Origin of the sequence: Rosenbergiella metrosideri (genome assembly GCF_022602565.1) — a bacterium.
Taxonomy (GTDB): Bacteria; Pseudomonadota; Gammaproteobacteria; order Enterobacterales; family Enterobacteriaceae; genus Rosenbergiella; species Rosenbergiella metrosideri.
Genome location: NZ_JALBCV010000002.1, coordinates 1 through 57,671, shown reverse-complemented (window position 1 = coordinate 57,671; position 57,671 = coordinate 1). Strand labels below are relative to the sequence as shown.

Genomic DNA, 57,671 nt, shown 5'->3' with positions numbered 1-57,671 from the left:
TATAGCGGTCACCGTCTTCTTCAGCAGAACCTGGAGGTCCGCCCCAGATATGGTCGCCATGATCGTAGAATATTTCGCTACAAGGGCCACACGGCCCCGTATCACCCATCTGCCAGAAGTTGTCAGAGGCGTAGGCACTGCCTTTATTATCGCCGATACGAATAATGCGTTCAGCGGGAACACCGATCTCTTTTTCCCAGATATTCCAAGCTTCGTCGTCGGTTTCGTAAACAGTTACCCACAAGCGCTCTTTGGGTAAATTAAACCATTGCGCACTGGTCAGAAGTTCCCAGGCAAATGAAATGGCTTCACGCTTGAAATAGTCACCGAAACTGAAGTTACCGAGCATTTCAAAGAAGGTGTGGTGGCGTGCAGTATAACCAACGTTTTCGAGGTCATTATGTTTCCCCCCTGCACGGACACAACGCTGTGAGGTGGTCGCACGTGAATAATCACGTTTATCTTGACCGAGGAACACATCCTTGAACTGATTCATCCCTGCGTTAGTAAAGAGTAACGTTGGGTCATTGTTTGGCACTAGCGAGCTGCTAGCAACAATTTGGTGGCCTTTGCTTTGGAAAAAATCGAGAAACGTCTGACGAATCTCTGCAGTACTCTTGCTCATAAATGTCCTGGTATCATGCTTAACAGACGTTCCGTTACATCTAGGTCACTGGAATGCTCACAGTCGACTTATGATAGGGAACTAAAAGTCTCAATAAGATAAGTTTTCTTCACTACGAAGTAAAATCTCAATCTTATTCACGAGGAAATATTTTCAAAAACAGCACGGATATCTTCGCTTTGAAAGCCTCTGCTGTAAAGATAACGTTGTAACTTCGCTTTTTCCGGATAACTCGTGGGCCAATGTCGCCCAGCTTTTTTCTCTGCAACCTCTTGTGCGCACTGCTGCCAATCTACGTCAGTATGGCGCAACGCATCTTGGGCTATTGATGAAGGAATCTGTTTGCGTTGCAAATCTTGGCAAATTCGCTGAGGGCCATAGCCCCTGCGGCTACGTTGTTGGATAAATTGTTGGCAAAAGCGCTCATCATTTAAGTAGCCCTGTTCCACGCACCACTGCATAACGCTTTCTAAGGTTTCTTCAGCAACCCAAAACTGCGTGGTGGTTTCACGTAACGACTTCCTTGCAACCGCTAAACGCAGCTTTTCCCGTAACTCTTCTGTTCCATGGTCACGTTGTCCGAGTATCCATACTGCGCGTTGTAATAACTGTGCGTACGTGACCTCTTTGCGCTGGACGGTAGTCTCCATTTGTTGTCCTCTTCATTGAGTACCCATAACGAAAAACGGGAGCCGCATAAGCAGACTCCCGTTACTCACATCACGATACAATATTAAAATTCATCTTGCTCGTCATTCTCGCCAGACATCTCATGCTCTGGTGAGGCTTCACCTTCGTGACTTGGGTTATTCAGTAAGGTTTCACGCAGTTTTTGCTCAATTTCTGTAGCAATTTGCGGATTCTCACGCAGGTAGTTACCGGCATTGGCCTTACCTTGACCAATCTTATCACCTTGATAGCTATACCAAGCACCCGCTTTTTCAATAAACTTATGCTTCACCCCTAAATCGACCAACTCACCATAGAAGTTGATCCCTTCGCCATACATAATTTGGAATTCTGCTTGACGGAAAGGTGCTGCAATTTTATTTTTCACCACTTTGACGCGGGTCTCGCTTCCCACCACATTTTCCCCCTCTTTGATCGCACCAATACGGCGGATATCAAGACGGACTGAGGCGTAGAACTTTAATGCGTTACCACCGGTTGTCGTTTCAGGGTTACCAAACATAACACCGATCTTCATCCGAATTTGGTTGATGAAAATAAGGAGTGTATTCGATTGTTTTAAGTTACCCGCTAACTTACGCATCGCTTGGCTCATCATACGTGCCGCAAGGCCCATATGCGAATCACCAATTTCACCTTCAATTTCAGCTTTTGGTGTCAGTGCCGCAACGGAGTCGACAATAATGACATCGACTGCACCAGAACGTGCCAGCGCATCACAAATTTCTAGCGCTTGCTCACCGGTATCGGGCTGAGAACACAGCAGATTATCGATATCAACACCAAGCTTTTTAGCATAGATCGGGTCTAACGCATGTTCAGCATCGATAAAGGCACAGGTTTTGCCTTTACGTTGCGCAGCGGCGATGACTTGTAAAGTCAGCGTTGTTTTACCCGATGATTCCGGTCCATAAATTTCAACGATACGTCCCATGGGTAGGCCACCGGCCCCCAATGCGATGTCTAAGGATAATGATCCCGTTGAAATGGTTTCAACATCCATCGTCCGGTCTTCACCTAGACGCATGATAGAGCCTTTACCAAACTGCTTCTCAATTTGTCCTAACGCAGCGGCAAGTGCTTTTTGTTTGTTTTCATCGATAGCCATTTCAACTCCTAATCGTACTGGTTTCGCCAGCAAGGGGATTTTATGCTTATGCATTTACGCGGTTAATTATACTGTATAGTCATACAGTATCAAGCTTAATTTTGAAAAATGTCTCGAGTGCGGTGGTTAAGGCAAAAACCACTGCTTGCTGACGAATAGCCTCTCGGTTACCGGAAAAGTGGCAGGTATGGGTTGTGGTGTGCCCTGGTGAGGCAAACCCAAAACAGACTGTACCGACTGGCATATCCTCCGTTCCACCACCCGGCCCAGCGTAACCGGTGACCGATATGGCGTAGTTGGCTGAAAACGCATGACAAGCGCCTTCGGCCATCTCTTTCGCCACATTTTCACTCACCACCCCAAACTGGTATAAAGTATCGGGTAACACCCCTAAAAAGCGCTGTTTACTTTGCTCACTATAGGTGACGAATCCCCCCTCAAAATACGCGGAGCAACCGCTAATATCAGTGAGCGCTTTAGCAATGCCTCCCCCTGTACAGGATTCCGCAGTGGTGAGGATTGCTTGAGATTGCGTAAGATGATGCCCGAGTAATTGGCTTAATTGGGCTAGTCTGTCACTCATATCATTCTCTCCATCTGATGGGCTAGGGGGTAGTTTAACGCTTTCGGGGAAGTGTTAGCGTGCCGGTCAGATAAATTACGCTCCGACACGCTGTTATTTAACCCTGTTACAGGTTATTTTGCCGAGAAGCGCGTACTGATTCGCCTAATTGCCACACTGCCATCGCGTACTGTGTACTGTGATTGTAGCGTGTAATTGCGTAGAAGTTGGGTAAGCCAAACCAGTATTGATAACTATTACCCATATCTAAACGCAACAGACTGACTTTCTGTGAACCAGAAAGTGGTTGCTGAGGTGTCAATCCACTGTTTTTTAATTGGTTAACCGTATAGCGCGTTGAGTAACCGTTTTCTAAGCCAGGAGCTTGTCCAGAGCCGACAATTGCCACAGGTTGCCCTGTTTTCCAGCCGCTTTGTTGGAAATAATGCGCAACACTGCCAATGGCATCAACCGGGTCCCAAAGGTTTACATGACCATCACCGTTAAAATCTACCGCAAACTGTTTATAGGCTGATGGCATGAATTGGCCGTAGCCCATCGCTCCGGCAAAAGATCCGCGTAGCGTTAAGGGATTGTCTTGCTCGTGTTGCGACATGAGCAAGAAGGTTTCCAATTCACTACTAAAATAGGTTGCTCGGCGAGGATAATCAAAGGCCAGCGTTGCGAGGCCATCAATAATACGGGTTTTCCCCATTACCCGACCCCAGCGCGTTTCGACCCCGATAATACCAACGATAATTTCTGCTGGAACGCCATACTGTACTTCGGCTCGAGAAAGCGCATCGCGATATTGATTCCAAAAAACAACACCATTTTGTACGTTCGAGTCGGTAATAAATTTATTTCGATAACGAATCCAAGCGCCGTTCGGACCCGGTTCAGGGGTATAGTTTGGCGCTTGACGATCCATAAGTCTCAACACGTAATCTAAGCGACGCGTTTGGCTCAGCCAGGCGACGAGCTGCTGACGGTTAAAATTATGCTTTTCAACCATCATATCGATAAATTGTTCTGCGCGCGGATTCCCCGCAAAATCTCCGGTTAAGTCACCTTGAGACAAAGTGGCAGGCTTTAATAAAAACCCCCCTTGTGGAGCAGTCTGATTGTCCGTACGGTGCGAGTGGCTACTGCAAGAACAGAGAAGAGTGATGATTGGTACGATAAGATAGTTAAATCGCATGCGAGCTCCACCAGCTAGTACATCGACTTTCTACTAATAAGAAAGCAGGATTGTTGATGCCTTAGCATAATATAAAAGGCGGAGATTTTCTGCACTAACTGAATATTTCCCATGCAGTCCATCGCCGCCTTCGCATCGCAGTATTAGATTATTTTAAAAGTGCCATTTACCGCCTAAAGTTAGACGATTATCGTTATAGCCGTGGTTACCAATTTGCACTGCTGTATTCACCCAAACACTGCCTTGTGAAGAGAGTTTAGCGTCTAGCCCAAGTTTTATTTCAGCCATGTTTTCTGCACCAGCAAGCTCGACTTTAGTGTTATCCATTCGAACACCTTGGCGTTTTAAATTGTGTAACCAGTTAACTTCAGCGAAAGGTTGAAAATAACGTTCAGTCTGTTGGTCGATTCGATGACGGCCTCGTAACCAACTTCTTATTCCTAATTTACTTTGAATGTTGTGTTTACCCACATTACTCACACGAGTGTTGTTCTCTTCAATAACATCACGATGCTTAACCCCTTGATAGATGAACTGTGCTGAGGGCATAAAGTACCAGCGGTATTCCGAGCCCAGGCTACCATTAAATCTCAATACCTCGGAAATATAGCCCGCCTCAACGCTACCAGTAAGGCCTTTAGAGCGGTAATATTGCGGACGTAATTGCTCCCCTTTAACCGAGTTATTAAACCAGTTGTAGAGTAACCAGCTATCAATATACCCGCCTTTGCCCGAGTCCTCATTTATCCAAGTGGAGTACAAGCCGGTACTGTAACCGTTTACGTTACCTTTGGCGCGATAAGCCACACGGTTTGAAGCCGTCGAGTTATGATGATAACCGTAACCTGCCATCACTCCCGTGCTCCAGCGTCCCCCTGCCGGCGTTTCAATATGCAGTAAGGCCCCTCCTAATTGCGCGACATAACGATTAGATTTTGTCTTGAGTTGACCGCTACTATCAGACCAACTACTACGCCCTCCCACTTGACGCAGCCATAAACTCGACATGTTCTGTCCGAAAAGTGATTGTTCATGTTCGAAGGGATCGGACTCTCGTTCAAACAAAGAAGTGTTAAATAGTGTATTGCCCGCGATAAAATTGGCCAGATAACTACCTGCCTCGACTCGGTAGGTCGGTACAGGACGAGGGGTTGGCGTCGGATCCGGTGTGGGTATCGGGTCTGGCATTGGGGTAGGGTCCGGAGTAGGCGTCGGGTTTGGCGTTGGTGTTGGGTCCGGAGTAGGAGTCGGGTCTGGCGTTGGTGTCGGGTCCGGAGTGGGTTCCGGCTCAGGCTCTGATGATTCTGTGCGTAAAAACCAGCTCTCCGCCTGTTTCATTAAATGGTATTCGTAAGCCCCAGCAACGATTCTTCCCTGCTGTGTGAAATGACCATACGAAGTCCCCCCAACAGAAATAAGCTCAATTCCCTTTATGGTTTCGGCTCCAAGTCCGCCCAGATTATTGACACTCACCGCCGTAGAGCTACCCGCTAAAACATCTCCCTTAATAATCACCTTATTAGTTGGCGAGTTATCTCCGGAAAGCTTTGCCGACATGGTTAGTGATCCGTTACCGCTATAATCGCCATCGATAATCAGCTGATGGTCAGTGTTATCTGATGCAAAAATAATGTTACCGTCATTATTGAGGGATTTTGTTTGGCTACTCCCAGTAATATTCCAGAGGCCTTTTTGTAAGTTCACTGACTCAACATTGAATACTTGGCCAGTTAATACTCCTTTTTCTCCCTTAAGATCGGCAAATATTTTATTGTTATCTGTTGCGAGAATATTACCTGAAATGATGCTATCAGTTGCATCGATATAAAGTGCAGACGAGAAGCGATTTTGTTTTTCGTCCGTCGTGGTGAGGGCAGCAAACGCTTGGCCATTTTTATAATTAATTTGGCTATTAGATAGTTTCACCGACGATGCACCGTTAATACTTATAATAGCGTTGCCACTGTCAACTAAGTTGCCATATAGCTCCGTATTGTTAAGGACTACGGCAGGGTTTAACTGGCTAAGTTCGGAATAAGAGAAGTTATTGGTAGATTTATCGCCATTCATCATCACCCCAGCAGCGTTTTCGCCGCTAGCGTGAATCAAACTATTCTCGAGTTTTATCGTCCCACCGTCATTATAAACACCATGGGAGTATTTACCTTCTGTAGCAATATAAAGTTGATCTGCCGTTACCTTTGCACCGTTGATGAGAGCCACGCCATAAGAGTCATCATTGTAAGTCTCCACCATTGAATTAGTTACCTCGGCGGTTCCTTCCCCAACCGCCGCGATACCATGGCTTTTTTTACCATAAGTATTGAAGTTTAAATGATCGCCAAAGAGGTTACCTTCAGTGTAAATACCATAGGCCCTATCACCGAATATCTCGAACGAAGTAAGACTAAGAATAGCTTCGCTAAGAGGAACATTGGCCATGGATTGCTGTAAAACAAGGCCATGTGATCGAAGTCCATACGTATAAAACTCCACGCCATCTGCAAACATTTTACCGCCATCGTGAATCATCCAGATTCCGTAACTTTCATCCCCTTCGGTAATAAATTTTCCCTCCCGGATAGTCAGATCTTTTGTGCCAGTATTCATATCAATGGCATGGCCGAAATTACCACGCGCGAGAATATTAACGTCGTTTAGTGTCAGCACGCCAAACATCGAACGAATTCCTGCGCCGTTAGTGGTTTCGATCGTGCTGTGTGAGAGGTTTAATCCAGATTCAGTACCCGCTTCAGTATTAAAGACAATTCCCTCACCTTTGCCATGGTTTACTAACGTCATCTCGCTGAGATTGACTTGACTGGTTGGACCAATACTAACCCCTACAGCCCTGCCTTGGCTGTCTTTAACGTTTATTTTCAAATGTTCAGCGGTAAATTTGCCCACATCGGTTCTGATTCCAACACCACTAATAAGCGCCACCGTTATATCGGCATTAATAAGATTAACCGTTGCATCATTCTTAATTAATAAACCGCCATTAGGAGTAGAAACGTTATTTATAGTAATATCTTTCCAATAACCCGATTTATCGAGGACTAGTTTTTCATGCGTTTCAGCTCCCCCTTCTATTGGCACTAAAAACAGCGCGCAACATAAAAGATGTTTTTTAGTGAAACCACTACCCTTAATATTCGATGAACTTCCTGTATTCATCCTAACTTCCTTATTTTATAAGCAGAGAGTGTTAATCGCACCTTGACTGTTGTTGGCAACATATTTAGCAAATCTAAAAAAATCCGCTTGGTTATCAAAGCCCAGTTTTCGGCTAGCACTGCGATAATGTGTACGAACCGTTTTTATTGAACGATTCATTGTTTTAGAAATGAAATGACAATCTATCCCTTGGCCAATTAAGGTCAAAATCATAAACTCAGCGGGCGAGAGTTGCTGATAGCGTTTGAAATCGTTATGAGCGATAAGGTGGATCAAATCGAAATTGTTGGGTACTTTCCAGCTTGAGATTGCCAATATTTTCGAAATTTTTCTTTCTATCTGCGCTAATGTCGCACGCCGGCAGTTAAAGGGAATATAGATATTTCCCCAACAGCCTTTTTTTGATTCAGATAAATGCGGTGCTCCTATTAAGTCAGTCGCGTGGACCACAACAACCTCTTCATAAAAATCGAAACTAAGATGAAAGGCTGTCGCATCGTCAGGAACAACTTCTACTTTTTTGTTCCCATTTTCCCATTGGCTAATTACCAAGGACATAATCCCCAGCTTGAAGTAAGCATCGCCGCCTACCACCCTGATAATCAATACATCCATTATTTATCCGTAAAAATGGTAGTTTGAATTGAATTATAGTGTTTCCTAAAATACCGTATTTACTCTTCGTTCGTCAGAATAGGGGAACTAAAGCTCTAAGAAAATAGGATTTATTTATTGTTGTTTTCTTTGAACGCAATAATCTTATACATATAATCTATTATGTTCGTTATTCAAACCATGTCCTCGTGGTTACGGTATCGTAAGTTCCCGCTAAGGTTAGGGCTAAATTTTGCGGATAAAAGCGTATTTCAGCCGTAATATTCAAACTCAGTTGAGAGATCGACTGAGTCCGCGTCGTTATTGGCAGTACTGTCACGATCAATGTATGGGGATCTATACGAGGTTCAAATCGCGTAATGGCGCGCTTAATCGCCTCCTCTACTTTATGGTAGTGCTGCGAGGTGATCGCGTCGCCAATGACGATCCCTAAGCCATAATTAAGGACAGAGTTATCGATTAATGATCCGCCGTTAAGCTGAGAAGCGATCTCGGTAGGTTGAGTGTTTAATAGCTGACTCAGATCTTCGGTGATAAACCGCTTAATCATTGATGCATCGAGTGAAAAAATCTCCTCCTGTAGCGGAGAATCATCCAGCAGTTTTTGTAAGGTCACTGGGGTCCCCCAACACCTATCTTTCATATTTATGTCTCCTTAACCGTTATCGATACTTTTCCTTTAGCGCTTCAAAAGCCGAGGGATAATCTACTATCCTTAATATACTGGTCTCCAACGAACACTTACCGAGCGGCACCGTTTCCGGTAACTCTTGCTCAAGCTGCTGTAAAATTTGCTTAATCGATAATGGCCGTTGAACTAATGTCGTAACGAGTTGTTGAGCTGAGTCATGAATTTCTTGTTGAAATAAACGCTCATTATTCGTATCACACGGCGTGGAGCTAGCCTCTATTTCGCTAAAGGGCGAGCCTTGATACAGCCAGAACTCTTTTGCCAACTGCTGTAAAAGAGTATTGTCACGGCGTTTCTCAAGATAATAATCACCCTCTCGATTTTCAGGTGGGCATCCCTTTTCCTGTCTAAACAGATGTTCCTGTCGAAGTAGCTCAATTTCTAATAAATACATTTGCTGCCCCACTCACGATCTGCGCACCACACCCAGTCATATCCCCAACCCGAGCGAGCGGGACGCCGGTTGCAAAGACTGTGGTCGAGCCAGTGGTAATAGGACTCGCGACATGTAGGAGAGAGCAGCTGGTGATGCTTGTCGCCGCTAAAGCGATGGGCAGCCCCGCGCAACGAACCGTCGCCAAACCATTCAGTACCGTACCACCGTGCGATGTGACATCGCCCATTCTAGCCATCAACATAAAACACCCCCTGTTATTAGGTTATACGTCGGGAATAATGCTACTGGTAATGGTCGGGGTCGGAATGGGTAACGTTTTACCGGCAAACAGTCCCGCAGTGGGAGTAATGCCCGGTAGCCCGATAACTCCACCGCCACCGCCACCGCCACGTGGGCCCGCATCACCTGGGTTAAAATCAATTTGTCCCGCTTGTAAGATGATTTGGCTATCAGCAATGATCCTAATGCGCCTGGCTGAAATCACTAAATCGCCACCAGAACTCAATCCCATCGCACCTCCGACGGCTAACCCCATCGCCCCTCCCGTCACCATTGACATAGCTCCTCCGCTGGCAATACCGATCGCTCCCCCAGCATTTACGCCGATAGCCCCGCCCGCATTTATCCCAATAGCCGCTCCCGCATTCATACTCATCAGACCACCGACCTTCGTATGATGGGCACCTCCGACAGAGATCCCCAAGGATGCACCGATAACATAATTACTGGTCCCCGCAACGCTTGAGCGATAGTTTTCCCCGACCTCGACTTGCTGGGAGGCTCCTATGACCTGCACTTCGTTTTGCTTCGTTAAACGATTCATATCACGTTCTGCTTGTTCCCAATATTGCTCCTGCCCTAACCGGTCTTCGAAACGGATACCATTAAAATTGGCCTCACTGCCCCCCACGCTACGACTGACAAGCCCGCTCTGGCTGCCATTATTGGGTAAGGCCCAAGGGGGAGTCGATTTATCGTTATACAAGCTACCGATGATCAATGGCCGATCGGGATCGCCTTGAATAAAGTCAACAATCACTTCATGGCCGACTCGCGGAATATACATACCGCCAAAACGATTACCGGCCCAAGCTTGGCTGACTCGCAGCCAACAAGAGTCGGCCTCACTGTTCTGACCGTAGCGATCCCACTGAAAGCGTACCTTGACGCGTCCAAATTGGTCAGTCCATATCTCTTTTTCTGCTGGACCGGTTACCATCGCGGTCTGAGGGCCGAAGGTACGAGGTTTAGGCGTGACTTGAGGATGCCGGTAACGCTTAGTCAGCGGCTGAACCGTAAAATGGCACGTCGTCTGACTGCTGACCTCGGAAGAGCTTTGCCGATTATTCACGATCTCGAGGTCGGTACGTAAAATGAAATAAGGGCGATTTGCGTGCTCTAACGGATAACCTGATAGCGTGAACTGTGCCCCGCAGGTCATCCCGCGTAACTCAGCACTCCCTGTGCAGCGGTGGCCTTGCGCGCCTAAGGACTCAATCCGGATTTTAGCCAGCCGTTCACCAACCTCGTTTTCGGTAAAATCACCTGGCCAGTCGTAAATTTCCATACGGTTGAAATAGGTATTTCTCGGCTGCTGTTCGCTTACCGATAACGTTTTTCGCGATGCGGTAAAATCATAGTCGGAGGTGACCCAGTGACCGGTAGTGAGCGCCTCTTGATAGTGAAAAGTAGAGATAAAAGGCGCCTGAAAAACGGGCGATTGCGCTAAGTAGGGAAGCGTTCGATAACCATCATGTGTAAAAGGCTGATGAGCCTGGGGACTGTCGACGAAAATAAGGGTATGGCTCTTTTCACTATGCTCAACAAACCAATAAATCCCCCACTTTTCCATTAATCGCTGTAGAAAATCATAATCGCTTTCGCCATATTGCACTTGATAATCCAGCGTAGGATAGGTCTCAGCTAGGCGACACTCGTAGGGCCGACCATACTCTTTAAGCACATCGTGCAAAATGTCGACCACCGATTTTTGCTGATAAATTTTAAAATCGGTCGTTTTACCCAATAGGAAGATCCAAGGCCTGATCATCAGTTCGTAGTGGGCATGTTGCGCGTCATGGCCTAAGTAGCGTGCTTTTTCGATTATGCCATTGATCCACCGAACGGGCTGTTGCGGTGAGCTGGGTTGTCGCTCAGCTTCTAAGGCAATACACACGCTGACCGATTGCCCAATTAACGCCTTAAGTTTAATCTCCTCTACGGCGTTATCATCGCCCTCTTCTCGGCTTACTGTCTCAGCCTCCACGTAATAATGGCCCAATGACGAGAGCGCTTCGCTACCCGATAGCCGGGTAATCACTAGCCGCTGTGTCTGCTCAGCATGGTTAATTAATGTCAGTATTCTATTCATTTTTCTTCCTTGATGAATGAGTGATTCGATGCGCGGCTACTCTGCTAGCGAGCAATCGATGCGCCGGAAAAGGCTAATGAGATGAGGCACCGATGTCCCTAGCCCGTTCACCGCAAGACGAGCCTGTGCCCCACCTTTGCCTAATGTCACGATCGTTTGCCGACTGCGGGGATCGAACTGTTTTTGACTACGTTCTAGCCATCGCAAAATTCCCCAATAGCCTTTCTCCTCAATACTCCATAGGGAATTTCCTTCCGCCGCGACCGCTCGTATCTGAAAAGTAACCGCGGGATGGATGGCCGGCCATCGTAGTTTTTGCTGGAGAATCGGCCCATGGACATAACGAAACTGCTGATCATCGTTATCAATAATGAGCTGTGTTATACCGTTCGTCATATCCTGTACCGATAACATCAACGTCAAGCCCGATGATTGCGAAGCGTGTGGAAATAATTGCTGCTGGATCTGCTTTCCTTGCTCAAACAGTGTTAATAAGCGTGGAGAGATGGCGTTATCAGCGGTGATAAAACGCCAAGGTCGATGATGAGTGTCAACCTTATCTGCCAAGTGTTCGGTGAAATACCGTGCTAACTTCCCTTGCGGAGAGAACATTTCTGCCACAGTCTGTGGATCCGCCTCGACCGCCGATGAAGCAAAAGGATAGCGCCCCATCAAATGTTGACGGCAATAACGAATAATTTCCTGATTAATCTGTTCGGCATTAATTGTCCATGTGTGTTGAGCGACCTGCTGCTGAGCGACAGACAGTAGCGGGACAAACAGTCGCGGTAATGGCTGCGGTAACTGATCTATATGACGTAAAATCGTACTCCCCCCTTGCGAAACCTTCGCTTGCTCAGAGAGCAAAGCGTTGAATTGATTGTCGGTCGTCATCTCAGTGGCTTGGAGGGTGATATAAAGCTGGGTCAGTGCCATTTCTAACTGCGCTAACGAAAAGGCACTCTTCGCATCAGGTGCATCCACAAAACGGTGTAACGCGATAAAATGGTTATCGACGTTATCGCGTCGACGTTGCCTTTCCTCCTCAATAATCTCGGCAGGATGGGCTGCATCGCCGAGTGCTGTGGCCAACTGGGTCTGCTGGGCAACGTTAACCAGCAACTGCCGTAGTTGGGAATCTTGGCGAGTAAAATCCTTTAATAAATACTCAATACGATGCCGCTGTTGGCCTGGTTCCGACTCATGGCCAGCAAGAGAGAGGTTGAGCTGTAACCCCTGTAAAAAATCCTGCCAATAGTGACGGTATCCTTGCAAATATAATTGCGATACTTGTTGCCAACGTTGCTGTGGCGTGTATTCACGCGGTATGGGAGGCTTGCCATATAAGATTTTTTCGACACGAACCAGCGCTTTGGGAAAATGAGTGATAGCAACATGGGTATCCCAGTATTGGACACCCTGTAAATTGTAGAGCCCTGCCGCAGGTTTTAATGTTGGCTGGGAGATAAACAGCAACGGTTCCGATGAGGTAATCAATTGAGGTAGCGCCACCGGCGGTAAGGAGACATCGCTAACCTGCTGAATGATATCATTATAAAGGTAGATAGGTAACGGCTGTTGTAATAATCGCTGACGGGCCGCGTCGATAAGCTGATGATCAGCAGACTGCGTAGAGATTTGCCAGTTTGTCTCACGAAAGAGTCGACGCACTAAAAGAGGCGCACTGTCCTGCCGTTCAAACGCCGATAACAGTTCAGCATGCGAGGAAAACCATCGTTCCAATAAGGCATTATCACGTTCCAGTTCCCCGTATAACATTAAATACACACTGAGTATCGTCAATAACCTTTGCGGATCGTTTTTCGCTAGCTGGGCCGACAGATCGTCGACGGTAACCTTCAGAATCATTGGTAACAAATGGTCCTTTAACCACTGATGGTAAACCCTGCTATTGACTTCTGCCCACTTCTCGGCCATTCCCAGCCCAGATTGGCTCGATAACGCAGGATATGGCCTAATACTTGGAACCAGTTGGCTTAACTGCGTTAGCGCTAGGTCGAGAGGAGGCTGTGTCGTACTCAATTCTTCATCAAGACGATCAAGTGCATGGCGTGATTCGGTAAGCAGACGCTGATCGTTATCGTAGCGCTGAGTGAGGCTATAAAGAGAAATGGTCCCCACCCCAAAAATCGCCGTAAGGATCGCGCCACGACGAAAACGGGTGGTGAATCGTTTAGCGTGTAACGCATGCCGCAATCGGTAATCATCGATGATCCGATGCTGAAAAAGCGTTTTAATAAAAAAGTGTCGAAACGAACGCGGTAAGTTATCTAAAATCGCGTTGGGCGGCGACACCTTCCCCTCTGCCTCAGCGTGAGAGGTTTCTGCTAACCACTGCCTGACCAGCGACTGTGGGTGGCTAAACTGTCCCTCACTAGACAGATCACCACACCCTAAGTAGATGCCCTGCAAGGCAGGTACGTACTCGGCGGTCACCTCAGATCGTGAAGCGATTAATGGCTCAATAAAAATGACTAGCGCACGCGTTAAGGCCTCAACGTTTGCGGGGAAACGTTCGATGCCTTTACGTATTACGACATCTTCACTCTGGTGCTGTTTAGTCAGTACTTGCTGTGCGATACGTTCAACCATTGAGGCCAGCTGCTGACTAATGGCCTCCAGACACGCCGAGGATTCATGCTCTTCCTGCGTAAACGTCTCGCCTAATATCTGATATCGCTCTTTCATGGGAATATCATGAAAATACTCACGAAACCCTACCAACTGATCGAGTTGACTCACCAAAAGATAGAGAGGCAACCTGCCCTCACGCCACTGGGGGAATTCCTCAAGATGTGTTCTGCATAGCGCCGCATATTCCGTCAGTTGTTGGGGTGTTGATGACAATAAACGGGGGCAGTCCATAACAAAGACAATCGCTTCGAGGGAGGCCTCAGATGCCAACGTCGCAAGCTGTTTAACGAATGCTTGCCACTCGTCGGCCGTCTCGGAAGTCGACTGTTCAGGGTCAAAAAAACGTCCTGGAGTATCACACCACAGTGCATTATCTGCTAACCAAAATTGCGGATGGTCGGTTGCGGCGAAGGGCTGACGCGCCTCCTGCTGTTGGTAAGGTAAAGCCCATACCAGTTCCGCGTTGAGTAAAGCAGTGGTTTTACCACTCCGTGAGGGGCCAACGACCATCACGCATGCGTTTTGTCTTTGCGCTGCGGTCTGGCAGAAAAGTCGTTTCCCCCAGGGTATCAGACGATTACGTTTGCGGAGAATTTTTCGCCACTGTTTGATGCATTGTACGATCTCCGGGTAACGGCATGGCGCAAGATGCGGCAAAAACCGCAGTAAAGCGAATTTTTGCGGCAGTGCGCCATAAGTCTTTACGGCATACACCGAACTATAATAACCGACCGTCAGCACCGCGATGATTAAACAGATTAACGCGCGAGGCAGCAGAGGCGCCAACGGCGAGAGCTCGCCAAACGTCACCAACGGCCCCAGTAACCACACGAGGTTAATCAAGACCAGTGCGAGTAAAAAATAGCGGGGCAGACGGTATAGGAAGGTCAACGCAGCCAGTAATATGGCTATAATCACCATCGCACGATGGTAAGGTGAGATTAAGGGATAAGAGTGGCCTATGCCCCATGAATCACCATAGAACGCAACCATTCCACACACGAATAACAGCACAGTGGCCACCGTGAGTCGAACGACGACTTTAGTAAGCATCGGCGTCAACAATTCCATTGTTTAATCTCCCTGTAAAGTGATAAAAAACTCAACACGTCTGTTTTGATTACGCTGCGCTAAGCTTGAGTTAGCCATAAGCGGTTGATGCTCTCCCACCCCTACCCGCTGGATCTGATTCGCGGTGAAACCTGCGCGATAAAATATCTGGGCGGCCTCCTCAGCGCGCAGCAGAGAGAGCTGCTGATTAGAGATGTTTTTCTGGCTGCGGATCGGCTGACTGTCACTGTGACCAACGATTTTGATGCGCGCGTCCAGTTGCTTAGCTGCTTGCGCGACGCGCTCTATTACCGCGTAATGATGTGACAGCAGTTTGGCACTCCCCGAAGCGAACATCGCACTATCGGTCAATTTCACAAGATACCCTTGAGCAGTATCGCTCACAGTTAATGTTCCTTGCTCAATGTCCGTCTTGAGTCGCTGGGGCAAGGTCATCACTGGGCGTTGCAACGGCTGCAGAGTGATATGGTCGGTGAGCTGTAACGCATTATGGTTTAATTGGTAGAGACGATAATTGAGATGTAAACTGTAGACTCCGTAAAATATTGTAGTCAGCATCACACAGAGTACCGCACTCCCACGGAGCGATATAAAGGTTGGTCTCTTAACTGGCGGCGCTAAGGGTGCGAAGTCAGTGCAGACCGGCGTTTGCACAGTCGCCACGTAGGGTTGCAGTAAGGTATAAAGCTGTTGACGGATCTGGATTAAGTGCTGCTTCCCCTCTTGTTGAATACTGTATCGTCCTTCGAAACCTAAATTAAGAATATGCAGTATTACTTTTAATACCTCAGCATAATCACTGGGGTTCATTGCCAGCCGTCCTGCCAGTAGAAAGAATTTATTGCCTCCGTCGTTATCCTCCTCAAAATAATTCAGGAGGTTCTGCTGTGACCACCCACTATTAATCCCCCACTCAGTAGTATGGATAGCCTCATCTAGTGCAGTACAAAGGCAATAGCGAGTAATTGTCATTTTTCGCCAAGGGATATTTAACTGCTCGCACAATTGTGAGAAGAGCGTGACTTCATAAATTAACCATGACCGTAGAATTTCCACGGATTCGAGTTGTCCGATCTGTGAAGGGATATCACTCAGTACGTTGAGGAGTGGCTTAGCTAAACTAAATAATGGGTATGGTGTCGCGCGAGCTTGCGCAACACGCTCACTGATACTCTCCCCAACAAATTGTTTTTTCGATAATGATAAATCTTTCAGCTCGTGATCAATGTTACTGAGCGAAGCTTCTCCACTGAAGGATTCGTTGAGCGAGGCAGTCGTTAGTGCGGATAATTTAGTCATCTATCACGTAGCCCCCATAGTCGTAGCGTTAACGCAGTGAAGCGTCCGGCAATATGCAGGGCTACCGCTTGTTCGGCGAGGATGTTTTGCCAATCACGGCCGCTTTTTACGAGTTCGAAATAATAGGTCCCAGAGCTATGGGCCAATTGGCGTGGGGGTGCCGCCAGCTGTTGTAATGTGACGCCGGGTAAATGAGAACGGACTAAATCGAGAATGTGCCGTGGCGCGCTGACTTTGGTCTGTTGAATGAAATACTTGGTAATCTGCTGCTGGGAAACGGCAGCGTTCACTGCCACAATAATCGAGTGATATTCCTCTAATCTCAGTTCAGGATCGGTAGTGACCCAAATACCGTTGGACTGACGCTGGAAGTCGAAACACTCGCCGGCCTTGGTCAATAGCAGATTAAGCTGCTGACTAATATCGTCGATCAGTGGACGAAATGTCTCCGCTAGCTGTTTATGTTGGTAGGAGAACCCCTCAGAAGGAGGCCTACGCTGCTGGCATAAATAGGTCGCAAGTTCCGCTTGTAAGGCATTCAATTCGCAGAAATAGACCTCCGGATGAACCAAAGGCCGTTTTAGCCAATAGTCCAACATAGATTGGTAGCGATTACAAAGTTGTAATAGAAGATACTCCTCCGTCCTTACCGCCAGTGAATCGCTATTCCCCTGCTCGGTTAAGGGTAAAGCTAACGCTTCAGCTCGATGTCTAAGCTGTCCGGCGATTTGCTGGATCCCACTCATTAATGACGTACTTGTCCGGGAATCGATAACCGGAGGAATAAACTCTTCGTCACAGAGGATCGCCCGACCGTCGGATTCAAGGTGTTTAAGCCGTGCGCAGGGTAATCCCATCCACGTGTCATTCAGTTCAGATTCTGATAATAATCGTAAACTTAATTGCGCCAGTAACAGATGACGAGGTTCCCGGTGAATTGCATTCGTGTCATGCACCAGATGTTCTTTCGCAATAAAGCGCGCTAACGTGCCTTCCTGTTCAGCGGATAATAAGGTTTCATCCTGACTGGGAACCGTCAGGGATAAGGCCACATAGAATTGTTGACCACAATGTTGCGGCAGTAATGTTAACGGTTTCGGCGGTGAACACTCATCAGGGAAGGTAAAGGGTGTGCCGTCGGGGAAAATGCCCTGTGCAGAGTTGATGACTAATTTGCCATACTCCAGCGCTTGCCGATCAATGGTTAGCTGTGAGAACCCCCAATGATAAGGAGTCAATATCGAGGCTCGTTGATGGATAAAATGCTCTAAGTAGCGTTCTTGCTGTTGAAAAAGCTGTGGCCTTAAAAATAGGCCTTCACTCCAAACCACTTTATTGGTTTTCATAACGTTCCTTGTTCTGAAAGCGTGAGGGTGGAAGCCTGTAGGCGAAGGGTGTGTTGCAACGAACGACCGCCCAATACTTTTTGCCATATAAATTGCGCAGGATTTTCTACGGTATGGATAACCGACCACTGATTTGTCGCGATATTTCTAAATGCCGCGACATAAGCCAAGGTATTTCGGCCCGTGGTGATCGGTAACGATAGCGTTTTTTGTTGTCCGGGCTGCAAAATAATCTCGGCAATACGGCGATAATCCTGATGCGTTTTTGAAAATGTTGATGACATGAGACTTAGCGGATTTTCGGCACTGAAATTATCGCGATTGTTTACCTGATAAATGAAGATCTGTACCGGCGAAGGCTCCCCTTTTTTATTTTTATTAATATCGGATGCGGCAATAAAACGGACATTCACCTGTGAGTCACTTGTCGGTTTAATCGTGCAACCGGAAAGGAAGAAAATAAGGCAAAATAAAAACCTATAAATTAACGGCAAAGCATCCCCCTTCATAATTACTATGAATATAAAAAGTCAATTTGGAGAGAGAGAAATAACAGATTCCAAGACGTATTAAGAAATCTGTTATTTCCTTCTATAATTCTTATTAATTTAGTGAGTTAGATTTTACATTATAGTTAACCGTCACGGCTCCCGATTTACTTCCCTCTGCATTTTGCATCACATAATCTTCGGTAACAGCAGTGAAAGAGAAACTTACCTGCTCTCTCGCACGGATATCTTCCTGAGAGGAGCCAATGTTGTTGAGACGCGTGATGATGACATCGCTAAAGCTAATCGTCAGATATTCCAGTGGGTCGCCGCCCGCTTTACGAATAATAAATTTTACGTTTTTAATATGCTTACCGGATAAGCAATAGCTTAGAAGATTCGGACTGGCTCGGTCGATATAGTGCTCGAAAGTAAAATCATCCACCGTTGCTTTACCTGCGCCACCTCCTGAACCCTGGTGCATATTCGAGTGTTGTGAGCAGCCCCAACCCCAGCTTAGCACCTCAATTTCACCTTTATGCTGGGCGTCTTGAGACTCCCCTTCAATACCATCGAATTTAATAAAAATATCCTGAGACATATACGCTCCTTGTTATGGGTTGTTGTAGAGAATTAAAGGCTCTCTTTGACCGAAGGCAGCTTAGCCACCATACGTAGCGAGACCGTTAAGCCTTCCAATTGAAAATGCGGACGCAAGTAGAATTTCGCTTGGTAAAAACCCGGATTACCATCAATATCGCTGACGATAACTTCGGCGGCGGCCAAAGGTCGCTTCGCTTTTGTTTGTTGAGAAGAATTAGTGGGATCACCATCGACATAATTCATTACCCAATCATTTAGCCATTTCTCCATCTCTTCTCGAGATTTAAAGCTACCGACTTTATCGCGTACAATACATTTCAAGTAATGCGCGAAGCGCGAGCAGGCGAAAAGGTAAGGCAGCCGCGCCGATAGGGTTGCATTTGCCGTGGCATCGTCATCGTAATACTCCGCGGGTTTTTGTAACGATTGGGCGCCAATAAAGGCGGCATAATCAGTATTTTTACGGTGCACCAGCGGAATAAAACCATTTTTTGCTAATTCGGCTTCTCGTCGATCTGAAATAGCAATTTCAGTCGGGCACTTAAGATCGATCCCGCCATCATCGGTCGGAAAACTATGGCACGGTAGGCCTTCAACCACTCCGCCACTTTCTACTCCCCGGATCATCGTGCACCAACCATACTGTTTAAATGAGCGGTTAATATTTACCGCCATGGCGTAGGCCGCATTTGCCCAGATATAGTGGCTATGATCAGCCCCCGCCGTATTCTCTTCGAACGCAAACGCCTCGACGGGATTGGTGCGAGTACCATAAGGGAGCCGCGCCAAAAATCGTGGCATCGCCAAGCCGATATAGCGGGCATCTTCTGACTGTCGTAAGGCATTCCACGATATATATTCGAGATTCTGGGTAAAAATTTTCGTTAAATCGCGAGGGTTCGCCAGTTCCTGCCAGCTTTGCATTTGCATGACCGAGGGCGCAGCCCCCGCAATGAACGGTACGTGTGCTGAGGAGGCTATTTTTGCTAATGACGTAAGCAGATCGACCTCCTCTGGCGAGTGATCGAAGTAGTAATCTCCCACCAAGCAGCCGTAAGGTTCTCCCCCTAGTTGTCCGTATTCCTCTTCATAAATCATGCGAAATATCGGGCTTTGATCCCAATTGGCGCCTTTATAACGTTTCAAGTTACGTCTTAGCTCATCGCGAGAAATATCCAGTACCCGTAATTTAAGCTGCTCATCGGTTTCGGTGTGGGTGACCAAATAGTGTAGGCCACGCCAAGCACTCTCGAGTTGTTGGAATTCAGGATGATGCAAAATGCCGTTAATCTGATCCGATATTTTCCGATCGATCATTTCAATCAGTGCGGCGATATTTTTATATGCATCCTCAGAAAGAATAATCGCGCTCTGTAAGGCTTGCTGCGCGAGGGTTTTGACTGCAGACTCCACAGCTTGTTGAGCAATATAGGTTTGCGGACGGAAGGCTTTTTGTAATAGTGCTGGCAATTGCGCCGATACCTGTTGGGCTTGCCCTGAGAGAGGAGCGATGGTGTGTTTCATTCCTTACTCCTCGACCAGCGTTGAGGTAGTCTGCTTGCCGTCAGCCGCAGGCAAGGCAGCGAGCGCCGTCAGTAAGTGAGGATCATTGAGAAACTGCATCACCAAACTTTCTGCATCGCTTTTCCCGTCCATGTAGGTCTGCAGGTTGGCTAATTGTGTTCTGGCCTCTAATAATTGTGCCAGAGGCGCAACTTTTTTAGCGATATTTTCGGGTGAAAAATCAGACAAACTTTCCAGTGTTAAATCCACTAATAGTTGCCCTTCACCGCTCAACGTATTCTCCACATTAAACAATACCCTTGGCTGCAAGGCCTTCATCCGGTCGTCAAAGTTATCTACATCAATCGAGAGAAACTTCCTCTCCTTTAAAGGATGTTGGCTAGCGTGCGACTTTCCAGATAAGTCAGACATTACTCCCATCACAAAGGGGAGGTTCACTTTTTTGTCGTCACCATAAATTTCGACATCGTATTCAATCTGCACGCGTGGAGCGCGATTTCTCGCGATAAACTTTTGTGAATCCTTAACACTCATTCCTAACTCTCCCTGTTAAATAATCCTCATACCACGTTACTTTTACTGATAATTAATATTGAGGGTAGCCCTGACCATTAATTTTCCTGGTGTCGGCTGTAGCCCCATTGAATAATAACTGGCGGTAAATTGGTGAGATTCGATATTTTTACCGCTGGCGTACAGGTAAGCCTGACCAGTATTGGTTTGGTTTACTTTCAATTGTTCGCCATTTTCTTTACGAATTCTGACTTGAATATTTTCGCTCATCCCTGCGCCGAGGCTATTTTTTAAATTTCCGGTCAACGCATCATAAAAATTATTCTCGGCGTATATCGATAATAATACTGACTGCTTTTCAGGACACTCTGTCAGCTGTACCGTGAAAGGCTTTACCCCTAATTCGTTTTCTTGGGTAGTAAATTGAGCGGTCGATAACTCGGGCAAAATAACCGTTTCCTGAGCGGTAGACTGATTAATCGTCAACCGACAGGTTTCTGCGAGATATTCCCCTTTAAAGAGCACCTCGATATGACAGTTATCACGACAGTTAGTCGTCGCGGCAATCGATGACGAAAGATTGACGAGTAAAAAGAATCCTGCACAATATCGTCCCCTTACTGTGATTCCCTTCATTGGCAACTCACCTCCTTGTAAATAACTTCGTTATCTATTTTCTTCATTTGTTCGATTAAGTCTTGGTCGACAAGGATCTGACAACTTTCTTGCGTGACGCTATCGCGTACAAAGAGCGCTTCACGTTCGGGATCCCAGCCTTGAATGAACGCTCTTCCTGCTTGCGAGACTAAAGCTAAATGCGGAGAGTGTTCCGTAAAGACCTGACTCATCATGGCAAACAGCTTCTGCTGCCGGTTTCTCATCTTTAACAAAACCGGAGTACCGGTTTGCGTTTTCATTTCGACCTTTAACGCCGCCCCCATTCGAGGAATGACTGTCGCTTCATTTTCTGTAATCGATACCGTCAGGGGTAACCCTTCTGGATTGACCGCAACTCTATTCTCCTGGTAAGGGGTAAGTGACGGAAGAATGGCGTAACCATCGCGATTAATCCTTGCGCCGTGGCCATTCATAATTTTCGCGCCCTGTGCCCCTTTTGCATAAATGATGGCAAAAGGATTGTTACCGAGCTGCCTCCCCGCGATAACCCCTGCGGAGTGGGCGACAAGGCTACCATTAGCAGACAATGAATATTGCTGATGCCCACGACTGCGGCTGAAAGAGCTACTGTATTGGCCGCGAGGGCTGTTATAGGCGACATTCGCCTGTACAGCCGTATTCATTTTTTGCGGCTTCACTTTCTCGCTATTCAAGCCTATTCCGTACACCAATGCGTTTTCATCGCCATAGTGGCCATTCACATTATGTTGTAACGTTGTCGTGCCATCATTATCGTGCGTGTAAGTGCTATAGAGAGAATCAAAAAGCGTGTGCTGGCCATATCCTTTACCAAGCGGAATATTAAGCGATAGCATCAGCGTATTATCCTTTTTACCTTGGTAAGTTTGGCTACGCGATAAGACCGTCCCGACGCTAAATGAGCGAAATTGTTTTGTCATAGACAAACTGTAATGATGCGTCGCATTACGGTTTTCATAGGCATACCTTGAAGCAGTGAGATTGACGCTCACACTGTCGGTGATGGGTTGGCCTATCGAAAGCGATAACCGTTGCGTTACCGCTGGATAATTGCCGAAATCTAACGCGCTCGGCTCTTGGCGACTCTGGTTGAGTGTGCGATACCTCCCCGAAAAAGTTTTGTCTACTGAGGCATTGATGCTGGTTTGGGTATCACGCAGATATTTGCTGTAAGAAAGATTCATTTTACTGCCACGATATTTTGGAGATCGCGTCGAACCTTTCTGTAGTGACAGGTTGCCGGTCAGGGCGAGTCCGCCCAAAGGGGTATTGATTGCATTGCCTAACGCAATTCCCTGGTACCCTTTGGCGATTTGGGTACCACTAAAAAGGGTATAATTCTCTGTTAAACCATAGAAAAGGTTTGCCTGAACAAAATATGGAGAATGCAGTGTGTTTGTCTGAGTAATTTTACCTGCATCGACTTCATATTTAATGACTGATTTATTAAGGATGAGAGGCGGTGCGGAATTAGGAATGATAAAGACTCTTTTACGCCCATCCGCCTCATTAATCACCATGGTATAGTCGCCACCATACCCTCCAACACTGGGCGAGTCGATATCGAACGGTCCAGCGGGAACAGTGGCTTGCTGCACCAACTGCCCTTGCTGCCAAAGCGTCACCGTCGCATTGGTTTCCGCAATCCCGGAAAAGTGCGGCGTATAGGTACGTAATGCTGATGACAGCATACGGTGATCGGAACGCAGCTGGGCACCGCGAAACGTAACGCTATCGAAGATTTCGCCAGAAGACCAGGTTTCTCCCACTCGGCCTTGACTTCTGATCCCCGTGAGATCGTGTTCCGCATAAGCAGATTGGCCGTGGTAGCGCCATGAGGTATTCGTTAATTTTCGAGTGATTTGTCGATAACGCAGACGCCAACCTTCGAGATTGATGCCGAGCATCGAACTTAAGCTCAGCGTTTTCTGCTGACTCGCACGGGAGTTAGAAGAGGATGTCACTCGTTGACTGTATCCATCTAGGTTGTAGTCAACGAAAGCAACATTACTTCCTTGCTCCCAGCGCTCAGGGGCAATTTCACCCGGTAGTTGAGGGCGAAAGTATCTCTGCGCCACGCTGAGTTGCAGAATAAAATCACTGCCATCGTAATGCGTATGGCTCTGCGGAATCCATTGTCCAAGGGATTGACAACCTTTCATTGAGGCGTTGTACTTTGACGCTAAATCAGCCTTGATCCCGAACTGCTGCAACATCGCAAAAGTAAAACAGGGTTGGGCATTGCCTTGTGGTTCCGCCTGGGGAGGCTGAAAAGTGATGAGAAATCGCCCACGTGGCTGATTATTGACGACGACAAGTACCTGGTGTTCACCGGCCGCGATAGGGTTCCCCTGCGTAAAGGCCGTTAAATCAACTTTCTGGCCGTGAAGAAAGTGCGCATCAAAAGATATACCTTTAGCCGGTTCTAACGATAACGCTGCCGGCGATAAAGCCTGTTCAATGGCCCACCCCATCGGCGATAGCGTAAAGCCGGCGACGATAGGGCAAGTGAGAGCCATTATTCGTAAATAAAAACGTGTGGTAGTATCGCTTCTATTAATCCCTACGAATTTTTTAGCTCCAGTAGACTGCTTTAGCTCATCCATGGCTATGCATCATCCTGAATAATATAGTAATCAATAATGATTATTTTTTAGTGACGATAAATCCTTTACCGTCATGGTATTGACCTTGATATTGACTTCCATTGCCGTAATCATTAATTAATTCGAAGTTAATTTCGCTCAAACGCTTATTACGTAAGACTACAGGCACCATGATTCTTTCTTCAGAGAAGGGGTTAATCATCGATAGCGAAATTTGTTGCCTACGGTTGCCAGCAACCAATTCCACGGAATAGAAAGAGAGATAATAAGGCGTCGGGTTAGTAACCTTTAATTCATTATTTCCTACGAGTTGCCAGCGTATTTTCGCTCCCTGTTCAGCGCTCGTTTCCGTTAAGGCTGCAGGCCGATAAAAGAGTTTTATGCGTGTTTTGAAAGCAAGTGAGAGACGTTCACTTTGGTTCTCTTCAGCACTGTTCGGCGGCACTTCGAGTAAATTAAACCAAAAGAGAGATTCTCGATCTTTTGGTAGGGGCTGCCCAAGATAGCGAACCCTTACACTTTGCCCTTTGCCGGGTTCCATGCGAAATAGCGGCGGAATCGCCATAAAGGGTGTTTCATGGTCAGTCCCCTCAACAGCAGGTTGCCCCTCATCAATCCATACTTGGACCAAGGCAGGAACTTCAGCTTTATTGGACGTACGAACAATTTTTTCTTTTTGCCCTTCAGTAAACACGATACGTGTTCCGGTCAGGGTGACCCCTGCGTAACTGTTGTTCCATAATACACTTAGGGTAATAAAAATAAGTGTCAGACGTTTCACTATGACCCCTATTAGTTGTCGCATCGCGATTTTTATATAAATAATACTGCCACGACAATCGGTCGTGGCAGTTGAGTATTAACGTTATGGATAGGCAATCGTGTAGACTGCTTTCGCCTCGATCAAACCCGCCGTGGCTTGCCCCGTCGAATAGTAGCCTCCGGCAAAACTCATATCCGCCGCACTATTAACCAATGCAACCGGTTTAGACATGTCGCCTAAGCGAACTTGTTCTTGATCCTTATAGAGCCGAACTTGCACATTCGACGCCGCCGTATTGGCATCGACTAAGGTATTTTTTAAGTTACCGGTTACCGTATCTTTATCACTGCCACCGACCGCTTCGAAATGTACCGCTATATTTTTCAGGCTACTCGAACAGTTTCTTACTGAGATTTTAAAATCCTTGGATCCCGCTTCCGCTCCAGCATCTTTTAGCGAATTAATTGAAAGCTTAGGAAGGATAACACTAAAGTTTCTATCCCCAACGATTTCACAGGTTTCGCCGGTTAACGAACCGGTAAACGTGATAAGACCTTGCTGGTCAGTGAGTTTTGCGGGATCTGCTGCATTAGCAAGATATGGGAGGGGAAATAACAGCGCGGTGCATAAAAGTACTTTAGCTTTTGACATGTATAGCATTCCTTTGAATAACGTATTCATTGTACTTCTCTTAATAAGGGTGAGAAGTACTCCTTTTATAATAAGTCTGACCGTGTTTAGAAAGTTCGCTCATTAAATATCAAACATTAACAATCAGCGAATTACCCTGCACCGAGAAAGTTGTAGATATTGATCCGTTAATATCAACATAACTTACTCAGTACAGATATAAGATATTATTCAATCCCATCAGAAGATAAAGAACTTATCATATAAAAATAATAATTTAAGAAAAAGGCTCGATTCAAATTCCTAATTAACCCAAAAAACTCATTAACCTATTGATTAACGTGTGCCATTTAATTAGCTTTTTAGGGTTTAAATAAAAAATCGCTATTTATTATATATTAGGAGTAACTTCACATGGACCAGCGGTTTCTTAATTACTATCGACGGGAACTCCTCTTTATGCGAGATATCGCCGGGGATTTTGCCTTAAAACACCCTAAAATAGCGAAGCGCCTTAATCTCCACAGTACCGCCATTGCCGATCCTTGGATAGAGCGGCTTATCGATGCTTTCTGTTTTCTCAATGCGCGAACACAACTGAAAATCGATGCTGAGTTTGAACCTTTCACCCAACGCTTACTGAATAGCCTCTCACCCGAGTTTACGATGCCCACGCCTGCTAAAGCCGTCGTCGCGATACATCCGTCAACAACACGAGGTGAGCTGACCGCCGGTTATACCGTGGAAATCAATACCCCCCTTCTAAGCCAGCCCGTAGGCCAAGAGAAGACGCGCTGTGAATTTAGAACCTGCCGTCCCCTTAAGCTTTGGCCAATGGCCTTGCAGCAGGCCGTGCTGACCCCTCTCACTCCAGAGCTTATGACCACTATTGATAAATCCGATACATCCCTGTTTGCACAGGCGGCGATCACCTTAACTTTAACACTGACGCCAGGGCTGCTATTTTCTCAATTAGTGGATTGCGACGAACTCCCTTTATACCTAAGCGGAGACGAACATGTTTCGTCTCGTCTCTTCGAACTATTAGCCTGCCATTATGCTGGCATTGCCGTAAGATCCGCCTCGCACTGCGCTCTGTTTTCTAGCCAAGAGACGGGGCCAGTGATTAGCAGACAGCCTACTGGCTATCCCCATCATCAGCCTTTCTGGCAAAGCCATCAGGGTTATCGCTATCTAAAAGATTTTTTTGATTTTCGCTCTCAATTCTATTTTTTCTCGATCACCCATCTGGCCCCAGCGTTTCAGCATTGCCACGATAACCAGCTTGAAATAAGTGTATTACTTGATGACTTTCCCGCTGAACTTGCTCCGATGGTTAACGCCGATCGTTTTAGCCTACATTGTGTGCCGGTAACCAATCTGTTTCCCGGTAAGGTGGATCGCGTCAGTGTGACGTCCGGTGCACTCAAACACCCTATTATTGTCGACCGCAGCCGCCCCGCGGATTACGAACTCTGCTTAGTCAATGAGGTCAGTGGTTTTAGCCGAGAGGGGGAAGCGCTAGCGACCTTTTACCCACTCTATCAGGGCCCAGAGGTCGCAGATAATCACGAAGGGCGGTATTTTTCTGTCGAACGTACCCCTCAGCTTATCGGCGATTTCACCGAGAGACACGCGACGGAAAGCGATGTCTGGCTAACACTTGTCGATCAAACTCAACCCCCTCACTCGCCGTATTTAGCCAGTTTGCATATTGAGGCTTTAGTCTCCAATCGACTCCTACCGCGTGAGCTTCCTAAACCTGACGATGCGGGGATTGACCTCCAACTGGAAGAACGTATTCCTGCCGAGGGGGGCACTTTTGTTAGTGCCATTAGCTGTCGCTACGATTCGCTGGCTTATGCTGACTCCGCGTGGAAATTGATTAATCTCTTACAATGCGCCTATCAGCCTCTTGATAGCGCTGACCTCAGCGAGGGAGCTGTTCAGTTACGCGAGAGATTAAAACTATTTCTACACCCTGGGGATCATTTCTCTGAAGCCATCATCCGCAGTGTAGTGAGCTTTACCTGCCGACCAGTAGTGAGGCGAATTGCTAACGATGACTTACTCCTCAATGGTCGCGGGGTAAAATGTCAGCTCACCGTCGACGAGAGTCACTTCTCCAACCACAGCCCACTGCTCTTTGGCCACGTCATCGCGCTATTTCTCTCCACCCATACTGCTATTAATAGCTTCATCGAGATGGAGCTGGTGTCATTACAACGCGGTAGCCTTCATTATTGGCCTGCAATAATCGGCCAGCGGGGGCTACTATGAGCGGTTCTCATCTCGGAAACTCGTGCCCAGATGCCTTAAAAAACTTGCCACTCGACTCCCCTTGGACGGCGAATTTTTTGGCAACGTTACGCCAACTCTCGGCAGCAGCCCCGCAACTGCCCCTCCCAGGTAATGCACTACGTTGGAAAGATGAGAACTTCCGCTTAAGCCAAGCCGTTAGTCTGGCTTTTCCCGCCAGTGAGATCGCCTCAATCACATGGCGAGCTGAGCAGTTAGCGATCAAGCTTTTTAGTTTAGGCGTTTGGGGACCACAGGGGCCGCTGCCATTACATTTATCAGAACTCGCGTTAACCCGCTTACAACAACAAGATAGTGCGCTGATTGATTTTATTGATCTCTTCCACCACCGCAGTATGGCGATATTTTTCCGCGCATGGTACGCCGCGCAAGATACCGCCTCCCTAGACCGCCCCGAAAGTGATCGATTCTCCTATTATCTACGCTGTTTATCTGGGCTGCCTTTACCCACTACGCCACAGACCAAGCACCCGCTGCTCTCTGCAGGCTTTCAACTTGCTCGAAAAAACTGTGCGCCACGTGACCTTATCTTGACGCTTAATGCGTTGTTTCATCTTCCTTTCCAGATAGCCGAGTTTCAATCGGGTTGGATAAGTCTTCCCTTGGAAGAGCAATGTCAATTAGCGCACTCATACCGATTAGGCTTCAATGCGATGTTAGGGGAAGCTAGTTATCAGGCAGGTTACCGATTCAAGGTCTGGTGTGGCCCCTTAAGCTATCAGCAATACCGCAGTCTTCATCCCGATAACGACGCTTTAGCGTCTATCTCAAGGGTCATTCAACGGCTTACCGGAGGTCATTATTATTTTGATATTCAACTTACCCTGGCGGCGGCGTCCTCATTCCCGACCACGCTCTCTGGCGGGCAACAGTTAGGCTTTGATACTTGGCTTGAGAATGATGCGGGGGAAATGCCGCAGCAAGGAATGATTTATACCGCTTGTGTTAGTAGTGTCTGACACTGTACACAAGGCATTGGCTCAAGGAAGAGAATATGTCATCTTTACCCTCTATTTATACGCAGTACCCATGGCTATGGGAACCTATCAATGAGCTATCCCCCTGCGGAAAGGCTATTGATTACCACCCTGATTTTTTGGCCTTGCAGTTAGAAGTCTCCCCCCCTTTGACGATTGAATACGGGACGTTTATCCAACCCGCTGCCACGATTAAATGGCCGTCGCTTCTGCCTAAGCTTCACGACTTATGCCAGCAAACGAAGGATATTCGGCTACTGATTTTGCTAATTCGCGCCCATTTAGCGCAAGAGGGGATTGTCGCACTGGTCGATGGCGTCGCGTTATTAATCGCTCAACTCGAACGTTGGCCTGAGGCGCTACACCCACACTGTCATGATGAAGGCGAATATGTCCCAGAATTTCGTTACAACGCATTGGCGGGGCTAGATGATAGTGAAGGCTGCGTCGCTGAATTACGTAATTATCCTTTCGATAATTCCGAGACAGAATCCTATACTCTCGCAGAGATCGAACAGTGGATTATGCGGGAAAAAACTCTCTCCTTAGCGGAAAGAGCGCAACTCCAGCAGCGCTATGCTTTACATACTCGATTTTTCGAGTCTTGTACCCAGCTACAGCAGCAACTCGTTCAATTATCGCAATTACCTTCTTCTATTTTGGGCACTGAGTCGCTCGAATTCCCCCACCTTTCTGCGCTCCTCGCTCCCTTATGCCGCTACCACCAGCGACAGCAGCAAGCCCTTGCGGCTGATAATGATGTCGCCCCTATCCCTCATGTTCCCGTCGTCTCTATACCTACAGGAGGAGATAGGTTGGCATATCGTCGCGAAGCGCGAGAAAAGCTACGTGAAATTCGCGAAAACTTTGCCTATTACGAACCGAGTAGTCCATTAAGTCTGCTTTTATCATTTGCTGAACACAGTATTGGCCTAGATTGCCAGCAGATAAGTCAACGCTTTCCCCGCGAGCTTCTCACTCTGCTTACTCTTGAAAAGGAAGTATAAAATGAAATGGTTATATGGAGTATTACTGCTTATCACCCTGACAAGCCAAAGCCATGCTGCCTGCTTTTTAGCGCGTGGCACCCCTACCACCCTGTTTATTAACTCTCAACTCATTACCATTGATGCCGATGCGCCAGTGAGTTTAGAGAAGCCTTTTGCTCGTCTCGATAGCTTGCCGATTACCGCGCGTATTGGTTATGACGATTGCGTCCGAGGGACGGAATATGGTCGACAGCTTACCTATTTAGCAAACCGCGAGATCGCCAATCAAATCTACGCTACCGATATCCCTGGAATAGGCGTCAAAATATTATGGACCAATGGTCGTGATGGTTATGGTGGTTACCCTAAAACACAATTTATGGTCTTCCCGAATGGTATTTTGAAGGGAACCTTCGATTACATACCTGGATCAGCCTATCGATTGGAATTTTACAAAGTTAGCGATGCGCTTGCCCTCTCGTCCACTTCTGGAAATCAACTCCTCCCCATAGGTTTTGTCGCCTATAATTATCTCTTTACGCCAACACCCAGTAGTTATTCGATGCGCTTAAACCTAGGGGCCTTAACGCTTAAGAGCATCCCTAGCTGTACGCTAGACTCCAGTAAAGTCATCGACTTTGACCGAGTGAACTCAAGCAGCTTAGCTCAAGGGATCTATCGTGATTTAACATTCAAGATACGCTGCTCCAGCGATTATCAACATTTCTCTACTCGTGCCGCAATCTCTACTCAGACGATGAGTAACGATCATCAATCTATCAAAGTGAAAGATTCCGCCGGTCAAGATGATCGACTGCGTATCGTCATTTATGACAGTAAACAAAATCTTCTCCGCGTAGATGGAACGGATAGCGAAGCCTTAAATAATATTACGTCTAATAGCGATGCGGAATTCACTTGGCGAGCAGTGTTAAAGCCCGGTTTAAAAAGCCCTCCCGCAGCAGGGCCTTTCACCGCCTATGCTGAGATCCAATTTACCATTGAGTAGATCATCTATGGAAAACCGTATCTTTATCAATATCGCCAGTTATCGCGATCCAGAGCTGTGGCAGACTGTCGAGAGCGCTATCACGCAAGCCGAGGATGCTAGTCGATTACATATCGCAATCTGTTGGCAGGACGATAACGACCTCAATCACCTGGTCGCCGCAGGATGGACGCCGATAGCCGTCTCCACGATTAATGGGTTTCCAGTTTACGAATTGAAGGGAAGCGCGGCGCAGGTTGAGCTGATTGCACTCCCCTATCAGCAAGCACAAGGTGTTGGTTTTGCCCGCGCGCTTTGTGATCGGTGCTATCAGCAAGAGCAGTGGTTTTTACAGATCGATGCGCATTGTCTGTTCAGCGAGCGCTGGGATAGCCGCCTGATAGATGCCCTCACAGCACTGCGCCAAGAGAGTCGGAAACCGCTACTCAGCAGTTATCCGCCAAGCTACCACTACAGCGAACAGGGCAGGATAATCTATGCTGAACAGGCTACTCGTATCAGTTTCAACGCCTTTACCGCTGAAGGACTGCCGACTTTAACCAGTCGCTGCTGCAGCCGTTTCCCCCCAGAAAGGGGGAGCTTTGTGGCGGCAGGTTTTATTTTCACTCAAGGGACTTTTGTCACTGAAGTCGGTAACGATCCCACTATTTTTTTTGAAGGGGAAGAAATTACGCTGTCCCTGCGTGCATTCACTTGGGGTTATGATATTTACCACCTGCCAACCCCCTTTCTTTGGCATCACTATACCCGTGAAAAGTCACCGAAAATTTGGCACGATCATAACCTCAGCGCACAGGAGGCTGGCGAAGTGCCTCTCGCTTGGATACAGCGGGAACTTCACTCACAACAGCACATAAAGGCATTGCTGGGCCTGCCTACCGACTATCAGCGTAAAAAAGAGGCCCGCCCCCTTGGACCTTTGCGGACACGCCAACAATTCGAGCATCAGTGTGGGCTGAATTTTCAGCTAACCAGTTGCTACGCTGATTGTTCACCGCCGCACTCGCTAAGCTACTTTCCTGCGCCAGCTAGCGAGACAGCATGGTGTGATGCCCACCGTATTCACCACATTAAGTCAATAGAAGTTTATCCCCTCATCGGAGAAGCATTACCCGATGAACTGTATATTCATTGTTACGGTCATAACACGCCGCGTCTTGCGCAATACCACTATTCACCATCACAACTCACTGCGCTAGCAGGTAAAATCGAGGTGACATGCTGGTCGACACCCAATCGTCCCCCCGTTTTGCTACGTATTGCCTCATGGTCGGTAAAAGAGGGGTGGGGAATTATCATTGAATGGCCCTGGTCTGAGAAAGATGGGCCGTATTGTTTACTCTAAGGAAAATTAACCATGGATGGTCAACGTTTTAAATACCCTTTCGCCGACGGCTACTTTCTTACCCCGATGCCCCTCGAGAACCGAAGTGTGCACCAACTTCATTTTATCGATCAGACGAACAACGCCTATCAAATTATTATCAACCACGGTCGCCTTAACGAGAATCAAGATCTGCAGCAGTTTGTCGATCAGGAAGTTGAGAAGATGCAACGGCAAGTGCCAGCATTCTCCTTGGAGGAAGCCTCTGCCGCCAAAAGCTTAGGGCCAGCACAATGTGAAATTATTCAGCAGACCCATAAATTTTTATATGAAGGCTGCCTATTTACGCAGCTCTGTGCCTTTATACACTTGCCCCTTCACTTACAAATCAACCCTTATAGAAGAAATGTTGTGATCCTATCTCTGGCTTCTCCGCAGCCTCATGCAGAACAAGCCGAACACTTTCATGGCATACTCAATACTTTCGTCCCTTGGGAGTAAGTTCGACAGGATTCACCTTATGAGACGGGGTCTGCACTATACTGAGTCCTACTCCCCTTGTTCATAAGGAACCGCCACGGTGACACAATCCACTTATAGCTATCAACCGAAACAGGGTCATGGCTTAGCCCATGACCCTCTCAATGCGATTATCGCCCCACGACCCATTGGTTGGATCTCGTCGCGCAGCGCGGCGGGCCAACGTAATTTAGCCCCCTATAGCTTCTTTAATCTGTTTAACTACCACCCGCCGATTATTGGTTTCGCCAGCAGTGGCTGGAAAGACAGCGTCGCTAATATTGCCGAAACGAAAGAGTTCGTGTGGAATCTTGTCACTCAACCCTTAGCTTCAGCGATGAATCAAACCTCTGCAGCCTTGCCGCATGGCAAAGACGAATTCTCCTTGGCCGGGTTAACGGCGGTAAACAGTGAACTGATCGCTGTCGACCGCGTGGCGGAAAGCCCCGTTCATTTCGAGTGTCAGCTGACACAGCTCATTCAACTGCGGGACAGTCAGGATCAACCTATCGATAGCTGGTTAGTGTTGGGTGAGGTTGTGATGATTCATATTGACGCATCACTCCTAGACAGTCAGGGGATTTATCAAACTGTCGATGCCTCGCCAATACTGCGTGCTGGTGGGCCATCAGCCTACTATGGTATTTCTGAAGAGCAGCGAATGGATTTATGGCGACCTAAATAACACAAAAGGAGCACGGCTAATGGCTGTGCTCCTAAGCTACGTTAACTATCCAGCGCTACAAATAAGGCGTCGATAGGTATATCAACAGTATCCAATGCCATCAAGGGTACGGTTACGTCGTTAAATAATACAGGAAGCTCGGTACAGCCCAGAAGAATGGGCGTGTCACCCGCTTGCAGAATTTCAGCAGTATTTACAATGCATGCCCAATATCTAATAACCTTAACCCCCTACGATGAATAGCCACTCATACTGCGTGACTAACGGTATCAATTCATAAAACCAACGATAACAATGGTTATCGTTAATTAATATCTTTTACCTGTAATCTCCCTTCATCAGTCCAAACGGAAAATGTTAGGAAGCCCATTACACGACAGGTTTTCGATAAATCTCTCATTTTTATCTGCGACAACGTGTTGAGGACTAAGCTAAAATACTTGTCATACGCAGTGTGGATTTTGTCTTAATTCAGTACACTTGCCCCCTAATCCGCTTTAGACCCAATACTGAAAGTAGCGTTGGGTAATTTTAAAAAGCTAAGTGATACGCCATAAGAATAAAAAAAAATCACTTTAGCCTTAAATCAATGGAATATAACTCATGTCGACCAATGACAACGTAAATTTAGCCGCCCACACCCCAATGATGCAGCAGTATCTCGGCCTGAAAGCTGAGCATCCTGATATCTTACTGTTCTACCGGATGGGGGACTTTTATGAGTTATTTTTTGATGATGCACGACGGGCTTCTCAACTCCTCGATATCTCATTAACCAAACGGGGCTCTTCCGCAGGACAGCCTATTCCGATGGCTGGCGTTCCCTATCATGCGGTCGAAGGTTATCTCGCCAAGCTGGTACAGATGGGAGAATCGGTCGCGATTTGCGAACAAGTCGGTGATCCCGCGCTAAGTAAAGGCCCGGTTGAACGTAAAGTGTTACGTATCGTCACGCCGGGAACAATTAGCGACGAAGCCTTATTAAATGAACGCCAAGATAATCTGCTGGCCGCCGTGTATCAAACACCACAAGGCTTCGGCTTTGCCACATTGGATATTGGTTCTGGCCGCTTCCTATTAACTGAAGCGGAAAGCGAGGAAACACTGGCAGCAGAGTTGCAACGCACCAATCCTGCTGAGCTTCTCTACCCTGAAGACTTTGCCGCCTTTCATTTAATTGAACAGCGCCGAGGCCTACGCCGTCGTCCGCTCTGGGAATTTGACCTTTCCACCGCCCGCCAACAACTGACTTTACAGTTTGGTACCCGCGATTTACAAGGTTTTGGTGTAGAGCAAGCCCTACTTGCCTTACCCGCAGCAGGTTGCCTATTGCAGTACGCTAAAGATACCCAACGTACGGCATTGCCACACCTACGCAGTATTACCATGGAACGTCAGCAAGACAGCATTATCATGGATGCCGCCACGCGTAGAAATTTAGAAATCACCCAAAATCTCGCAGGGGGGAGCGATAATACGCTAGCCTCGGTACTAGACCGCACGGTGACGCCGATGGGCAGCCGGATGCTGAAACGTTGGTTGCATACACCACTGCGCGATGTCGCAATAATTACCGCTCGTCAGCAGGCAATTGGCGAACTACAGCCGTTAACCGCATCGCTCCAGCCGCTACTCCACCAAATCGGTGACTTGGAGCGTATCCTTGCTCGATTAGCGTTACGCTCAGCGCGCCCTCGAGACTTAGCGCGTATGCGCCATGCCTTTCATCAGCTTCCTGATATTCAAGCACTGCTGGCCGAGACTTCTGGCCCTTCGCTGAAAATATTAGCGGAACGCAGTGGCGAATTTAGCGCACTTTGTGAATTACTCGACCAGGCAATCGTCGAGACGCCCCCGGTATTAGTACGGGATGGCGGCGTGATTGCTGAGGGCTATCATGAAGAGTTGGATGAATGGCGAGCCTTAGCGGCTGGGGCAACAGACTATCTTGATCGCTTGGAGATTCGGGAACGCGATCGATTAGGGATTGATACCTTAAAAGTAGGCTATAACGCGGTACACGGCTACTTTATTCAAGTCAGTCGAGGACAGAGTCACTTAGTGCCGATTAACTATGTTCGCCGTCAAACCCTCAAGAATGCTGAACGTTACATTATCCCTGAACTTAAAGAGTATGAAGATAAAGTGCTGACCTCTAAAGGTAAAGCCTTGGCTTTGGAGAAGGCGCTTTATGAGCAACTTTTTGATCAACTGTTGCCGCATCTTGCTGACTTACAACAGAGTGCGGCCGCGCTAGCGGAACTGGATGTGTTGACCAACTTGGCTGAACGCGCGGAAGCCTTGCATTATGTCTGCCCGCAATTGACCGACCAAGCAGGGATCGAAATCACCCAAGGTCGTCATCCGGTGGTTGAACAGGTTCTTAAAGAACCCTTTATTGCTAACCCCTTAACGTTACAGCCGCAACGCCGCATGCTCATCATTACCGGTCCTAATATGGGCGGTAAAAGTACCTATATGCGCCAAGCCGCGTTAATCGCGTTATTGAGCTGGGTGGGTAGCTACGTTCCGGCTGAAGCCGTGACGATCGGCCCAATCGATCGGATCTTTACTCGTGTAGGGGCCGCCGACGACCTGGCTTCCGGACGATCCACCTTTATGGTTGAGATGACCGAAACAGCCAATATCCTCAATAATGCGACCCGTAATAGCTTGGTGCTGATGGACGAGATTGGTCGAGGCACCTCGACCTATGATGGATTATCGCTGGCTTGGGCCTGCGCGGAAAATCTTGCCAGCCGGTTACAGTCACTGACACTGTTTGCCACCCACTATTTCGAACTGACGGCGCTGCCTGAGCAACTTACCGCCGTCGAGAATGTTCATCTCGACGCCCGGGAACATGGCGAGAGTATTGCCTTTATGCATACAGTCAGTGAAGGAGCGGCCAGCAAGAGCTACGGACTCGCCGTCGCGGCATTAGCCGGTGTCCCGAAAGAGGTTATTAAACGCGCTCGACAAAAATTACGTGAACTGGAGGCTCAGCCGACCCATGCTCCCATCTCTGGGGCGGAGACGAATCAACTGTCTTTACTTGTTGAAGAGACCTCACCGGCGATCGAAGCGTTAGAGACACTCGATCCGGATACGCTTAGTCCTCGCCAAGCGCTGGAATGGATCTATCGCCTCAAAACGCTGATCTAACTCTTAGACATAAAAAAAGCCATCTTACGATGGCTATTTTTACACGAAGCGGTCAATCACAAGAACAGCGCATCAAGGCTTAGACCTTGAGCTTCTAAGATTTCGCGCAGGCGGCGTAAACCTTCAACTTGAATCTGACGAACACGTTCGCGAGTAAGTCCGATCTCTTGGCCGACATCTTCCAATGTCGCTGGCTCATATCCCAGCAGGCCGAAACGACGTGCTAACACTTCACGTTGTTTCGCATTCAGCTCGTACAACCATTTAACAATACTTTGCTTCATATCGTTATCTTGGTTGGTATACTCTGGCGAGTTGTCGTCATCGTCAGAAATCATATCAAGTAATGATGTTTCTGAATCACCACCAATAGGCGTATCAACTGAAGCGATACGTTCATTAAGGCGAAGCATTCGACTGACATCCTCGACTGGCTTATCCAATTTCTGTGCAATATCTTCAGCAGTTGGCTCGTGGTCCAAAACTTGCGTCAATTCACGTGCAGTACGTAAATACACATTTAATTCTTTAACGATATGGATAGGCAGACGAATGGTACGCGTCTGGTTCATGATAGCCCGTTCGATCGTTTGACGGATCCACCAGGTCGCGTAGGTAGAGAAACGGAAGCCCTTCTCAGGATCAAACTTCTCCACTGCGCGGATCAGCCCCAGATTGCCTTCTTCGATCAGGTCGAGTAAAGGTAAGCCACGGTTGTTATAACGACGTGAGATCTTCACCACCAAGCGGAGGTTACTTTCGATCATTCTGCGACGGGAGGCAACATCCCCACGTAGCGCACGCCTTGCAAAGAGGATCTCTTCTTCTGCGGTAAGCAGCGGCGAGAAACCAATTTCACCTAAATAAAGTTGCGTAGCGTCCAGGACCCGTTGGGACGAATTCGGCGAGAAGAGTTCTTCCTCTGCGCTAGAAATTTCATAATCATCTTTAGAATCGCTGGTCGCATTCTGCTCTTCAAAAGCTACATTCTGTTGATCGTCGTAGTCAATATCATGCAACTCTTCAACTTTACGCGTATTCTGACTCATTTTGATGCCTCCTGGTCCTAGCAGAGCCAGAAGGCCCTGCATCTATCGCTGCGGTAAGTAACGCAACGGATTGACGGATTTTCCTTTATAACGAATTTCAAAGTGCAATCTTACCGAGCTCGTCCCAGTGCTACCCATGGTAGCAATCTTCTGACCGGCAGTGACTTCTTGCTGCTCTCTTACCAACATCGTGTCGTTGTGGGCGTAGGCGCTGAGGTAATCATCATTATGTTTGATGATAATCAGATTACCGTAACCGCGTAATGCATTCCCTGCATACACAACTCTACCTGCTGCTGTAGAAACTACTGCTTGGCCACGAGAGCCAGCAATATCGATGCCCTTATTTCCACCTTCCGACGCCGAGAAACCATCAATAATGTTTCCTTTTGTCGGCCAACGCCACGTAGTAATCGGCGCAGAACTGGTCGTACTGCTAACGGTCGGAGTGGTGGTCGGCGCCACAATCGGCGCGGCGGCACTTCCGGCTGCAGCAGCGTTGCTCGGTAATAATTTACTGCCTGATTGAGCAGAATTATTGCTGCTTTGTTCGTCTGTATCTTCAGAATACGTAACTATTGGCTGTTGTGCAACCTCTTTGGGAACGGTTCTCTGAACATTATTTGCACTATTGTTGTTAGTAGAGATGTTATCTGCTTTACTAATTTCATTAGGACCCGTGATGGGTTGTCCAGCACCATTACCAATTTGGAGGACTTGGCCAGCATTCAAGCTATAGGGGGCTGCGATATTATTTTTCTGTGCAAGATCGCGAAAATCGTTACCAGTAATCCATGCGATATAAAATAATGTATCACCGCGCTTAACAGTGTAGGTGCTGCCACTATAACTACCCTTAGGAATATTCCCATAATTACGGTTATAGACAATTTTACCGTTTTGTAGCTTCACGGGCTGGCTACTGACCGGCTGCTGCGTAGACTGCACTGGTTGGCTTGACTGGACTGGCATCACCGGTTGAGGTGCCTGTACGGGTTGAGCGGCTATTGAGCGTGGCGCACTTTGAACAGTAGACGATGTCGATGGATACTGCACAACGGCACGCTGAGTGGAGCCTGCTGGCGCTCCGCCACTGGCCCCAATAGCAGTGATTGGGGCTTGTGAATTGGTACTCTCTGAACTACATCCTGCCAAAGTGGCAGCAATCAATGAGGCGAGCGCCATCTGGCGATACTTGATACTGTTGCTTCCTTTGCTCATTCATTCCCCCATAAGGCTGACGACTAGTGGTTGTACTATCCTCATTCGGACTGTAAACAACCTAAATGAAATTATCGTCCAATAGTAGCAGGCAACGCCAAGACAGGCTATGAGACGATGTAAGGAAAACGTTAAGCCAGATCACCTGGAATTAACGGGACGAACCGTACGGGTTCTATCATATCGTCGGTGAACTCTTCACCAATGCGTTGGATACGCTGTAAAAATTGCTGTTCCTCGCCAACGGGAAGCACCATCACTCCCCCATCGGCTAACTGTGCCACCAGCTCAAGCGGGATCTCGGGCGCCGCTGCGGTCACAATAATGGCATCAAAAGGTCCGCGAGAGACCCATCCATGCCAACCATCACCATGACGTGTCGAGACGTTATGCAAATCGAGGTTTTTAAGCCGACGTTTGGCCGCCCACTGTAAGCCTTTGATTCGCTCAACCGAGTAAACATGTTCAACTAAATTGGCTAAAATCGCGGTCTGATAACCTGAACCCGTACCAATTTCGAGCACCCGAGAGAAAGGTGTTAAGCCCAATAGTTCCGTCATCCTCGCGACCATATAGGGTTGCGAAATCGTTTGACCATAGCCGATAGGCAGTGCGTTATTATCCCAAGCCTTATGCTCAAATGCCTCATCGACAAATTGCTCTCGTGGCACGAGCGAAATCGCACGTAATATCGACTCATCAGCAATGCCATGCTGACGTAAATAATCAAGTAACATCTCTACACGCCGACTTAGCATGTGACTTGGCCCTCAACATTCCCTAACCATTCTGATAATTGGGAGACTGCAGGGTATGCAGTGAGATCAATACCTAAGGGAGTGATGGAAACATAGCCTTGTTCGACCGCATCAAAATCCGTCCCTTCGCCCGCATCCTGAGGCTTGCCTTGTGGCCCGATCCAATAGAGCGTTTCACCACGCGGGTCTTGTTGAGTGATCACCTGATTAGCCGGATGGCGATAACCACAGCGTGTCACTTTCCAGCCCTTAATCTCCGCCAGGGGGAGATCCGGGACATTGATATTCAAGACCGGACTTAGCCGCAGCGGGTGTTTCGCCAGTATAGCCAAAATCTGGCAAGTCACTTCGGCGGCAGTGTCGTAGTGGACTGTACCATTTAATGATACCGCAAGTGCCGGTAAGCCCAGGTGACGCCCTTCAATTGCCGCGGCCACCGTGCCTGAATAGATCACATCGTCGCCAAGGTTAGGACCCGCATTAATCCCTGAGATCACAATATCTGGCGCAGGGGCCATTAAACAATTGACGCCGAGATACACGCAATCGGTGGGAGTCCCTTGCTGCACCGCAATATCGCCATTTTCATGACGATAAGTGCGCAGCGGCATATCGAGGGTCAAAGCGCTCGATGCCCCACTGCGGTTGCGATCGGGAGCAATAATACGAACGTCCACTGCGACATTACGCAGTGCTTGCGCCAAACGTTGAATACCCGGTGCTAAGACACCGTCATCATTACTCAGCAGGATCCTCAATCATTTCTCCCTGTAATACGAGTTCTCTCACGACACTGGTTGCAAAACTGCCTGCTGGCAACCAGAAATTAAGCTGTAAATGCTGGCCCTCAAGCCATGTCCAAGTCATATCGCGCGGACAAACGAGCATTGCGCGGCGCGCTGCATCGACACGTTCAGAAGAAAGCAGCGTGATAAAGGCCTGTTGCGTTGCTAATTGCTGTTGTTCGAAGTCCGCGGCAGCACCGGTTACCACTGTATTACCTTTACCGACTAACGGCGCGGTGATGCGTAAATCACCCTGCTGTACACGAGATTGTGTTTCGCTAAATTCGTCTTCGCTTACCACAAACCAGCTGCCCCGTCCGGTTAGCTGTACGCAATCTCCCACCCAAAGCGTCGACAGATTGGATTGTGCAGCCAGACGTGCACTGGTAACTTGGTTAAAGATATCACTGCGTATTGCGGAAAGCAGCAGGCCGCGCTTGGTACGATCTTTAATCCGTATGTCACCCGATGCCCACTGTTGAGCGAGCGTCAGGTTATGGCGGTCTCGACCAAAACGTTGTTCACCAAAATAGTTTGGGACACCTTGTTGAGCAATGGCGACCAAGCGTTGCTCGACGCTAGCAATATCACTGATATCGCGCACGATCAGTTCGAAAAAGTTACCGGCTAAACCACCAATTCGCACTTTACGTTGGTGACGGGCCACTTCTAAAATCTCCACCCCTTCCAAGGCAAAACGATCAAAGCTTGGCATTTCTTTACCCGGTAAGCGCGCACAGAAAGTCTGCTCGGTGACGGCATGACGATCTTTCATTCCCGCATAACTCACTTCTCGAGCCGGAATCTTTAAATACTTTGCTAAAGCATCTGCGACAAAACGGGTATTACAGCCGGTTTTACGTAGCCGAATCAATAACTGCTCACCGTGCTGATCAGCAGTATAACCAAGATCTTCGATAACGCGGAAGTCACTTGCTGACTGTTTAATAATTCCCGTAGCGGTAGGCTTACCGAGTAACCATTGTAGCGGAGTCGATTCCATTATCCGTCAACCTTTACCAGTAATGCGACGGCTTCACAGGCGATTCCTTCTCCACGACCAGTAAACCCAAGCTTCTCAGTGGTAGTGGCTTTAACATTGACATCATCCATGTGGCAGCCCAAGTCTTCGGCAATATTAATACGCATCTGAGGAATATGCGGCAGCATCTTTGGTGCTTGCGCAATAATAGTCACATCAACGTTCCCTATTGCATAACCCTTCTCTTGAATTCTCCGCCAAGCTTCACGCAAAAGTCCGCGACTATCCGCGCCTTTAAATGTGGGATCGGTGTCTGGGAAGAGTTTACCAATATCGCCTAGCGCGACAGCGCCGAGCAGCGCATCGGTTAATGCATGAAGGGCAACGTCGCCATCAGAATGAGCAAGAAAACCTTGTGGGAAGGGAATACGAACGCCGCCAATGATTAGGGGACCTTCCCCGCCAAAAGCATGTACATCGAAACCGTGGCCAATACGCATAACAATGCTCCTATTGGTTTTTTTGAGAAAGATAAAAGCCCGCCAAGGTGAGATCTTCCGGGCGAGTCACTTTTAGATTATCGCTACGCCCTTCTACGAGTATTGGCTGATAACCCGCTAATTCCAAGGCTGAGGCTTCGTCAGTAATCTCTTTGCCTTGTTCTAGTGCGTGCTGCAAGCACTGTTTCAGTAGCGAAAGTGGGAATAATTGAGGGGTTAACGCATGCCAGAGGTCGACACGTTCTACGCTATGTTTTACGCACTGCTCGCCAGCCTTAGCCCGCTTCATCGTATCTTTAACAGGGGTGGCTAATAAGCCTCCTACCGCCGAGTGATGGATCAACGCAATTAACCGCTCAAGGTCTTGAAAGGCGAGACAAGGACGCGCAGCGTCATGCACTAACACCCAAGAAGCCGTTTGGTCGGTGATGACCGCTAAGCCCGCTAATACCGACTCTGCACGGGTTGCGCCACCGACCACTGTCTCGACGCGTGGATCACGCGCAATGGGTAATTGTTGAAAACGGTCGTCCTCAGGATTCAGCGCAACGATGACCCGCTTTATCGCTGGATGATCAATTAGCGCTGCGATGCTGTGTTCAAGAAGCGTTTTGGAACCAATAGAGAGATATTGCTTTGGGCAAGAGGATTGCATGCGGCTGCCAATGCCGGCGGCAGGAACCACAGCAATAATTCCCGTAGTCGAAACGGTTGTCATCATTGATTTTCGTCGTTGTTATTGTCCTGATGCCGGATTATTAACGGCGTTACGATTCTGTTCAGGCACTAAGCGAAAGAAGGTTTCACCAGGACGAATCATCCCGAGTTCGTCTCGAGAACGTTCCTCAATGGCTTCAGAACCACCGTTGAGATCGTCAATTTCAGCGAACAGTTGGTCGTTACGCGCTTTTAATTTGGCATTAGCATCTTGATGCTGCGTAACTTCTTCGCTGACGCGACTGTAATCATGGAGTCCATTTTTACCGAGCCACAATGAGTATTGTAACCATCCCAGTAAAATAAGTAGCAATAAAGTGAGTTTTCCCATCCTTCCCCCCAACAGATTCGCTAATCTTCCCACAAGTTAGCGTTCGACTCCACTGTAACCTGTCGCAAGTCAGCGTTTTCTGAAAACTTTTAGACCACGCAGTCAACTCGCCATCGCTTTACCAGCCGACAAAGGCATAAAAGAGTCCCCAAAAACTGCCACTGACTAGCAGCAATGTCAGCAGAAAAGTTAAGAAGATCTTCTGTTGTTGCCAAACCGAAATCGCCATCCCGGAGAAGACAGCTACAGGTAATAAAGCCAAAAAGAAAGGCCAAGTATAGAGGAAAAAAAACAGCACGCTGGCCCCGAACGCAATGAAGGGGGAAAGTATCGCGAGGAAATAAGAAAATAGACCAAAGCAGCCCCCCGCAACGAGCGTTGAGGGCCACTCTTTATGTAACGGGGGGCGCGTCATAACGGGGTCTGGCAACTCTGGCATAGCAATCGTAACTTATCCTTAAAGGGTTAAGCTACGATAATAGCGCGCTCACGTAACAGAGTGATGATCTGCTCGCTCAGTTTTGTAACCAATTGTTCGCCATCTACCCGTAACTCAGGTGAGAGTGGCGCTTCATAGCCAGAACCAATCCCTGTAAAGTCTTTAATTTCCCCTGCTCTCGCTTTGCGATAGAGGCCTTTCGGATCTCGGGCTTCGCAAATTTCAGGTGCGGTATCGACAAATATTTCGATAAATCTTTCTTCGCCAATTAATTCACGTGCCAGCTGTCGCTCACTGCGGTGCGGTGAAATAAAGGCCGTAAGGACAATCAGTCCAGCATCAGCCATCAACTTTGCCACTTCGCCGATACGACGAATATTCTCCTTGCGATCGTTATCACTGAACCCAAGATCTCGGCACAACCCTTGGCGGACATTATCGCCATCGAGAAGAAAGGTACTGATCCCCAATTGATGAAGAGCCTGTTCAACAGCACCGGATAGCGTGGATTTACCCGATCCGGAAAGTCCTGTAAACCAGATCACTGCACCGCGGTGGCGGTGCAGCGTTTCACGCATTGCTGGCGTTACAGCATGTTCATGCCACACAATATTGTCAGCTTGCCGACTCATTTCAGGATATCTCGTAAATTTTTAGCGTCCCAGTGCGGGAAGTGTTTACGGACCAGTTCATTAAGTTCGAGCTCAAAAGCACTGAATTGTCCGGTTGACTGCGCCGCGTCAAGACTACGAGTTTGATAGACCATACCGGCGCCGACGGTGACGTTACTGAGTCGATCGATAAAGATTAAACCGCCGGTCACCGGATTTTCTGCGTAAGGATCTAGCATCAATGGCTCATCGAAGGTTAAGGCCACACGCCCAATAGCATTAAGCGGAAGACTCTGCGCCTCACTGGTGGCTAACGTATTGATATTCACTTGATGAATGATTTCATCGACCACCGCACGCGCCGTTTTACCGGCAACTTTGATTTGATAACTTTGGCCAGGCTGTAACGCATTCTCTCCCATCCATACCACATCCACTTCGGCGGCATGAGTCGGGCTTAATTGCGCATCGCCATCAACCAAGAGATCTCCGCGCGAGATATCAATTTCCGTTTCTAACACTAACGTCACAGCTTCGCCTGCAGAAGCTTGAGGTAAGTCACCATCGAACGTGGTGATCTTCGCCACACGGCTGCTCACACCCGACGGTAAGACTTTTATCGCTTGTCCAACTGTCACGGTGCCCGACGCCACTGTCCCGGCATAGCCTCTGAAATCAAGGTTTGGACGGTTAACATATTGCACAGGGAAGCGCATCGCTTGCCCTTCTACCACTCTTTTCACCTCAACCGTTTCAAGAATTTCAAGCAGTGTCGGACCGCTGTACCACGGCATATGTTGACTATTCGCCGCAATATTTTCGCCTTCTAGGGCAGAGACTGGAACGAAACGGATATCAAGGTCTTTTGGTAATTGCTCTGCAAAATCGAGGTATTGCTGAACAATCTCATTGAACGTCATCTCGTTATAGTCAACCAAATCCATCTTATTCACCGCCACGACTAAGTGCTTAATCCCTAATAGCGTCGAGATAAAGCTATGGCGGCGCGTTTGGTCGAGTACGCCTTTACGCGCATCGATTAACAGAATAGCTAAATCACAGGTCGATGCGCCGGTTGCCATATTCCGAGTGTACTGCTCATGTCCGGGAGTATCGGCAATAATGAACTTACGTTTTTCAGTGGAGAAATAGCGGTAAGCGACATCAATGGTGATACCTTGCTCGCGCTCCGCTTGTAAACCATCGACCAGTAAAGCTAAGTCGAGCTTTTCGCCTTGAGTACCATGTCGCTTGCTGTCATTGTGCAGTGACGATAGCTGGTCTTCGTAAATTTGACGGGTATCATGTAGCAGACGGCCAATCAAGGTGCTTTTGCCATCATCGACACTGCCACATGTTAAGAATCTTAATAAGCTTTTATGTTGCTGAGCGGTCAACCAGGCTTCGACGCCACCTTGATCGGCAATTTGTTGTGCTAATGCATTATTCATAATCAGATCCTTAGAAGTAACCTTGGCGTTTTTTCATTTCCATCGATCCGGCTTGGTCGCGATCGATAACCCGCCCTTGACGCTCGCTGGTCGTGGACACCAACATCTCTTCAATAATTTCCGGTAACGTCTCCGCCGAAGACTCGACAGCACCGGTTAGCGGCCAGCATCCTAGGGTACGGAAACGGACCTTACGCTGTTCAATTTTTTCACCCGGCTGTAGGTCAATACGCTCGTCGTCGATCATCATTAACATGCCATCGCGTTCTAACACTGGACGTTCAGCGGCCAAGTAAAGAGGGACAATCTCGATATTCTCTAAAAAGATGTATTGCCAGATATCGAGTTCGGTCCAGTTAGAGAGCGGGAACACACGAATACTTTCGCCTTTATTGATCTGGCCGTTATAGTTGTGCCACAGCTCTGGCCGTTGGTTTTTAGGATCCCAACGATGGAAACGATCACGGAACGAATAAATACGCTCTTTAGCTCGAGACTTCTCTTCATCGCGGCGAGCGCCACCGAAAGCCGCATCAAATCCATATTTGTTTAATGCTTGCTTTAACCCTTCGGTTTTCATGATATCGGTATGTTTGGCACTGCCATGGACGAAAGGATTGATCCCCATCGCCACCCCTTCAGGGTTACGATGCACGATCAACTCCGCGCCAATTTCTTTGACGGTACGGTCACGGAATTCGTACATTTGCTTGAACTTCCAGCCGGTATCAACATGCAACAGCGGAAAAGGTAATTTACCGGGATAAAAAGCTTTTCGAGCCAGGTGCAACATCACCGAAGAGTCTTTACCAATCGAATACATCATGACCGGGTTGGAAAATTCTGCCGCCACTTCGCGTAGGATATGAATACTCTCTGCTTCAAGCTGACGCAGGTGAGTCAGTCGTTGTTGGTCCATACGATACCTCAAATAATGGGTGTAAGCGCTGAAGAGGGAGTCATCGACGCGGATGACTTCTGAAACCAGGCTAAATGCTTATGTAAGTGTACGACCTCGCCAATCACCACTAATGCTGGTTTAGGCGCTGCGGCCGCTAAGTCTGCGAGCTGGTCAAGACGCCCGGTTAAAACCTGTTGATTCTGGCGAGTACCTCGCCCAATCACGGCAACTGGCGTCTCGGCGGCGCGTCCATGTTCGATTAGACGACGGCTAATTTCTGCCGCTTTCACCGTGCCCATGTAAATGGCGAGGGTCTGATCGCTTAAGGCTAACGCCGCCCAATCTGGCTCCCGACCATCTTTACGGCAGTGTCCGGTAATAAATACCGCGCTTTGTGCATAGTCGCGGTGGGTCAACGGAATCCCTGCATACGCGGTAGCCCCTGCTGCTGCAGTAATGCCGGGCACCACTTGGAAAGGAATATTCGCCGCTACCGCGGCTTCAAGTTCTTCGCCGCCTCGCCCAAAAATAAAGGGGTCGCCGCCTTTTAAGCGCACGACTTTTTTACCTTGTAACGCCAAGGTGACCAATAATTGGTTAGTTTCTTCTTGCGGGACTGAATGAGCGCCAGCGCGTTTACCGACACAAATACGCTCTGCATCACGGCGGACAAGATCGAGGACCTCTTCGCTGACGAGGTGGTCATAGAGCACCACATCGGCCAACTGCATAACTTGTAGACCACGTAGGGTTAATAGCCCAGGATCCCCTGGCCCACCACCGACCAGATAAATTTCTCCGCGCGCTGAAATGGGATCGTCTAAGCTCTCTGCAAGCAGCTTTTCGGCCTGAGGCAGATTGCCTGCTGTGGCGTGATGTAAATATTCTCCATTAAACAGACGCTCCCAAAAGCGGCGACGATCCGCCATCCGATGGAAACGCTGCTTAACGCGATCGCGCCATTGACCGGCAAGCTGTGCAGCATCGCCTAACCGTGCGGGCAGTAAAGTCTCAATTTTCTCGCGTAGCGATCGAGCCAGTACCGGTGCAGTACCGGCAGAGGAGATCGCGACAATAACCGGTGAGCGGTCGACAATTGAGGGGAAGATAAAGCTACAACGGGCTTGGTCGTCGACCACATTGACCAATTTGAATTTACGTTGGGCATCTTGGTAAACCCGTTCATTTAATACCGAATCGTCGGTGGCGGCGATTACGAAAAAGACCTGATCGATATATGACGCCTGATACTCTTTAGCTATCCATAAGACTTTTTGGTCATTAACCAGCGCGCTAACCTCTTCCGAGAGTTCACGAGCGGCGATATGGACGATAGCGTTCGCGCGAAGTAACAGATCGATTTTTCGCGATGCAATTTCTCCGCCGCCAATAACCAGAACGGGGCGGTTTTTTAATTCAGCAAACAGCGGTAAGTAGTCCACACACACTCGGTAAAGTTAGTCTTTCAATGGCTAAACTATATAAGCTTAATTGCCTAATGATGAAATGTTGTTTTGGAATGAGCAGTAACTTTATGGAATAAGCTTAGCGAATTTTTTGCTTAAGGCTGCGGCGGGATAATTCAGATAATTAGCTGAATGCCCCTGCGGTAATTAATGCTATTATCTGCGCAAGCGACTGTGTGGAACCCATTAAAAATGTTACGTTTATTGAAAAGTAAATCGGCCTTGGTAGCCCTGTGCCTCGGCGTTTCACTTACCCCATTCACCGGCTATGCCGAGTCTGACTCAAGTTTAGGTAAGGTGGCTGAACAACACACTCGCTATATTGCCACCTATTTTCCCGGCAGGATGTCGGGTACGCCAGCAGAATTTTTGACCGCTGAATATCTGTTACAACAGTTTAGTCAATTAGGCTATCGAACGCAGATTCGTCACGACCCCGGCGCCGAGCGTCCGCTCTCCGCCACCTCAGTAGTCGCCGAACAGCCCGGAAAACTTGCTGAAGAAATACTGGTCATCACCCATATCGATACGCCACAGTCCCACACTGCGCAACAGCGGCGGCACAATGTTGGCGGCCTTACTTTCCAGGGGATCGATAATAATGCAGCCAGCTTAGGCGTCATGTTGGAATTAGCTAAGCATTTAGCCGCTCATCATCATGAATACAGTCTACGTTTTGTCGCATTGGGAGGAACCCAGCCGCCCCACCAAGGGATAAATACCTATCTGCAACGTCTATCTGCTGACCAACGTAAAAACACGTTATTAGTGGTAGATATTGAGAATATCGTGGCGGGTAAGCATCTCGCTTTCCTCAGTGGTAATACCACGGCGGCAGCGGTGCGTAAACAAACGACAGACCGAGCCAAAACGATCGCCCAGCAACATGCTATTCAATTAATGACCGCGCAACTCGCGAGTCGCCGCTCTCGGACGCTGACGGCTTACGAACAAGCGGGACTCCCCTATCTGCGTGTCACCGCATCCAATGCGGGAAAGCTAACGACCTTAGCGGTTGGCGAGAAGCAATCTGTGTTACATGATGATGCCGCCAAAGATAACTTGGCCTATATCCAGCGGCACTATCCACATCGATTGGCACAGCGTAGCCACCAGCTGGTGACTATTCTCACGCCATTATTGCGTGGCTTGCTGACGCCCACGCGCGCGGTAAACACCAAGCATTAACCTTCGTGTAATCCACATTCGCGTTTCAAGCCAAAGAAACGCGTCTCTTCTTCACGCATGCCCGGTTCCCATTTACGGGTGGTATGGGTATCTCCGACCGAGAGGTAGCCTTGTTCCCACAGGGGATGATAGCTTAGGCCATGTTGCTTTAAATATTGGTACACTTGGCGATTATCCCAATCAACGATTGGTAAGAACTTAAAGATCCCCCGCGAGACGGACAACACTTGTAACTGTGAGCGGCTTTCCGATTGCTCGCGACGTAAGCCAGCAAACCAAGTTTTCACCTGCAGTGTTTCCAAGGCTTGGTTCAACGGCTCCACTTTATTTAGCTGGTTATACCGCTCAAGTCCCTCGACGCCCTGCTCCCACAATTTACCGTAGCGCGCCTCTTGCCAAGCGGGCGATAACGCCGCGCGGTAGACGTGTAAATTGAGCTGCAAGTGTTGTTGCAGGCTGTCGATAAACTGATAGGTCTCAGGAAATAGATAACCGGTATCGGTCAAAATCACCGGAATTGAGGGAGACTGTTGGGTCACTAAGTGTAAGCTTACCGCGGCTTGGATCCCAAAACTGCTGGTCAACGCATGCTGACCAGGGAGATGCTCTAACGCCCACGCCACTCGCTCTTCAGCACTTAGTGCGTCAAGTTGCTGATTAACGGCCGCAAGGGCCGCTTGTTGTTCACTTTTATCCAACAACACTAATTCTGCTAGGTTGAGTTCAGCCATTACGCCTCCACTGCGGCCCAAAAATCACGAGCCGGATCGACAACTTCACGGACGATGCCTGCACGAATGGTGTAATCACCAAAACCTTCGTGCTGTTCACGCTCAATCGCCCAACGGCCAATAAGCTCGTCGAGGATTGAGAGTATTTCTGCTTCTTGGATATTCTCACGATACATCGCAGGAATACGGGTACCAATACGGTTACCACCAAGGTGGAGGTTATAGCGTCCCGGTGCTTTACCTACCAATCCGACTTCGGCGAGTAATGCCCGACCACAGCCGTTTGGACAGCCGGTAACCCGCATAACGATCGCCTCATCGGCCACACCGTGACGGGTCATTAACGCTTCCACCTCACTAATAAAACCAGGCAGGAAACGTTCAGCCTCTGCCATCGCTAATGGACAGGTCGGAAATGCTACGCAAGCCATCGAGTTCTCGCGTTGTGCCGTGACCTTCTCCATTAAACCATGCTCGACGGCTAAGGCTTCAATCGCCTCTTTTTGGTTTTCAGGTACCCCAGCAACGATCAAGTTCTGGTTTGCGGTAAGACGAAAATCGCCTTGGTGGATTTTCGCAATCTCTGCAATCCCTTTCTTCAGCGGACGGCCGGGATAGTCAAGTAAGCGGCCGTTTTCAATAAATAGCGTGAGATGCCACTGATTATCGATCCCTTTAATCCATCCAAACCGATCGCCACGGGTGGTAAATTCATAAGGACGAATAGGCGCGAACGTGAGTCCCGCGCGCTTCTCAACTTCCGCTTTGAACACGTCTGGCCCCACGCGCTCCAAGGTATATTTGGTTTTCGCATTTTTACGATCGGTACGGTTACCCCAATCACGCTGCGTTGTCACTACGGCTTGCGCGACGTCTAACACTTTTTCCAGAGGCAGATAACCGAACTCCGTCGCGGTACGGGCATAAGTCGCTTTGTTCCCGTGGTCGATAGAAAGCCCCCCGCCAACCAGTAGGTTAAAGCCGACTAATTTGCCCTCTTCCGCGATAGCGATAAAGTTCAGGTCATTCGCGTGCAGGTCCACATCATTGTGGGGAGGGATCACCACCGTCGTTTTAAACTTCCTAGGGAGGTAAGTTTCACCAAGGATAGGTTCTTGATCCGTGGTAGCCACTTTCTCTTTATCCCACCAGATTTCCGCATAGGCACGGGTCTGTGGCAGCAGATGCTCGGAGATTTTCTTTGCCCATTCGTAGGCTTCTTGATGCAGAGCAGACTCTACCGGATTTGAGGTACAAAGAACGTTACGGTTAACGTCGTTGGCCGTTGCCAAAGCGTCGAGGCCGACTTCGTGCAACATTTGATGCACAGGCTTAACGTTTTTTTTCAAAATACCGTGGAACTGAAAGGTTTGACGGTTAGTTAAGCGAATACTGCCATAGATGGTTTTCTCTTCCGCGAAGCGATCGATGGCTAGCCATTGCTGGGGCGTAATAATACCGCCAGGTAAACGGCAACGCAGCATCATAGCGTGACGTGGCTCTAGCTTCTGCTCGGTCCGCTCGGCACGGATGTCACGATCATCTTGTTGATACATGCCGTGAAAGCGGATGAGTAGGTAGTTATCACCGTTAAAGCCACCGGTCAGACCATCATTGAGATCTTCTTTGATGGTCCCACGTAAGAAATGACTCTCTTTCTTCAGACGCTCAGCATCGGATAGTTTACCCTCTACGACTAAAGGGCCAGGATATTTTGTACTCATTAGTAGACATCTCTCTGATAGCGACGAGCAATGCGCAAATCGCTCAAATATTCGTCTGCAGACTCACTGTCCATCGCACCATATTGAGCAATAATCTCTAATAAAGTGTTTTCGACATCTTTTGCCATACGGGTAGCGTCGCCACAGACATAGATATGGGCGCCTTGTTCAATCCAGCGCCACACTTCCTCACCCTGTTCACGAAGTTTATCTTGGACGTAAACTTTTTCTGCTTGATCCCTTGACCAAGCAAGATCGATCCGAGTGAGTAGTCCTTGTTTAACATACTTCTGCCATTCCACTTGATAGAGAAAATCTTCAGTGAAATGCGGGTTACCGAAGAATAACCAGTTAGGGCCTTCAGCACCATCGTTATCCCGTTGTTGAATAAATGAACGGAAAGGCGCAATACCGGTACCTGGACCGATCATAATGACCGGCGTGTCACCTTCTGCAGGTAAGCGGAAGTGATCGTTATGCTCGATAAAGATCTCAACTTCATCATCTTCTTGCAACTGATCGGCGAGATAACCTGAGGCACCACCGCTGCGCGCGCGCCCTTCAATATCGTAACGTACCACACCAACGGTAATATGCACTTCATCTTCGACTTCCGCTTGTGACGACGAGATAGAGTAAAGACGCGGCGTTAACGGGCGCAGAAGCTCGACCAGCTGCTGAGCGGTGAGCGGTGCCGGTGCATGGCGGATCATATCGACGATAGGCCATTGTTGAGCAAATTGTTGCAGGGCACTTTTATCACTGACTAAGCCCAGCAACGTTTCATTTGCTGAGAGATGGGCGTAACTTTCAACGATTTTACTGCTGTTAACCGTTAACTCTAAACGGCTACGCAGTGCCTCACTGATCGATAAGGTGGCACCCTCGACGCTAACGGTTTCCGTTGCGTCAATCCATAACAATTCGAGGAGTTCACTGACTAGAGCGGGATCGTTTTTAAACCACACACCTAATGCATCGCCTGCTTGATAGCGTAATCCCGATTCACTGATATCGATCTCAATATGGCGAATATCTCGATCAGATTCACGGCCAGTAATTTTCTGACTGACCGCAAGCGTTGCGCTAAGCGGCGCTTCTTTGCTGTATGGCGTACTGTCTACAATATCGCTGGTGCCTGAGGCGGCCTGTGAAACGGCCTGTGGTGAACTGGTCGGGACCAGCGCTTTAAGGCTCGCGACGACATCTGAGCGCCACTGATCTGCTGCCTGAGCATAATCGACATCCGCATCAACACGGGGTAACAAACGCTCTGCGCCGAGCGAAGATAATTGCTGATCAAAATCTTTTGCCGCTTGGCAGAAGAATTCATAAGACGAATCGCCCAATCCGAAGACAGCAAAGCGCACATCAGGTAATGCGGGGGCTTTTTTCGAATGCAGATATTTATGGAAAGCCACCGCTTCTTCCGGTGCTTCCCCTTCACCTTGGGTGGAGGTCACGACTACGACAATCTTCTCTGCCGCGATTTGTTTGAATTTATAATCCGCTGCATTGATCAAATTGACCTGAAGCTGCACACCCAGTAAATCGTCACGGAGTTGCTCCGCCACTCGTCGGGCATTGCCGGTTTGTGAAGCAGAAATCAAGGTAACACTCGGTTGTTCGACTGGCGGTGCAGTTGGGGTAGCTGTTTCAGGGCTGCTGGAAACGGCCGAGGAATCGCCAAGACGTCCCCAACAATACCCGGAGATCCACGCGAGTTGATGGGATGTCAGTTCTTGAGTGACGTCTTGTAAACGGGCGAGTTGCTCCGCGCTAAGCGGCAGCTGAGGGGCTTGATTGGTCATTGCTTATCGTATTCCAGTGCCAAGGGCAAAAATATCAGTAAGTGTAGAGTAACCGTACGATTATTACTGATAAAGACAGCTTAAGCATATTAAATAACTAAATACACTAACTCGTTTTAGTGCTAAGACTTATCGATAAAACTGGTTAACCATAAGATGGGCAACGATATGGTAAGTTGGCAGTGAAAAGGATGAGAAGCGCTGGCTTTTACGCTAAACTAGCCCTTTTCACCTATCTATAACGCGGAATTCTATCAACGCTATGGCAGTTACAACCTTATTTAAAGAGTTTCAATTCGAAGCGGCGCATTTCCTCCCACACGTCCCCGAAGGGCACAAATGTGGACGTTTGCACGGACACTCTTTCCTTGTTCGTCTTGAGATTACTGGTGAAGTTGACGCCCACACCGGATGGGTCATGGATTTTGCTGAATTAAAAGCCGCTTTCAAACCTCTTTATGAAAGATTAGATCACCATTATTTGAATGACATTGACGGATTAGAGAACCCGACCAGCGAAGTGCTAGCAGTCTGGATTTGGCAACAAATGAAACCCAAACTGCCGTTACTCAGCGCAGTGATGATTAAAGAAACCTGCACGGCCGGCTGTACCTATCGCGGAGAGTAACCGTTAAGCGATATTGAGATATTTATGCGTCTGCATTGAAAAACGCCAGTTTCTCGCGATGCAGGTCGCAATGCACAGTTCTGTCGCAGCCTTCTTACAGCTAATTGGCTGCAGAGCAATGATACGTTCTGTAGAAGGTGGGACTTGGCTGAGCAGAAGATCCAGCGCGTCAATATCGCGCTGACGTCCCACTGGATGCTTCACCTCATTCGCCCTAAGCAAAGCACTGTTCAACACATCGTAGCCACCACGCATATTAACTTTTGGCGAGACGGTCACCCAAGTTGCCGATGAACAACGGATAGGATGTGTGCCACTGGTTTCGATTTGGCACTGGAAACCCAGTTGTTCGAATTGCTCAGTTAAGTGTGTCAAATCGTAGAGGGCAGGTTCCCCACCGGTAATAACAATATGTTTCGCGGTCCAGCCTTTCTCAGCAATAATGGCTGAGAGCTGTTCGACACTGGCATCTGCCCACGCTTCACTTTCAGCAGCTTTGTGCACAATATTGGTAAGTGGCTGCTGTTGGTCAGCATACTTTTCCCAAGTATGTTTCGTATCGCACCAGCTGCAGCCCACGGGGCAACCTTGAAGACGAATGAAAATAGCCGGTGCGCCAGTGTAAAATCCTTCCCCTTGTAAGGTTTGGAACATTTCATTAATTGGGTAAAGCATGGACACTCAATTTTAGCTCGAAAAACACTATTATCGCAGAAGTTACCTAATTTATCATGTCCCAATTATGCTTAATGAGTAAAGTTACCGATTTCATCGCTCAGATAACCTTTGATTAAATTGACCACATCATTACGATTAACTGCCGTCGCAGCATTCCCTTTGCCAGTACAGTTATCCTGCCAATTATTTACGCGTACCTTGGAATTGGTCGTTGACACATAATAGATATCCACCCGTTTAGTATTGGTTTCTGCTCTATCCAACATACCACTTTTGATCTTATCGCAAAGTTTATACTGTTTTAGGTAACGTTCTGTCACTTTCTTTGGTGCTGAGCTGTCATCACCGTCTGACATTACAACAAACACTTTTCGAGGATTACGACCTTTCATCATAACTGGGACTGAACGTACTAATCCAGAGGCGGTTGCAGTGTAACCTTGTGCATTCATATTTTGGAATTCATCGAGTTCTTTAATGTTATTGGTGAGCTCAATTAACCAAGAGTACGGTTTGGCACTCGCTAGATCGCCCTTAGCTCCCCACCAACCAGCGTTATGGCACATTTTACCAAAAGGTCGATAATTGAATGTCTCCATCCCTGTCCATAGCATTGGAAAGGTGATGATTGCTTCGTCGCTGAACATTTTATTTAGCGTTGCTTCGTAGTCTATAGCATCGTCGTGTTCCACTGTCAGTGTTGATAGTTGCTTGCTTTTAATCTTTACTGCCTTAGTATATTCATCAGTAATGATTTTTCGTGAACGTTGCGTAAAGATATCGTCTAAATAAATTTTGCTACCATCAAGATCTGTCCCTACGAAACGATTATCGAAACATGTATACTTCTCTTGACCAGTGGATGAGCCGAAAGAAGCATTTTCACGGCACCAATTTCGTTGGACTTGATTAAGACTCATAGTGGGTTTCGATTTAGCGAGGTTACCGGTGTAATATTTATAACGATAGTTATCCATATGATAGAGCTGCTCATTTAAATTTTTATAATTTTTAGCGAAGGCTTTATCTCCCCAAAAATCGTAATTTATCGCCGACTCTTTTTTGGGGACAAAAAGCATACTGCAACCGGCTTTCGCCCCCCCACGCTGGTTGGTTTCAGGATATTTAACCGCGACCCCAGTACTGAAAGGTACCATAGCTACTTTTGAGTGAGAATTACTGCTCAAAATAAAACTGGTTAAATCTTTAAACATTCCTTTTAATAAGCGTAAGCCGGCTCCTTGCTGAGAGGCCGAAAAATCAATAACAAATACTATATCTACTGCTTGTGACATTTTCTTTTTAACACTAATGTCTGAAGACACGATTGAAAAATTTTTATCCTCCCCACTCAATAAGCGATCATAAAAGGGAAAAGGTAGCTCTATCTCAATAGATGGACGATAGGTCATCATCAATGAATTTTCATTTAAATCGTTTTCAACCGTGGAATAATTGACCGTGACAAGCGGGAGTTTAGTCGCTTCAGGAAAAAATTCTTTTACGTAATCGACTAATGTTTTTCGCACTTCTGTCGAAAGCTCTTGATTGTTGGCAACTTCGCTAGTTGCAGAGATCATCAAACCTATCTCTGCCGAGACGTCACCAACTTTTGCCTTAGCCATAAACATTTTTAAAGAATTAAATACAAAAGCCATTAAAATCATTAGCAGAGGCAACAGCACAGCAAATGAGATTAGTACTCCACCATGTTCATGTTTCATCCTGGAAACGAAACGTACTACATAGCTTGTAAGCATTTTCTAATCTCCCTACTTGAAGTAATTACCTGCTGTGAGTTTTTATGCTGAGATATATAAATTACAGTAGGCAATGTTTTCGGTTTTAATTTCCTGACCCAGATCCCTTGGCTATCATTGATAATAGGTACAATATAAGTATTGGGGATAAACGTATTACTGATATCGATAAAAGTGACCTTAGCGTTATCCTGTAGAATTTTACTAAAGTAATACTCCTCAGTGAACTGATGAAATATCTTCAATTGCTCAGGCACAGAACTATCGATAAAAACGTAACATTCGTTACTGTGGCGAACTGCTGCATACACCACTGATGAAAATTGAGTTAAAAACAGCAGTAGAAAAATACTTACCTTTAGCATCGCTACCTCGCTAAGAGTATAGTATGAGCACTAACGTGTTCAGGAAGAATATCTACACCTTTTAACAGATTATTAAGTGACCCCTTAGGCGTAGGGATAATTAACGAAACTTGGTATAGTGGTAGCCACCTTTTACGATTACTATAAGGTGAGAATTCCATTTTTTTATCAAGCGAACTGTTTGAAAGCTCTTTACATAACCCTGAACCATATTCAAGTTTCTGATGAAGATTGATCTTTTTTACCTCACTATCTGCGAAATGGATGGCTTCTACCCGTAAACAAAGTCCTTCATCGTAACGATGATAAGTTAGATTTTTCGCTAGTTCGTAAATTTTCTTAACATCATCATTTGAAAAAACATCATTTTTCGCATAAAGTTCATTCCTCTCCCTGAAAATCGAGGCAATAGAATAATTAACCCTTTCGACTTGGCTTTTCATGACTAACCAAGAACCATATTCAATAATCCCTACAGTTATAATTGATAGAAAAGAAAAAATAAATGCCGCCTCGACAATTATGCTGCCTTTATTATCAGAAAAGTATGAGTTAATTTTCAATTAATCTACCTCGATGACTCAAGCATATAAACAATTTTTCTAGTAAGTGAGCGGTCAAGTTTTAAAAAAAGAGATTCAGACCATTTCATATTATTGATTAACTTCAACGGTCTGTAGCGATAACTGACAGAATAAAGCGCTAGTTTTTTTGAATTGCTATAGCTAGCTGAACATTTATCTTTCAATATATCGTTAACATTGCCACAGAAACTTATATCAACATGTATAGCATCTGGATCGATAAACATTATCCAAAATGTATTCTGCTGGAAAAAATAGTCCTTGAAAATATTCTTATGGTCAACATTGGAGGATTCATATTTCGTATAGGCACTTCCTCTAGCTGCTTGAGATAAAGAATAATCCATAGCGACAATAACGAAATAGAACTTACATATTTCGAAAATAATAAACACAAAAGCAGCAAAAATAA

At 47.5% G+C, this 57,671-nt stretch carries 52 protein-coding genes (1 of these 52 running past the window's edge); 10 read left to right on the top strand and 42 right to left on the bottom strand.

Annotated elements, in window-relative coordinates; translation table 11 throughout:
• From alaS to MKR94_RS02590, 22 genes are all read right to left on the bottom strand, one after another.
• Window positions 1–625, bottom strand: the beginning of a protein-coding gene (gene alaS, locus MKR94_RS02695; protein WP_241645357.1) for an alanine--tRNA ligase. 2,006 nt of this gene lie to the left of the window's left edge; the window shows 625 of its 2,631 coding nt (coding positions 1–625); it begins with the start codon at window positions 623–625; its stop codon lies beyond the left edge, outside the window.
• A 137-nt stretch (window positions 626–762) separates the two neighbouring features.
• Window positions 763–1,275 (bottom strand): regulatory protein RecX, encoded by a 513-nt coding sequence (locus MKR94_RS02690; protein ID WP_241645356.1) that lies wholly within the window; start codon window positions 1,273–1,275, stop codon window positions 763–765.
• Between the two features lie 83 nt (window positions 1,276–1,358).
• Window positions 1,359–2,423 carry a recombinase RecA gene (recA, locus tag MKR94_RS02685; RefSeq protein WP_099825769.1) on the bottom strand — a complete coding sequence of 355 codons (1,065 nt, stop codon included), beginning with the start codon at window positions 2,421–2,423 and terminating at the stop codon, window positions 1,359–1,361.
• Window positions 2,424–2,502: 79 nt separating this feature from the next.
• Window positions 2,503–3,006: a CinA family protein gene (locus tag MKR94_RS02680; RefSeq protein WP_241645355.1), complete on the bottom strand. Its 504-nt coding sequence runs from the start codon at window positions 3,004–3,006 to the stop codon at window positions 2,503–2,505.
• Window positions 3,007–3,112: 106 nt separating this feature from the next.
• Entirely contained in the window at window positions 3,113–4,186 is a 1,074-nt protein-coding gene (gene mltB, locus MKR94_RS02675) for a lytic murein transglycosylase B (RefSeq protein WP_241645354.1), read from the bottom strand.
• Between the two features lie 153 nt (window positions 4,187–4,339).
• Window positions 4,340–7,363 (bottom strand): autotransporter outer membrane beta-barrel domain-containing protein, encoded by a 3,024-nt coding sequence (locus MKR94_RS02670; protein WP_241645353.1) that lies wholly within the window; start codon window positions 7,361–7,363, stop codon window positions 4,340–4,342.
• 15 nt (window positions 7,364–7,378) lie between these two features.
• Window positions 7,379–7,978 (bottom strand): helix-turn-helix transcriptional regulator, encoded by a 600-nt coding sequence (locus tag MKR94_RS02665; protein ID WP_241645352.1) that lies wholly within the window; start codon window positions 7,976–7,978, stop codon window positions 7,379–7,381.
• A gap of 169 nt (window positions 7,979–8,147) precedes the next feature.
• Window positions 8,148–8,621 (bottom strand): type VI secretion system baseplate subunit TssE, encoded by a 474-nt coding sequence (locus MKR94_RS02660; protein WP_241645351.1) that lies wholly within the window; start codon window positions 8,619–8,621, stop codon window positions 8,148–8,150.
• A gap of 19 nt (window positions 8,622–8,640) precedes the next feature.
• Window positions 8,641–9,063 (bottom strand): hypothetical protein, encoded by a 423-nt coding sequence (locus MKR94_RS02655; protein WP_241645350.1) that lies wholly within the window; start codon window positions 9,061–9,063, stop codon window positions 8,641–8,643.
• Window positions 9,044–9,307: a PAAR domain-containing protein gene (locus MKR94_RS02650; RefSeq protein ID WP_241645349.1), complete on the bottom strand. Its 264-nt coding sequence runs from the start codon at window positions 9,305–9,307 to the stop codon at window positions 9,044–9,046. Before MKR94_RS02650 ends, MKR94_RS02655 begins: the two co-directional genes overlap by 20 nt.
• 21 nt (window positions 9,308–9,328) lie before the next feature.
• Window positions 9,329–11,437, bottom strand: a complete 2,109-nt coding sequence (locus MKR94_RS02645; protein ID WP_241645348.1) for a type VI secretion system Vgr family protein — start codon at window positions 11,435–11,437, stop codon at window positions 9,329–9,331.
• A gap of 36 nt (window positions 11,438–11,473) precedes the next feature.
• On the bottom strand, window positions 11,474–15,163 hold the full coding sequence (gene tssM, locus MKR94_RS02640; RefSeq protein WP_241645347.1) for a type VI secretion system membrane subunit TssM: 3,690 nt from the start codon (window positions 15,161–15,163) through the stop codon (window positions 11,474–11,476).
• A 3-nt stretch (window positions 15,164–15,166) separates the two neighbouring features.
• Window positions 15,167–16,462, bottom strand: coding sequence for a type IVB secretion system protein IcmH/DotU (gene icmH / locus MKR94_RS02635; protein ID WP_241645346.1), 1,296 nt, complete (start codon window positions 16,460–16,462; stop codon window positions 15,167–15,169).
• Window positions 16,459–17,808, bottom strand: coding sequence for a type VI secretion system baseplate subunit TssK (tssK, locus tag MKR94_RS02630; RefSeq protein ID WP_241645345.1), 1,350 nt, complete (start codon window positions 17,806–17,808; stop codon window positions 16,459–16,461). The genes icmH and tssK overlap by 4 nt, the downstream gene beginning before the upstream one ends.
• Window positions 17,805–18,302: a type VI secretion system lipoprotein TssJ gene (tssJ, locus tag MKR94_RS02625; protein WP_241645344.1), complete on the bottom strand. Its 498-nt coding sequence runs from the start codon at window positions 18,300–18,302 to the stop codon at window positions 17,805–17,807. Before tssJ ends, tssK begins: the two co-directional genes overlap by 4 nt.
• 109 nt (window positions 18,303–18,411) lie before the next feature.
• Complete coding sequence (locus tag MKR94_RS02620; protein ID WP_241645343.1) at window positions 18,412–18,897, bottom strand: Hcp family type VI secretion system effector; 486 nt, start codon at window positions 18,895–18,897, stop codon at window positions 18,412–18,414.
• A gap of 32 nt (window positions 18,898–18,929) precedes the next feature.
• Window positions 18,930–20,423: a type VI secretion system contractile sheath large subunit gene (gene tssC / locus MKR94_RS02615; RefSeq protein WP_241645342.1), complete on the bottom strand. Its 1,494-nt coding sequence runs from the start codon at window positions 20,421–20,423 to the stop codon at window positions 18,930–18,932.
• 3 nt (window positions 20,424–20,426) lie between these two features.
• Window positions 20,427–20,957 (bottom strand): type VI secretion system contractile sheath small subunit, encoded by a 531-nt coding sequence (tssB, locus tag MKR94_RS02610; protein ID WP_241645341.1) that lies wholly within the window; start codon window positions 20,955–20,957, stop codon window positions 20,427–20,429.
• Window positions 20,958–20,999: 42 nt separating this feature from the next.
• Window positions 21,000–21,572: a fimbrial protein gene (locus MKR94_RS02605; RefSeq protein ID WP_241645340.1), complete on the bottom strand. Its 573-nt coding sequence runs from the start codon at window positions 21,570–21,572 to the stop codon at window positions 21,000–21,002.
• Window positions 21,569–24,199 (bottom strand): fimbria/pilus outer membrane usher protein, encoded by a 2,631-nt coding sequence (locus MKR94_RS02600; RefSeq protein WP_241645339.1) that lies wholly within the window; start codon window positions 24,197–24,199, stop codon window positions 21,569–21,571. The genes MKR94_RS02605 and MKR94_RS02600 overlap by 4 nt, the downstream gene beginning before the upstream one ends.
• 40 nt (window positions 24,200–24,239) lie before the next feature.
• On the bottom strand, window positions 24,240–24,980 hold the full coding sequence (locus MKR94_RS02595; RefSeq protein ID WP_241645338.1) for a fimbrial biogenesis chaperone: 741 nt from the start codon (window positions 24,978–24,980) through the stop codon (window positions 24,240–24,242).
• Window positions 24,981–25,064: 84 nt separating this feature from the next.
• Complete coding sequence (locus tag MKR94_RS02590) at window positions 25,065–25,613, bottom strand: fimbrial protein (protein ID WP_241645337.1); 549 nt, start codon at window positions 25,611–25,613, stop codon at window positions 25,065–25,067.
• A 393-nt stretch (window positions 25,614–26,006) separates the two neighbouring features.
• Here MKR94_RS02590 and tssF point away from each other — a divergent pair, with 393 nt between their 5' ends.
• The 8 genes from tssF to mutS all read left to right on the top strand — a co-directional run bounded on the left by tssF (window position 26,007) and on the right by mutS (window position 36,579).
• Complete coding sequence (gene tssF, locus MKR94_RS02585) at window positions 26,007–27,872, top strand: type VI secretion system baseplate subunit TssF (RefSeq protein WP_241645336.1); 1,866 nt, start codon at window positions 26,007–26,009, stop codon at window positions 27,870–27,872.
• On the top strand, window positions 27,869–28,870 hold the full coding sequence (gene tssG, locus MKR94_RS02580; protein WP_241645335.1) for a type VI secretion system baseplate subunit TssG: 1,002 nt from the start codon (window positions 27,869–27,871) through the stop codon (window positions 28,868–28,870). The genes tssF and tssG overlap by 4 nt, the downstream gene beginning before the upstream one ends.
• A gap of 35 nt (window positions 28,871–28,905) precedes the next feature.
• Window positions 28,906–29,895: a type VI secretion system protein TssA gene (locus MKR94_RS02575; protein ID WP_241645334.1), complete on the top strand. Its 990-nt coding sequence runs from the start codon at window positions 28,906–28,908 to the stop codon at window positions 29,893–29,895.
• A gap of 1 nt (window position 29,896) precedes the next feature.
• A complete protein-coding gene (locus MKR94_RS02570) occupies window positions 29,897–30,886 on the top strand; it encodes a fimbrial protein (RefSeq protein WP_241645333.1) in 990 nt (329 codons plus the stop codon).
• 7 nt (window positions 30,887–30,893) lie between these two features.
• Window positions 30,894–32,231 carry a GlcNAc-transferase family protein gene (locus MKR94_RS02565; protein ID WP_241645332.1) on the top strand — a complete coding sequence of 446 codons (1,338 nt, stop codon included), beginning with the start codon at window positions 30,894–30,896 and terminating at the stop codon, window positions 32,229–32,231.
• Window positions 32,232–32,243: 12 nt separating this feature from the next.
• Complete coding sequence (locus MKR94_RS02560; RefSeq protein ID WP_241645331.1) at window positions 32,244–32,711, top strand: DcrB-related protein; 468 nt, start codon at window positions 32,244–32,246, stop codon at window positions 32,709–32,711.
• Window positions 32,712–32,790: 79 nt separating this feature from the next.
• Window positions 32,791–33,414 (top strand): flavin reductase family protein, encoded by a 624-nt coding sequence (locus MKR94_RS02555; RefSeq protein WP_241645330.1) that lies wholly within the window; start codon window positions 32,791–32,793, stop codon window positions 33,412–33,414.
• A 603-nt stretch (window positions 33,415–34,017) separates the two neighbouring features.
• Window positions 34,018–36,579: a DNA mismatch repair protein MutS gene (gene mutS, locus MKR94_RS02550; protein WP_241645329.1), complete on the top strand. Its 2,562-nt coding sequence runs from the start codon at window positions 34,018–34,020 to the stop codon at window positions 36,577–36,579.
• 56 nt (window positions 36,580–36,635) lie between these two features.
• Here mutS and rpoS read toward each other — a convergent pair whose 3' ends face one another.
• The 13 genes from rpoS to cysG form a co-directional block, all read right to left on the bottom strand.
• On the bottom strand, window positions 36,636–37,628 hold the full coding sequence (gene rpoS, locus MKR94_RS02545) for an RNA polymerase sigma factor RpoS (RefSeq protein WP_241645328.1): 993 nt from the start codon (window positions 37,626–37,628) through the stop codon (window positions 36,636–36,638).
• Between the two features lie 42 nt (window positions 37,629–37,670).
• Window positions 37,671–38,849 carry a murein hydrolase activator NlpD gene (nlpD, locus tag MKR94_RS02540; protein WP_241645327.1) on the bottom strand — a complete coding sequence of 393 codons (1,179 nt, stop codon included), beginning with the start codon at window positions 38,847–38,849 and terminating at the stop codon, window positions 37,671–37,673.
• A 131-nt stretch (window positions 38,850–38,980) separates the two neighbouring features.
• Complete coding sequence (locus MKR94_RS02535; protein WP_048912557.1) at window positions 38,981–39,607, bottom strand: protein-L-isoaspartate(D-aspartate) O-methyltransferase; 627 nt, start codon at window positions 39,605–39,607, stop codon at window positions 38,981–38,983.
• Window positions 39,601–40,365 (bottom strand): 5'/3'-nucleotidase SurE, encoded by a 765-nt coding sequence (surE, locus tag MKR94_RS02530; protein WP_241645326.1) that lies wholly within the window; start codon window positions 40,363–40,365, stop codon window positions 39,601–39,603. Before surE ends, MKR94_RS02535 begins: the two co-directional genes overlap by 7 nt.
• Window positions 40,346–41,395: a tRNA pseudouridine(13) synthase TruD gene (truD, locus tag MKR94_RS02525; protein WP_241645325.1), complete on the bottom strand. Its 1,050-nt coding sequence runs from the start codon at window positions 41,393–41,395 to the stop codon at window positions 40,346–40,348. Before truD ends, surE begins: the two co-directional genes overlap by 20 nt.
• Entirely contained in the window at window positions 41,395–41,874 is a 480-nt protein-coding gene (gene ispF, locus MKR94_RS02520; protein WP_241585576.1) for a 2-C-methyl-D-erythritol 2,4-cyclodiphosphate synthase, read from the bottom strand. Before ispF ends, truD begins: the two co-directional genes overlap by 1 nt.
• A 10-nt stretch (window positions 41,875–41,884) precedes the next feature.
• Window positions 41,885–42,595, bottom strand: coding sequence for a 2-C-methyl-D-erythritol 4-phosphate cytidylyltransferase (gene ispD / locus MKR94_RS02515; RefSeq protein ID WP_241645324.1), 711 nt, complete (start codon window positions 42,593–42,595; stop codon window positions 41,885–41,887).
• Window positions 42,596–42,610: 15 nt separating this feature from the next.
• Window positions 42,611–42,922 carry a cell division protein FtsB gene (gene ftsB / locus MKR94_RS02510; protein ID WP_241645323.1) on the bottom strand — a complete coding sequence of 104 codons (312 nt, stop codon included), beginning with the start codon at window positions 42,920–42,922 and terminating at the stop codon, window positions 42,611–42,613.
• 118 nt (window positions 42,923–43,040) lie between these two features.
• Entirely contained in the window at window positions 43,041–43,361 is a 321-nt protein-coding gene (locus MKR94_RS02505) for a DUF3561 family protein (protein WP_241645322.1), read from the bottom strand.
• A 26-nt stretch (window positions 43,362–43,387) separates the two neighbouring features.
• Window positions 43,388–43,993 (bottom strand): adenylyl-sulfate kinase, encoded by a 606-nt coding sequence (cysC, locus tag MKR94_RS02500; protein ID WP_241645321.1) that lies wholly within the window; start codon window positions 43,991–43,993, stop codon window positions 43,388–43,390.
• Window positions 43,990–45,423 carry a sulfate adenylyltransferase subunit CysN gene (gene cysN, locus MKR94_RS02495; RefSeq protein ID WP_241645320.1) on the bottom strand — a complete coding sequence of 478 codons (1,434 nt, stop codon included), beginning with the start codon at window positions 45,421–45,423 and terminating at the stop codon, window positions 43,990–43,992. The genes cysC and cysN overlap by 4 nt, the downstream gene beginning before the upstream one ends.
• A gap of 10 nt (window positions 45,424–45,433) precedes the next feature.
• Window positions 45,434–46,342 carry a sulfate adenylyltransferase subunit CysD gene (gene cysD, locus MKR94_RS02490; RefSeq protein ID WP_048912566.1) on the bottom strand — a complete coding sequence of 303 codons (909 nt, stop codon included), beginning with the start codon at window positions 46,340–46,342 and terminating at the stop codon, window positions 45,434–45,436.
• 8 nt (window positions 46,343–46,350) lie between these two features.
• The gene (gene cysG, locus MKR94_RS02485) at window positions 46,351–47,766 is read right to left on the bottom strand and encodes a siroheme synthase CysG (protein WP_241645319.1); all 1,416 of its coding nucleotides are present in this window, start codon (window positions 47,764–47,766) and stop codon (window positions 46,351–46,353) included.
• A 174-nt stretch (window positions 47,767–47,940) separates the two neighbouring features.
• Between cysG and MKR94_RS02480 the strand changes: the two genes are divergently transcribed.
• Window positions 47,941–48,978: a M28 family peptidase gene (locus MKR94_RS02480; RefSeq protein ID WP_241645318.1), complete on the top strand. Its 1,038-nt coding sequence runs from the start codon at window positions 47,941–47,943 to the stop codon at window positions 48,976–48,978.
• On the opposite strand, the gene MKR94_RS02475 is transcribed toward MKR94_RS02480, so the two are convergent.
• The 3 genes from MKR94_RS02475 to cysJ are packed head-to-tail and all read right to left on the bottom strand — an operon-like array spanning window position 48,975 to window position 53,244.
• Window positions 48,975–49,709 carry a phosphoadenylyl-sulfate reductase gene (locus MKR94_RS02475; protein ID WP_241645317.1) on the bottom strand — a complete coding sequence of 245 codons (735 nt, stop codon included), beginning with the start codon at window positions 49,707–49,709 and terminating at the stop codon, window positions 48,975–48,977. The genes MKR94_RS02480 and MKR94_RS02475 overlap by 4 nt on opposite strands.
• Window positions 49,709–51,433, bottom strand: a complete 1,725-nt coding sequence (gene cysI, locus MKR94_RS02470) for an assimilatory sulfite reductase (NADPH) hemoprotein subunit (protein WP_241645316.1) — start codon at window positions 51,431–51,433, stop codon at window positions 49,709–49,711. Before cysI ends, MKR94_RS02475 begins: the two co-directional genes overlap by 1 nt.
• Entirely contained in the window at window positions 51,433–53,244 is a 1,812-nt protein-coding gene (gene cysJ, locus MKR94_RS02465; protein WP_241645315.1) for an NADPH-dependent assimilatory sulfite reductase flavoprotein subunit, read from the bottom strand. Before cysJ ends, cysI begins: the two co-directional genes overlap by 1 nt.
• A 262-nt stretch (window positions 53,245–53,506) precedes the next feature.
• Between cysJ and queD the strand changes: the two genes are divergently transcribed.
• On the top strand, window positions 53,507–53,872 hold the full coding sequence (gene queD / locus MKR94_RS02460) for a 6-carboxytetrahydropterin synthase QueD (protein ID WP_241645314.1): 366 nt from the start codon (window positions 53,507–53,509) through the stop codon (window positions 53,870–53,872).
• A 3-nt stretch (window positions 53,873–53,875) separates the two neighbouring features.
• Here queD and queE read toward each other — a convergent pair whose 3' ends face one another.
• The 4 genes from queE to MKR94_RS02440 form a co-directional block, all read right to left on the bottom strand.
• Complete coding sequence (gene queE / locus MKR94_RS02455; protein WP_241645313.1) at window positions 53,876–54,547, bottom strand: 7-carboxy-7-deazaguanine synthase QueE; 672 nt, start codon at window positions 54,545–54,547, stop codon at window positions 53,876–53,878.
• Window positions 54,548–54,618: 71 nt separating this feature from the next.
• Window positions 54,619–56,310 (bottom strand): TadE/TadG family type IV pilus assembly protein, encoded by a 1,692-nt coding sequence (locus tag MKR94_RS02450; protein WP_241645312.1) that lies wholly within the window; start codon window positions 56,308–56,310, stop codon window positions 54,619–54,621.
• A gap of 367 nt (window positions 56,311–56,677) precedes the next feature.
• Window positions 56,678–57,238 carry a tight adherence pilus pseudopilin TadF gene (gene tadF / locus MKR94_RS02445; RefSeq protein ID WP_241645311.1) on the bottom strand — a complete coding sequence of 187 codons (561 nt, stop codon included), beginning with the start codon at window positions 57,236–57,238 and terminating at the stop codon, window positions 56,678–56,680.
• 5 nt (window positions 57,239–57,243) lie between these two features.
• Window positions 57,244–57,671 (bottom strand): hypothetical protein (locus MKR94_RS02440; RefSeq protein WP_241645310.1); only part of this gene is annotated, 428 nt, incomplete at its 5' end.

Coding starts and splice junctions, on each gene's coding strand:
- MKR94_RS02690 (WP_241645356.1), bottom strand. CDS start 1,275: ATGGAGACTACCGTCCAGCGCAAAGAGGTCACGTACGCACAGTTATTA.
- recA (WP_099825769.1), bottom strand. CDS start 2,423: ATGGCTATCGATGAAAACAAACAAAAAGCACTTGCCGCTGCGTTAGGA.
- MKR94_RS02680 (WP_241645355.1), bottom strand. CDS start 3,006: ATGAGTGACAGACTAGCCCAATTAAGCCAATTACTCGGGCATCATCTT.
- mltB (WP_241645354.1), bottom strand. CDS start 4,186: ATGCGATTTAACTATCTTATCGTACCAATCATCACTCTTCTCTGTTCT.
- MKR94_RS02670 (WP_241645353.1), bottom strand. CDS start 7,363: ATGAATACAGGAAGTTCATCGAATATTAAGGGTAGTGGTTTCACTAAA.
- MKR94_RS02665 (WP_241645352.1), bottom strand. CDS start 7,978: ATGGATGTATTGATTATCAGGGTGGTAGGCGGCGATGCTTACTTCAAG.
- MKR94_RS02660 (WP_241645351.1), bottom strand. CDS start 8,621: ATGAAAGATAGGTGTTGGGGGACCCCAGTGACCTTACAAAAACTGCTG.
- MKR94_RS02655 (WP_241645350.1), bottom strand. CDS start 9,063: ATGTATTTATTAGAAATTGAGCTACTTCGACAGGAACATCTGTTTAGA.
- MKR94_RS02650 (WP_241645349.1), bottom strand. CDS start 9,307: ATGTTGATGGCTAGAATGGGCGATGTCACATCGCACGGTGGTACGGTA.
- MKR94_RS02645 (WP_241645348.1), bottom strand. CDS start 11,437: ATGAATAGAATACTGACATTAATTAACCATGCTGAGCAGACACAGCGG.
- tssM (WP_241645347.1), bottom strand. CDS start 15,163: ATGGAATTGTTGACGCCGATGCTTACTAAAGTCGTCGTTCGACTCACG.
- icmH (WP_241645346.1), bottom strand. CDS start 16,462: ATGACTAAATTATCCGCACTAACGACTGCCTCGCTCAACGAATCCTTC.
- tssK (WP_241645345.1), bottom strand. CDS start 17,808: ATGAAAACCAATAAAGTGGTTTGGAGTGAAGGCCTATTTTTAAGGCCA.
- MKR94_RS02620 (WP_241645343.1), bottom strand. CDS start 18,897: ATGTCTCAGGATATTTTTATTAAATTCGATGGTATTGAAGGGGAGTCT.
- tssC (WP_241645342.1), bottom strand. CDS start 20,423: ATGAAACACACCATCGCTCCTCTCTCAGGGCAAGCCCAACAGGTATCG.
- tssB (WP_241645341.1), bottom strand. CDS start 20,957: ATGAGTGTTAAGGATTCACAAAAGTTTATCGCGAGAAATCGCGCTCCA.
- MKR94_RS02605 (WP_241645340.1), bottom strand. CDS start 21,572: ATGAAGGGAATCACAGTAAGGGGACGATATTGTGCAGGATTCTTTTTA.
- MKR94_RS02600 (WP_241645339.1), bottom strand. CDS start 24,199: ATGGATGAGCTAAAGCAGTCTACTGGAGCTAAAAAATTCGTAGGGATT.
- MKR94_RS02590 (WP_241645337.1), bottom strand. CDS start 25,613: ATGTCAAAAGCTAAAGTACTTTTATGCACCGCGCTGTTATTTCCCCTC.
- tssF (WP_241645336.1), top strand. CDS start 26,007: ATGGACCAGCGGTTTCTTAATTACTATCGACGGGAACTCCTCTTTATG.
- tssG (WP_241645335.1), top strand. CDS start 27,869: ATGAGCGGTTCTCATCTCGGAAACTCGTGCCCAGATGCCTTAAAAAAC.
- MKR94_RS02575 (WP_241645334.1), top strand. CDS start 28,906: ATGTCATCTTTACCCTCTATTTATACGCAGTACCCATGGCTATGGGAA.
- MKR94_RS02570 (WP_241645333.1), top strand. CDS start 29,897: ATGAAATGGTTATATGGAGTATTACTGCTTATCACCCTGACAAGCCAA.
- MKR94_RS02565 (WP_241645332.1), top strand. CDS start 30,894: ATGGAAAACCGTATCTTTATCAATATCGCCAGTTATCGCGATCCAGAG.
- MKR94_RS02560 (WP_241645331.1), top strand. CDS start 32,244: ATGGATGGTCAACGTTTTAAATACCCTTTCGCCGACGGCTACTTTCTT.
- mutS (WP_241645329.1), top strand. CDS start 34,018: ATGTCGACCAATGACAACGTAAATTTAGCCGCCCACACCCCAATGATG.
- rpoS (WP_241645328.1), bottom strand. CDS start 37,628: ATGAGTCAGAATACGCGTAAAGTTGAAGAGTTGCATGATATTGACTAC.
- nlpD (WP_241645327.1), bottom strand. CDS start 38,849: ATGAGCAAAGGAAGCAACAGTATCAAGTATCGCCAGATGGCGCTCGCC.
- MKR94_RS02535 (WP_048912557.1), bottom strand. CDS start 39,607: ATGCTAAGTCGGCGTGTAGAGATGTTACTTGATTATTTACGTCAGCAT.
- truD (WP_241645325.1), bottom strand. CDS start 41,395: ATGGAATCGACTCCGCTACAATGGTTACTCGGTAAGCCTACCGCTACG.
- ispF (WP_241585576.1), bottom strand. CDS start 41,874: ATGCGTATTGGCCACGGTTTCGATGTACATGCTTTTGGCGGGGAAGGT.
- ispD (WP_241645324.1), bottom strand. CDS start 42,595: ATGATGACAACCGTTTCGACTACGGGAATTATTGCTGTGGTTCCTGCC.
- ftsB (WP_241645323.1), bottom strand. CDS start 42,922: ATGGGAAAACTCACTTTATTGCTACTTATTTTACTGGGATGGTTACAA.
- MKR94_RS02505 (WP_241645322.1), bottom strand. CDS start 43,361: ATGCCAGAGTTGCCAGACCCCGTTATGACGCGCCCCCCGTTACATAAA.
- cysC (WP_241645321.1), bottom strand. CDS start 43,993: ATGAGTCGGCAAGCTGACAATATTGTGTGGCATGAACATGCTGTAACG.
- cysN (WP_241645320.1), bottom strand. CDS start 45,423: ATGAATAATGCATTAGCACAACAAATTGCCGATCAAGGTGGCGTCGAA.
- cysD (WP_048912566.1), bottom strand. CDS start 46,342: ATGGACCAACAACGACTGACTCACCTGCGTCAGCTTGAAGCAGAGAGT.
- MKR94_RS02480 (WP_241645318.1), top strand. CDS start 47,941: ATGCTATTATCTGCGCAAGCGACTGTGTGGAACCCATTAAAAATGTTA.
- MKR94_RS02475 (WP_241645317.1), bottom strand. CDS start 49,709: ATGGCTGAACTCAACCTAGCAGAATTAGTGTTGTTGGATAAAAGTGAA.
- cysI (WP_241645316.1), bottom strand. CDS start 51,433: ATGAGTACAAAATATCCTGGCCCTTTAGTCGTAGAGGGTAAACTATCC.
- cysJ (WP_241645315.1), bottom strand. CDS start 53,244: ATGACCAATCAAGCCCCTCAGCTGCCGCTTAGCGCGGAGCAACTCGCC.
- queD (WP_241645314.1), top strand. CDS start 53,507: ATGGCAGTTACAACCTTATTTAAAGAGTTTCAATTCGAAGCGGCGCAT.
- queE (WP_241645313.1), bottom strand. CDS start 54,547: ATGCTTTACCCAATTAATGAAATGTTCCAAACCTTACAAGGGGAAGGA.
- MKR94_RS02450 (WP_241645312.1), bottom strand. CDS start 56,310: ATGCTTACAAGCTATGTAGTACGTTTCGTTTCCAGGATGAAACATGAA.